Source organism: Candidatus Symbiopectobacterium sp. NZEC127 (genome assembly GCF_025962675.1).
Taxonomy (GTDB): Bacteria; Pseudomonadota; Gammaproteobacteria; order Enterobacterales; family Enterobacteriaceae; genus Symbiopectobacterium.
Genome location: NZ_JAGFPG010000006.1, coordinates 1 through 57,671, shown reverse-complemented (window position 1 = coordinate 57,671; position 57,671 = coordinate 1). Strand labels below are relative to the sequence as shown.

The 57,671-nt window shown below is 54.1% G+C and carries 52 protein-coding genes and 1 tRNA gene (1 of these 53 running past the window's edge); 27 read left to right on the top strand and 26 right to left on the bottom strand.

What is annotated here, in order from left to right; translation table 11 throughout:
- Positions 1 to 157, top strand: the 3' portion of a protein-coding gene (locus J5069_RS19115) for a TonB-dependent copper receptor (protein ID WP_264645361.1). 1,847 nt of this gene lie to the left of the window's left edge; the window shows 157 of its 2,004 coding nt (coding positions 1,848–2,004); the start codon falls outside the window, past its left edge; its stop codon occupies positions 155 to 157.
- Here the strand turns inward: J5069_RS19115 and J5069_RS19110 are convergent.
- The 3 genes from J5069_RS19110 to J5069_RS19100 are packed head-to-tail and all read right to left on the bottom strand — an operon-like array spanning position 154 to position 3,254.
- Positions 154 to 1,101 (bottom strand): LysR family transcriptional regulator, encoded by a 948-nt coding sequence (locus J5069_RS19110; RefSeq protein WP_264645360.1) that lies wholly within the window; start codon positions 1,099 to 1,101, stop codon positions 154 to 156. The genes J5069_RS19115 and J5069_RS19110 overlap by 4 nt on opposite strands.
- 3 nt (positions 1,102 to 1,104) lie before the next feature.
- Positions 1,105 to 2,376 (bottom strand): serine hydroxymethyltransferase, encoded by a 1,272-nt coding sequence (glyA, locus tag J5069_RS19105; protein WP_264645359.1) that lies wholly within the window; start codon positions 2,374 to 2,376, stop codon positions 1,105 to 1,107.
- Positions 2,377 to 2,432: 56 nt separating this feature from the next.
- Positions 2,433 to 3,254: a YggS family pyridoxal phosphate-dependent enzyme gene (locus J5069_RS19100; RefSeq protein ID WP_264645358.1), complete on the bottom strand. Its 822-nt coding sequence runs from the start codon at positions 3,252 to 3,254 to the stop codon at positions 2,433 to 2,435.
- 124 nt (positions 3,255 to 3,378) lie between these two features.
- Here J5069_RS19100 and J5069_RS19095 point away from each other — a divergent pair, with 124 nt between their 5' ends.
- From J5069_RS19095 to J5069_RS19055, 9 genes are all read left to right on the top strand, one after another.
- On the top strand, positions 3,379 to 4,890 hold the full coding sequence (locus J5069_RS19095) for a PLP-dependent aminotransferase family protein (RefSeq protein WP_264645357.1): 1,512 nt from the start codon (positions 3,379 to 3,381) through the stop codon (positions 4,888 to 4,890).
- 95 nt (positions 4,891 to 4,985) lie between these two features.
- Positions 4,986 to 5,384, top strand: a complete 399-nt coding sequence (locus J5069_RS19090) for a rhodanese-like domain-containing protein (RefSeq protein ID WP_264645356.1) — start codon at positions 4,986 to 4,988, stop codon at positions 5,382 to 5,384.
- A 111-nt stretch (positions 5,385 to 5,495) separates the two neighbouring features.
- Positions 5,496 to 6,125, top strand: a complete 630-nt coding sequence (locus tag J5069_RS19085) for a response regulator transcription factor (protein ID WP_264625972.1) — start codon at positions 5,496 to 5,498, stop codon at positions 6,123 to 6,125.
- Positions 6,126 to 6,132: 7 nt separating this feature from the next.
- On the top strand, positions 6,133 to 7,659 hold the full coding sequence (locus J5069_RS19080; RefSeq protein ID WP_264645355.1) for an MASE1 domain-containing protein: 1,527 nt from the start codon (positions 6,133 to 6,135) through the stop codon (positions 7,657 to 7,659).
- Positions 7,660 to 7,759: 100 nt separating this feature from the next.
- On the top strand, positions 7,760 to 9,082 hold the full coding sequence (gene uhpC / locus J5069_RS19075; RefSeq protein WP_264645354.1) for an MFS transporter family glucose-6-phosphate receptor UhpC: 1,323 nt from the start codon (positions 7,760 to 7,762) through the stop codon (positions 9,080 to 9,082).
- Positions 9,083 to 9,112: 30 nt separating this feature from the next.
- A complete protein-coding gene (locus J5069_RS19070; protein ID WP_264645353.1) occupies positions 9,113 to 10,144 on the top strand; it encodes an ABC transporter substrate-binding protein in 1,032 nt (343 codons plus the stop codon).
- Between the two features lie 237 nt (positions 10,145 to 10,381).
- Positions 10,382 to 12,463, top strand: coding sequence for an ABC transporter permease (locus J5069_RS19065; protein WP_264645352.1), 2,082 nt, complete (start codon positions 10,382 to 10,384; stop codon positions 12,461 to 12,463).
- A gap of 16 nt (positions 12,464 to 12,479) precedes the next feature.
- On the top strand, positions 12,480 to 13,571 hold the full coding sequence (gene fbpC / locus J5069_RS19060) for a ferric ABC transporter ATP-binding protein (protein WP_264645351.1): 1,092 nt from the start codon (positions 12,480 to 12,482) through the stop codon (positions 13,569 to 13,571).
- A 199-nt stretch (positions 13,572 to 13,770) separates the two neighbouring features.
- Positions 13,771 to 15,411 carry an EAL domain-containing protein gene (locus J5069_RS19055; RefSeq protein WP_264645350.1) on the top strand — a complete coding sequence of 547 codons (1,641 nt, stop codon included), beginning with the start codon at positions 13,771 to 13,773 and terminating at the stop codon, positions 15,409 to 15,411.
- A gap of 15 nt (positions 15,412 to 15,426) precedes the next feature.
- Here the strand turns inward: J5069_RS19055 and J5069_RS19050 are convergent, their stop codons facing one another.
- The 4 genes from J5069_RS19050 to J5069_RS19035 form a co-directional block, all read right to left on the bottom strand.
- Positions 15,427 to 15,981, bottom strand: a complete 555-nt coding sequence (locus J5069_RS19050) for an Ail/Lom family outer membrane beta-barrel protein (protein WP_264645349.1) — start codon at positions 15,979 to 15,981, stop codon at positions 15,427 to 15,429.
- A 284-nt stretch (positions 15,982 to 16,265) separates the two neighbouring features.
- A tRNA-Pro gene (locus tag J5069_RS19045) sits at positions 16,266 to 16,342 on the bottom strand.
- A 108-nt stretch (positions 16,343 to 16,450) separates the two neighbouring features.
- The gene (gene eptB, locus J5069_RS19040) at positions 16,451 to 18,130 is read right to left on the bottom strand and encodes a kdo(2)-lipid A phosphoethanolamine 7''-transferase (protein ID WP_264645348.1); all 1,680 of its coding nucleotides are present in this window, start codon (positions 18,128 to 18,130) and stop codon (positions 16,451 to 16,453) included.
- 214 nt (positions 18,131 to 18,344) lie between these two features.
- Positions 18,345 to 18,788 (bottom strand): hypothetical protein, encoded by a 444-nt coding sequence (locus tag J5069_RS19035; RefSeq protein WP_264645347.1) that lies wholly within the window; start codon positions 18,786 to 18,788, stop codon positions 18,345 to 18,347.
- A 131-nt stretch (positions 18,789 to 18,919) separates the two neighbouring features.
- Here J5069_RS19035 and gmk point away from each other — a divergent pair, with 131 nt between their 5' ends.
- The 5 genes from gmk (at position 18,920) to recG (ending at position 24,856) form a co-directional block, all read left to right on the top strand.
- Positions 18,920 to 19,543: a guanylate kinase gene (gene gmk, locus J5069_RS19030; RefSeq protein ID WP_222158681.1), complete on the top strand. Its 624-nt coding sequence runs from the start codon at positions 18,920 to 18,922 to the stop codon at positions 19,541 to 19,543.
- A 53-nt stretch (positions 19,544 to 19,596) separates the two neighbouring features.
- Complete coding sequence (gene rpoZ / locus J5069_RS19025; protein ID WP_195316190.1) at positions 19,597 to 19,872, top strand: DNA-directed RNA polymerase subunit omega; 276 nt, start codon at positions 19,597 to 19,599, stop codon at positions 19,870 to 19,872.
- Between the two features lie 18 nt (positions 19,873 to 19,890).
- Positions 19,891 to 21,993 (top strand): bifunctional GTP diphosphokinase/guanosine-3',5'-bis pyrophosphate 3'-pyrophosphohydrolase, encoded by a 2,103-nt coding sequence (gene spoT, locus J5069_RS19020; protein ID WP_264645346.1) that lies wholly within the window; start codon positions 19,891 to 19,893, stop codon positions 21,991 to 21,993.
- A 74-nt stretch (positions 21,994 to 22,067) separates the two neighbouring features.
- Positions 22,068 to 22,760, top strand: a complete 693-nt coding sequence (trmH, locus tag J5069_RS19015) for a tRNA (guanosine(18)-2'-O)-methyltransferase TrmH (RefSeq protein WP_264645345.1) — start codon at positions 22,068 to 22,070, stop codon at positions 22,758 to 22,760.
- 11 nt (positions 22,761 to 22,771) lie between these two features.
- Positions 22,772 to 24,856 (top strand): ATP-dependent DNA helicase RecG, encoded by a 2,085-nt coding sequence (gene recG, locus J5069_RS19010; protein WP_264645344.1) that lies wholly within the window; start codon positions 22,772 to 22,774, stop codon positions 24,854 to 24,856.
- Positions 24,857 to 24,896: 40 nt separating this feature from the next.
- Here recG and J5069_RS19005 read toward each other — a convergent pair whose 3' ends face one another.
- Together J5069_RS19005 and J5069_RS19000 are read right to left on the bottom strand one after the other, a co-directional pair.
- A complete protein-coding gene (locus J5069_RS19005; protein ID WP_264645343.1) occupies positions 24,897 to 25,208 on the bottom strand; it encodes a helix-turn-helix domain-containing protein in 312 nt (103 codons plus the stop codon).
- Positions 25,205 to 25,546: a toxin gene (locus J5069_RS19000; protein ID WP_264645342.1), complete on the bottom strand. Its 342-nt coding sequence runs from the start codon at positions 25,544 to 25,546 to the stop codon at positions 25,205 to 25,207. Before J5069_RS19000 ends, J5069_RS19005 begins: the two co-directional genes overlap by 4 nt.
- 289 nt (positions 25,547 to 25,835) lie before the next feature.
- Here J5069_RS19000 and J5069_RS18995 point away from each other — a divergent pair, with 289 nt between their 5' ends.
- Complete coding sequence (locus J5069_RS18995) at positions 25,836 to 27,230, top strand: nucleobase:cation symporter-2 family protein (RefSeq protein ID WP_264645341.1); 1,395 nt, start codon at positions 25,836 to 25,838, stop codon at positions 27,228 to 27,230.
- Positions 27,231 to 27,391: 161 nt separating this feature from the next.
- Positions 27,392 to 29,086: an AsmA family protein gene (locus tag J5069_RS18990; protein ID WP_264645340.1), complete on the top strand. Its 1,695-nt coding sequence runs from the start codon at positions 27,392 to 27,394 to the stop codon at positions 29,084 to 29,086.
- 12 nt (positions 29,087 to 29,098) lie between these two features.
- On the opposite strand, the gene fabY is transcribed toward J5069_RS18990, so the two are convergent.
- The 4 genes from fabY to J5069_RS18970 form a co-directional block, all read right to left on the bottom strand.
- Complete coding sequence (fabY, locus tag J5069_RS18985; RefSeq protein WP_264645339.1) at positions 29,099 to 30,040, bottom strand: fatty acid biosynthesis protein FabY; 942 nt, start codon at positions 30,038 to 30,040, stop codon at positions 29,099 to 29,101.
- Between the two features lie 71 nt (positions 30,041 to 30,111).
- The gene (gene dtd, locus J5069_RS18980) at positions 30,112 to 30,549 is read right to left on the bottom strand and encodes a D-aminoacyl-tRNA deacylase (RefSeq protein ID WP_264645338.1); all 438 of its coding nucleotides are present in this window, start codon (positions 30,547 to 30,549) and stop codon (positions 30,112 to 30,114) included.
- A gap of 68 nt (positions 30,550 to 30,617) precedes the next feature.
- Entirely contained in the window at positions 30,618 to 31,256 is a 639-nt protein-coding gene (gene yihX, locus J5069_RS18975; RefSeq protein ID WP_264645337.1) for a glucose-1-phosphatase, read from the bottom strand.
- Between the two features lie 198 nt (positions 31,257 to 31,454).
- The gene (locus J5069_RS18970; RefSeq protein ID WP_264645336.1) at positions 31,455 to 32,378 is read right to left on the bottom strand and encodes a LysR family transcriptional regulator; all 924 of its coding nucleotides are present in this window, start codon (positions 32,376 to 32,378) and stop codon (positions 31,455 to 31,457) included.
- A 129-nt stretch (positions 32,379 to 32,507) separates the two neighbouring features.
- Between J5069_RS18970 and J5069_RS18965 the strand changes: the two genes are divergently transcribed.
- Positions 32,508 to 34,040, top strand: a complete 1,533-nt coding sequence (locus J5069_RS18965; protein WP_264645335.1) for an MFS transporter — start codon at positions 32,508 to 32,510, stop codon at positions 34,038 to 34,040.
- 117 nt (positions 34,041 to 34,157) lie between these two features.
- On the opposite strand, the gene typA is transcribed toward J5069_RS18965, so the two are convergent.
- Entirely contained in the window at positions 34,158 to 35,981 is a 1,824-nt protein-coding gene (gene typA, locus J5069_RS18960; protein ID WP_264645334.1) for a ribosome-dependent GTPase TypA, read from the bottom strand.
- Between the two features lie 371 nt (positions 35,982 to 36,352).
- Between typA and glnA the strand changes: the two genes are divergently transcribed.
- From glnA to J5069_RS18935, 5 genes are all read left to right on the top strand, one after another.
- Complete coding sequence (glnA, locus tag J5069_RS18955; RefSeq protein ID WP_264645333.1) at positions 36,353 to 37,762, top strand: glutamate--ammonia ligase; 1,410 nt, start codon at positions 36,353 to 36,355, stop codon at positions 37,760 to 37,762.
- A gap of 17 nt (positions 37,763 to 37,779) precedes the next feature.
- Positions 37,780 to 37,950, top strand: a complete 171-nt coding sequence (locus J5069_RS18950) for a hypothetical protein (RefSeq protein ID WP_264625994.1) — start codon at positions 37,780 to 37,782, stop codon at positions 37,948 to 37,950.
- Positions 37,951 to 38,000: 50 nt separating this feature from the next.
- Positions 38,001 to 39,050, top strand: coding sequence for a nitrogen regulation protein NR(II) (glnL, locus tag J5069_RS18945; protein ID WP_222158693.1), 1,050 nt, complete (start codon positions 38,001 to 38,003; stop codon positions 39,048 to 39,050).
- A gap of 8 nt (positions 39,051 to 39,058) precedes the next feature.
- Positions 39,059 to 40,471: a nitrogen regulation protein NR(I) gene (gene glnG / locus J5069_RS18940; RefSeq protein WP_264625995.1), complete on the top strand. Its 1,413-nt coding sequence runs from the start codon at positions 39,059 to 39,061 to the stop codon at positions 40,469 to 40,471.
- Between the two features lie 291 nt (positions 40,472 to 40,762).
- A complete protein-coding gene (locus J5069_RS18935) occupies positions 40,763 to 40,885 on the top strand; it encodes a YshB family small membrane protein (protein ID WP_264645332.1) in 123 nt (40 codons plus the stop codon).
- A 139-nt stretch (positions 40,886 to 41,024) separates the two neighbouring features.
- On the opposite strand, the gene J5069_RS18930 is transcribed toward J5069_RS18935, so the two are convergent.
- The 5 genes from J5069_RS18930 to J5069_RS18910 all read right to left on the bottom strand — a co-directional run bounded on the left by J5069_RS18930 (position 41,025) and on the right by J5069_RS18910 (position 46,460).
- Positions 41,025 to 42,275, bottom strand: a complete 1,251-nt coding sequence (locus J5069_RS18930) for a phospholipase D-like domain-containing protein (protein WP_264627496.1) — start codon at positions 42,273 to 42,275, stop codon at positions 41,025 to 41,027.
- Positions 42,268 to 42,912, bottom strand: coding sequence for a MotA/TolQ/ExbB proton channel family protein (locus J5069_RS18925; protein WP_264627497.1), 645 nt, complete (start codon positions 42,910 to 42,912; stop codon positions 42,268 to 42,270). The genes J5069_RS18930 and J5069_RS18925 overlap by 8 nt, the downstream gene beginning before the upstream one ends.
- 110 nt (positions 42,913 to 43,022) lie before the next feature.
- The gene (locus tag J5069_RS18920) at positions 43,023 to 45,266 is read right to left on the bottom strand and encodes a TonB-dependent receptor (protein ID WP_264645331.1); all 2,244 of its coding nucleotides are present in this window, start codon (positions 45,264 to 45,266) and stop codon (positions 43,023 to 43,025) included.
- Positions 45,267 to 45,304: 38 nt separating this feature from the next.
- A complete protein-coding gene (locus tag J5069_RS18915) occupies positions 45,305 to 46,051 on the bottom strand; it encodes an energy transducer TonB (RefSeq protein WP_264645330.1) in 747 nt (248 codons plus the stop codon).
- Position 46,052: 1 nt separating this feature from the next.
- Positions 46,053 to 46,460, bottom strand: a complete 408-nt coding sequence (locus tag J5069_RS18910; protein WP_264627500.1) for an ExbD/TolR family protein — start codon at positions 46,458 to 46,460, stop codon at positions 46,053 to 46,055.
- 543 nt (positions 46,461 to 47,003) lie between these two features.
- On the opposite strand from J5069_RS18910, the gene J5069_RS18905 reads away from it, so the two are divergent.
- Positions 47,004 to 47,513: a hypothetical protein gene (locus J5069_RS18905; protein ID WP_264645329.1), complete on the top strand. Its 510-nt coding sequence runs from the start codon at positions 47,004 to 47,006 to the stop codon at positions 47,511 to 47,513.
- A gap of 165 nt (positions 47,514 to 47,678) precedes the next feature.
- Here the strand turns inward: J5069_RS18905 and hemN are convergent, their stop codons facing one another.
- Genes hemN through yihI form a run of 3 tightly spaced genes read right to left on the bottom strand, consistent with a single transcriptional unit; the run spans position 47,679 to position 49,812 of the window.
- Positions 47,679 to 49,052: an oxygen-independent coproporphyrinogen III oxidase gene (gene hemN / locus J5069_RS18900; RefSeq protein ID WP_264645328.1), complete on the bottom strand. Its 1,374-nt coding sequence runs from the start codon at positions 49,050 to 49,052 to the stop codon at positions 47,679 to 47,681.
- A 4-nt stretch (positions 49,053 to 49,056) separates the two neighbouring features.
- The gene (locus tag J5069_RS18895; RefSeq protein ID WP_264645327.1) at positions 49,057 to 49,233 is read right to left on the bottom strand and encodes a high mobility group protein Z; all 177 of its coding nucleotides are present in this window, start codon (positions 49,231 to 49,233) and stop codon (positions 49,057 to 49,059) included.
- A gap of 3 nt (positions 49,234 to 49,236) precedes the next feature.
- A complete protein-coding gene (gene yihI / locus J5069_RS18890) occupies positions 49,237 to 49,812 on the bottom strand; it encodes a Der GTPase-activating protein YihI (RefSeq protein WP_264645326.1) in 576 nt (191 codons plus the stop codon).
- 234 nt (positions 49,813 to 50,046) lie between these two features.
- On the opposite strand from yihI, the gene yihA reads away from it, so the two are divergent.
- Positions 50,047 to 50,655: a ribosome biogenesis GTP-binding protein YihA/YsxC gene (yihA, locus tag J5069_RS18885; protein WP_264645513.1), complete on the top strand. Its 609-nt coding sequence runs from the start codon at positions 50,047 to 50,049 to the stop codon at positions 50,653 to 50,655.
- A 344-nt stretch (positions 50,656 to 50,999) separates the two neighbouring features.
- Here yihA and polA read toward each other — a convergent pair whose 3' ends face one another.
- The 4 genes from polA to J5069_RS18865 all read right to left on the bottom strand — a co-directional run bounded on the left by polA (position 51,000) and on the right by J5069_RS18865 (position 56,264).
- Positions 51,000 to 53,789 (bottom strand): DNA polymerase I, encoded by a 2,790-nt coding sequence (gene polA / locus J5069_RS18880; RefSeq protein ID WP_264645325.1) that lies wholly within the window; start codon positions 53,787 to 53,789, stop codon positions 51,000 to 51,002.
- A 503-nt stretch (positions 53,790 to 54,292) separates the two neighbouring features.
- Complete coding sequence (dsbA, locus tag J5069_RS18875; protein ID WP_264645324.1) at positions 54,293 to 54,916, bottom strand: thiol:disulfide interchange protein DsbA; 624 nt, start codon at positions 54,914 to 54,916, stop codon at positions 54,293 to 54,295.
- Positions 54,917 to 54,939: 23 nt separating this feature from the next.
- Positions 54,940 to 55,926: a serine/threonine protein kinase gene (locus J5069_RS18870; RefSeq protein ID WP_264645323.1), complete on the bottom strand. Its 987-nt coding sequence runs from the start codon at positions 55,924 to 55,926 to the stop codon at positions 54,940 to 54,942.
- Between the two features lie 68 nt (positions 55,927 to 55,994).
- Positions 55,995 to 56,264, bottom strand: a complete 270-nt coding sequence (locus J5069_RS18865) for a YihD family protein (RefSeq protein WP_195316213.1) — start codon at positions 56,262 to 56,264, stop codon at positions 55,995 to 55,997.
- Positions 56,265 to 56,389: 125 nt separating this feature from the next.
- On the opposite strand from J5069_RS18865, the gene mobA reads away from it, so the two are divergent.
- Together mobA and mobB are read left to right on the top strand one after the other, a co-directional pair.
- Complete coding sequence (gene mobA, locus J5069_RS18860; RefSeq protein WP_264645322.1) at positions 56,390 to 56,965, top strand: molybdenum cofactor guanylyltransferase MobA; 576 nt, start codon at positions 56,390 to 56,392, stop codon at positions 56,963 to 56,965.
- Entirely contained in the window at positions 56,958 to 57,479 is a 522-nt protein-coding gene (gene mobB, locus J5069_RS18855) for a molybdopterin-guanine dinucleotide biosynthesis protein MobB (protein ID WP_264645321.1), read from the top strand. The genes mobA and mobB overlap by 8 nt, the downstream gene beginning before the upstream one ends.
- Positions 57,480 to 57,671: the final 192 nt, after the last annotated feature.

The window sequence follows — 57,671 nt, the reverse complement described above, 5'->3', positions numbered from 1 at the left end:
GCAGGTGAAGGTCAGCGCAGGCGTCGATAACCTGTTTAACACCGCCTACAGCGAGCACCTGAATCTGGCCGGTAACAGCAGCTTTGGCTACTCCGCCAATACCACGATGAATGAGCCGGGAAGAACCTTCTGGGGCAAAATTAACGTGACGTTCTAAACCCATGCCGATGCCGGCGGCACGTTTGCCGTCGGCAATGAGAGCAACACATTGAGCGCCGCGATATCTTGCTCAGAGAGTAAGGGATTTTTCATTACCAGATACACATCCAGCGCATCCCTGAAATCCGGTACTACCGTCAGTTGGTGCGCATCAGCGATCGCTTGCGACACCATGCCCACACCGCCCCGGCTTTTCATTAATGACATACTGACTTGCTCACTGCCAGAGTCGTAAACCGCTTTCCCCTGCACCCACGGCTGATGCAGGGCAACAAAGCGATCGAAGACACGGGCATAAGCGCACTCCGCCACCGGTTTGATCAACGGTGCCTGTGCAAGCAGGGTGCCCGGCGCCATCGCGGCCACGATCGACACCTTCAGTGCATCAATCAAGCACATAGGGTCATCACAGTGCGCCGGACAACCAATTACCACTGCCATATCGGCATCGCCGTTGGCCAGTTTGGTCAGGTTTTCCGGTGATTCAGAACTGCTGAATACGATGCGGTAACCGCGCAGCGTATCCATCATAAAGTTCATGATGCAGTGGTTAATATCCAGCGAAAACGTGCTGTTCAGCGCGATGTGTAACGTCGTTGGCGCATGCTGGCGCAACTGATCGACCTTGCGTTGCAGTTGCTCCGCCGTTCTGACCATCGCGGTGATTTCTGGCAGCATCTGCTGACCCTCCAGGGTCAGCGACACGCCCTTGTTGGTGCGGTTAAGCAACCGCAGCCCCAAGTGTTGTTCCAGTTTTTTGATTTGCGCCGCCAGCGCCTGAACCGTCAGACAGGCGTCATCGGCCGCCGCCGTCAGCGAACCTAACTGGACGATTTTTAAAAAGTGCTTCAGTACCTTGCTGTCCATACGCCACCCGACCGCCTTGATTCTCCCGTTATAGCAGTCGTCGTTATCCTTTTCAACGCAGCGTAGGGTGTGCATCGACTACCGGTACACCGGATGGCAACAGCACAGATCTACCACCTGCTTACGAACCCGATCGCGCACCGTCCTCTGCGCGCTTTCATCGTGTTGCAACGCATCCAGTACATCACACAGCCAACCGGCCAGTTGCTCGCATTCGGTGACGCCAAAACCGCGCGTGGTGACTGCCGGTGTGCCAATGCGCAGCCCGGAGGTGACAAACGGCGAACGGGGATCGTTAGGCACGGTATTTTTATTCACGGTGATATAGGCATCACCCAGCGCCGCATCGGCGTCTTTGCCCGTGTAAGCGCGATCGGAAAGGTCAATCAGCATCAGATGGTTATCCGTACCGCCCGAGACAATCTTGTAACCACGCTGTTGCAGCACCACCGCCATAGCGCGGGCATTGGTCACCACCTGACGCTGGTAGGTAGTAAACTCAGGACGCAGCGCCTCCTTGAAAGCCACGGCCTTGGCAGCAATCACGTGCATCAACGGCCCGCCCTGAATACCGGGGAATACGGCAGCATTGAGCTTTTTGTAGAAATCCTCACTTTGCCCTTTGGCGAGGATGATGCCGCCACGCGGGCCGCGCAGAGTTTTATGGGTGGTACTGGTTACCACGTGAGCATAGGGCAACGGATTGGGGTATTCCCCTGCCGCGACCAGACCGGCAACATGGGCCATATCCACCCAAAACACCGCCCCGACTTTATCGGCGATGGCACGCATCCGCGCCCAGTCTTTGTAGCGCGAATAGGCAGAAAAGCCCCCGATCAGCATTTTCGGACGGGTTTCCAGCGCAATACGCTCCATCTCGTCATAGTCGATAAGCCCGGTCTCAGGATCGAGCCCGTAAGGCACAATCTTGTAGTGACGGCCCGAGAAGTTGGACGGATTGCCGTGCGTCAGGTGTCCCCCCTGCGCCAGGTTCATGCCCATTACGGTATCACCGGGATTGGTGAGCGCCAGAAACACTGCCGCATTGGCCTGAGCCCCCGCGTGAGGCTGCACATTGGCATAATCGCAGTCGAACAGCGCTTTCGCGCGCTCAATGGCTAAACGCTCCGCCACATCAACAAACTCGCAGCCGCTGTAATAGCGCTTTCCAGGGTAACCTTCGGCGTATTTGTTGGTGAACACGGAATTCTGGATAGCCATCACCAACGGGCTGGCATAGTTCTCAGAAGCAATCAGCTCGACGTGCTCCTCTTGGCGGCGTTCTTCATTCAGGATGGCATCCGCCAGTTCAGGATCGACATCGGTCAGGGTAAGGGAAGCGTCATACATGGCAAGGTCCTCTCAATTAAAATAGTGGTATTCAATGCATCGATGGCAAAGAGGTATTATTGCGATGGCTCGCCAGGCCAGTAATGGCTGTCAGGCAGCGCACGCGCGCCGAAGATGGCCTGCCCGACGCGCACCACGGTGGCCCCCTCTTCGATAGCTATCTCAAAATCACCCGACATCCCCATCGATAGCCCATCCAGCGCAATCGTTGCGGGAGCACTCTGCCGCAATTGATCGCGCAGGGAGCGCAATAGCACAAAGCACTCGCGTACGCGTTCCGCCTCACTGGAAAAGCGCGCCAGCGTCATCAACCCACGCACCCGCAATGCCGTGAAAGCAGGCAATGCCTGAATAAATTCCGCTACGCTCTCGGGCGCGAGGCCATATTTGCTGACTTCACCGGAGGTGTTGACCTGCACAAACACATCCAGCGAACGTCCTTCATGTTGCAGACGGCGATCCAGCGCTTCGGCGAGTTTCAGGCTGTCCAGCGCCTGAAACTCGCTGGCGAAACGCGCCACCAGCCGAGCCTTATTGGTTTGCAAATGGCCGATAACCGACCATTGCAAATCGCTCAGATCCTGCATGGCCTCCCATTTCCCCATCGCTTCCTGTACCTTGTTTTCGCCCAGCATGCGGCAACCCGCCGCATACGCCAGTCGCAGGTTGCTTTCGGGTTTGGTCTTGCTGACCGGCAGCAGGCGCACCGTGGCCGGATCGCGCCCCACGCGCTGACAGGCCGCCGCGATACGCGCCTGCACCGCCGCCAGATTGTGTCGGAAATCCTCAACGGTCGTGGCCTCAGGATAAAGGCCGTGGCGATCGTGATGGGTCTGTGTGCTCTCAGGAAGCGATGCGCGTGAAGTAGAAGATGACATGGCCTGACGTTAACTCCTGAAAAAGGAAACAAACGGGTTGTAGCACGTAGCGGTTGTACCCATTATTTATAGCGCTAAAATGGCCTGATTAACCCTGCCAATTACCCGAACAGAGACAGACCAATTGTTTAAACATGCTCAGCTTGAGTCGGTTAAAGCCTGGATCGGCGATCCGGCACAGCGCGCCCTGCCGCTGCACGTGCGCATACAGCGGGCGGTGCGCCAGTTGATCCTTGATGGCGTTTTGGATGTGGGCAAGCCATTGCCCGCATCGCGCGCGTTAGCGACGTCGCTGGGCGTTTCCCGCGACACCATCGAATCGGCTTATGGGCAGTTGCACGCGGAGGGTTTCATTGAGCGGCGAGTGGGCAGTGGCAGCTTTGTCTCTGAACGCACACGGCGTTTACCGGGGCGCGGCAAACCTCGTCGTGCGCAGGCGGATAGCGAGACCCCGCGCCTCAGCCAGCGTGGTAGCGCCATGTTTCAGGGCGGTGGCGTGCGCGACTTTCTTATCTCTCGCCCTTTTGCACCGGGCGTGCCGGAAACGCGCAGTTTCCCACTCGCCGTCTGGGAACGTCTGGAACGGCAGGTACTGAAAGAATATGGCACGCGGGCGTTGCTGTACAGCCCACCGCAGGGTATGGAGCCTCTGCGCCGGGCCATTGCCAACCACGTTAATCTGGAGCGCGGCGCACGCGCAACGCCCGAGCGGGTGCTGGTGCTCACCAGCTCCCAACAGGCATTGACGCTGTGTGCCCAGGTCTTGCTTGATGTGGGCGACAAAATCCTGCTCGAAGACCCGGCCTATCACGGCGCGCGCAAAGCGTTCGATGCGGCAGGCCTCATCAGCGTGCCGGTACCGCTGGATGCCGATGGGGTAAGAGTGGACCAGTTGTTTACCGCCGCGGCCGCATCGGAAGTTCCGCCCAGAGCGGTGTTTCTGACACCGTCGCACCAGTTTCCTTCCGGCGCCACGCTGTCTCTGGATAGACGACTGGCCGTCATTGAGTGGGCCAGACAACACCACAGCTGGATCATCGAGGACGACTATGACAGCGAGTTCCACTATGCGGGCAAACCCACTGCCTGCGTACAGGGACTGGACCTGCACGAACGCACGATCTACATCGGCACCTTCACCAAATCACTGTTTCCCGGCCTGCGTATCGGCTATATGGTGCTGCCGCCGTCGCTGGTGGCCCCCATGACCGTGGCCCGCACCCTGCTGGACGGCCACAGCGCCCCCATCCCCCAGCTCACACTGGCGCGCTTTATCGAAGATGGTCACTTTGGTGCCCACGTGCGCACCATGCGCCTGCTGTATGCCGAACGTCGCGATGTGTTGGCCCGGCTGGTGCGACAACATCTGGCCGATGTCGTGGAGCCGTTGGTGCCCAGCGGCGGCATGCAAATGCCCTGCGTGTTTATCCGCGATATCCCCGAACGTGAAGCGGTTGAGTGCGCCCGTCAGGCGGGTGTTGACCTGCTCGGACTCTCGACACTCTCCGCCTTGCATCAACACCGCACCGGCTTTCTGATGGGGTTCGCCGCCCACACGCCCTATGAACTGGAGATCGCGGTGAAGACGTTGGCAAACGTCCTCAAAAAAAACTTCATATGCCTGAAAAACAATTGAATTTACCGCATTAACAGACCTGCTATTTTCTCGTTTACGGCAAGGGCGTCTCTGCGCGCCCGTTGGGCTACGTCAGGTTAAACCAAGGGAAAATCATGTCCATCACTGAGCAAATCAACTACTACCAGCAAAAATTAACGTTTGAAATGGACGCCGCCGATCTGCACACGGCGCGCCAGCAAGGCAAGAACCTGGTGGTGGTCGATGGTCGGCAGCACAGCTATTATCAGATCGAACATATTCCCGGAGCCGTCAATCTGCCCCATCGGGCGCTCTCGTTCGATACCACCACAGCATTGGACAAATCGGCGCTCTACATTTGCTACTGCGACGGTATGGGTTGCAATGGTTCGACGCAAACCGCGCTCAAGCTGCTAATGCTGGGGTTCGAAGTCAAAGAACTGGTTGGCGGACTGGACTGGTGGAAACGGGATGGCTACCCCACTGAAGGCAGTCAGGGGCAGGCAAAGCGCCCTTTGCAGGGTGGCTGCTGACTCATCGCCCGGAAAATAGTGTTAACCCCCCGACAATTTATCGATTGCTGGTTGCTGTAACCGTTTTTTCCTGCGCATGATGCAGAAAGTTTTCATGAGTGTTACAGCAACATGATTAATGTAGCCTTGATTGACGACCACGTAGTGGTGCGTTCCGGTTTTGCCCAATTGCTTTCACTCGAGCCTGATATGCAGGTGGTCGGGCAATATGCCTCGGCCGCCAGCGCCTGGTCGTCACTGTTACGCATGAATATCGATGTGGCGGTGATGGATATTGATATGCCCGACGAGAGCGGGCTGAACCTGCTGGCACGTTTGCGGCAAAAACGCCCGGATTTTCGCGCCATTATCCTCAGCATTTATGACACCTCGGCGTTTGTGCAAAGCGCGTTGGATGCGGGCGCACGCGGTTATCTCACCAAACGCTGTGGTCCGGAAGAGCTGGTGCAGGCGCTACGCGCGGTGCACGCGGGCGGCACCTACCTGTGCGCCGATGCAATGCGCGCCCTGCGCCATCCGCCGCAAAAGTCAGATGCCTTGCATGAATTAACCCCGCGCGAGCGCGAGGTGTTCGATCTGCTGGTGGCGGGTGTCAGCGTTAAAGCCATTGCCGAGCGGCTGGCGCTGAGCCATAAAACCGTGCACGTGCACCGTGCCAACGTGCTTGGCAAGCTGCAATGCGAATCCACCATTGAGCTGGTGCACTTCGCCTTGCAACACCATCTGATCAATAAAGCGTAATACCGCCATGTCTGCACTACGGCGCTGCGGATTGATGCTGTTTCTGGCGCTGTTTTATGGCTTGAGCTGGCTGGCGCTGTGGACCATCAGCTTCTACCTCAATGATAACGGTCAGCAGGCGGCATTGTTATTGCCCCAGGGGCTACGTCTGGCGTTGCTGATTCTGCTGACGCGCCGTTACTGGCCCGTGATCATTGGGGTGGAAACCGCCCTGCTGTTCTGGCTGCACACCCAGCAGTTGCAAACCCAGTGGGTTATTCTGGTATCGGTGTGGGTCAGCCTGCTGCCCGCCTGGCTGACCCACAGCCAATGGCATCGCTACACGTTGTATTGGCAACGGCTCTTGCTGTTGCTGATCGCGGTCTCTCTCAACAGCCTGTTGCAAATGGCGCTGCCCGGTGCCGGTTTGCCTTCGCCGCTCACCCATACGCTGCTGGCAAGCCTGACCGGCGGCGTGCTGCTGATCCCGTTTATCTACCTGATCTACGAGTATCTCAAGCAACAGCACTTGCAAAACCTGCTGGCACAAAACCTCTCCAATCCGCCGTTACGTACCTCGCTGCTGGTGTGGTGTTCGCTGTTTTTCTCACTGGCGGTAGGCGTGCAAATCTCATTGTCGCCGGATGTCGAGCGCTTACTGCTGATTGTGGTGTTTCTGCCTAACGTGGTGATGGCCTATGCCTTTGGCTGGCAAGGCGGGGTGCTGGCGGCGATACTGGGCAGCTTACTGATTACCATCACCCGTCAGATGAGCGGCGCGTTTCATGACATTATCGAACTGGAGCTGTTTCTCTCCACGCAGGCGCTGCTCGGCATTGGTCTGGGCATCGCCATCAGCCGTCAACAACAGCTCGCCCAGCGCCTGAACCGCTATCGCCAGCGCCTGGAGCAAGAGCTGAATCGGCGGCGCCAGTTGATGCAGCGCTTGGTCTCCACCGAAGAAGAGATTCGCAAGGACATCGCGCGCGAGTTGCATGATGACATCGGGCAAAACATCACGGCAATTCAGATACAAGCGGCAATGATTACCCGCCGACCAGAGCCGTTGCTGACCACGCAGGCGGCTGCGCAAATTACCCAACTGGCGCAACGCGTGCACCACACTACACGCCAGCTGCTACGTCAGTTGCGCCCACCGGTGCTAAATGAGATGTCATTGGAAAAGGCACTACATCATCTGGCAGATGAGTTCGCTTTCGCGCAACGCGGTATCGATTTCCGGCTCGATTATCGCCTACCGCAGCCGCCAACCGACGATACCGTGGTGTTTACCCTTTATCGATTGGTGCAGGAGCTGCTCAATAACATCAGCAAACATGCCAATGCTCGCCGGGTGCGCGTTCGCCTGACACCGCTGCCCGGCATGCTGATGTTGGAAGTCAAAGACAACGGCATTGGCATACCGGAACAGGTACAGGAAGGCTTCGGCTTACGCGGCATTGAAGAACGTGTGCATGCGCTGGGCGGCGAATGGATGTTACAACGACGTAAAGGAACACGCATAATTGTTAAGTTGCCCACAAATTTGCCTTAAAGGGGGCTTGAACTAAGAATAATTCCTATCGGGTTACTACCTTATCTCATCCACTGACGGCACGGCTTTCCTACACTCCCTTCAACCGCTGGAGAACCTCATGAGCGCAGACCCTATCAGTATCAGCGCGCACTACCGCTACTGGCGCGGACGTTTGCTGATTTCCATGGTGGTGGGTTACGCCGCGTTTTATCTCACCCGGCGCAGTGTCACCTTCGCCATGCCCGTCATGCAGGTGGAGTTGGGGCTGGATAAAGCGGATATCGGTTTGCTTGGTACGCTGTTTTATCTGGCGTATGGCGGTTCAAAATTTGTGTCCGGCATGGTGCATGACCGCATAGGCGCACGCTGGTTTATGGGCGTCGGCCTGCTGATGACCGGAGTGCTGAATATCGCATTCGCGTTCAGCGCCTCCCTGCCCGCGCTGCTGTTGGTCTGGACGTTGAACGGGTTCTTTCAGGGGTGGGGATGGCCCCCCTGTGCCAGGCTACTGACCCACTGGTATTCGCGTAATGAGCGCGGGCTGTGGTGGGGATGTTGGAACACCTCGATCAATATCGGCGGTGCTGCGGTTCCTCTGCTTTCCGGCGCACTGGCCGCCAGTCAGGGATGGCAAGCCGCACTGCTGATACCGGGTGCGATAGCGATTGTGCTGGGCGCCATACTTTGCCGCCAACTGTGCGGCACGCCGCAAGAAGAAGGGCTGCCCACCGTGGGCCAGTGGCGGCGCGATCCGCTGGAGCTGCGACAGGAGCAACAGAGTCCGCCCATGCGTCTGGGGCAAATGCTGAACCGCACCATTTTGCGTAACGGCATTATCTGGATCCTCGCGCTCTCTTACGTGCTGGTGTACCTGATTCGCATCGCACTGAATGACTGGGGCAATTTGTGGCTGACGGAGAGTCACGGCGTTCAGCTTCTCAGCGCCAATGTCACGGTGATGCTGTTCGAGTTAGGGGGATTGTTCGGGGCGCTGTTTGCCGGATGGGGCTCAGACCTGCTGTTTCGCGGCCAGCGTGCGCCGATGATATTGCTGTTTTCGCTGGGCTTATTTCTCAGCGTAACCGCCATCTGGCTGGTGCCGATTCACCATTATGCTCTGCTGGCGGTGAATTTTTTCAGTATCGGTTTTTTTGTTTTTGGCCCTCAGATGCTTATCGGTCTGGCGGCCACGGAGTACGCCCATAAGGAAGCCGCAGGAACCGTTACCGGATTTCTTGGCCTGTTCGCTTATCTTGGGGCCGCATTGGCAGGGTGGCCGCTGGCACAGTGGATGCAATTCTACGGCTGGTCCGGTTTCTTTGCCTTACTGACACTGGCGGCAGCCTGTGTCGGGCTGTTGCTGATGCCGTTGATGATGGCAGGCACCAGTCGATCGCACATGCATCCGTCTCGGGGGCCAAACGCTTCAGGCCCGTCCTGACGCTTTTACCACTGATAATAAGGAAGCATTATGAAACTTTCTCTTCTCTCTGCCCTTATCGTTACCGGGATCGCAGCGGCCACGCTGTCCAGTGCGGCACAAGCCAAAGGCCGCCTCGTGGTGTATTGCAGTGCCACCAACGCTTTCTGTGAAGCAGAAACCAAAGCGTTTGGTGAAAAGTATGACGTGCAAACCTCCTTTATCCGCAACGGTTCTGGCAGTACGCTGGCGAAGGTAGAAGCGGAAAAACGTAACCCGCAGGCCGATGTCTGGTATGGCGGCACGCTCGATCCGCAATCGCAGGCCGGTGAGATGGATCTGCTGCAACCTTATGTCTCCCCTGAATTGGCCAATATCATGCCGCAGTTCCGCGATCCGGCGAAACGCAAAGGCAATTACTCCTCCGCGGTCTACATCGGGATTCTCGGCTTTGGCGTCAACACTGAGCGTTTGAAAGAGAAAAACCTGCCGGTACCGCAATGCTGGAAAGACCTCATCGACCCCAGGTACAAAGGGGAAATCCAGATTGCCGATCCGCAAAGTTCCGGCACCGCCTACACCGCACTGGCGACTTTCTCGCAGCTGTGGGGCGAAGATCAGGCCTTTGATTACCTGAAAAAACTCAATGCCAACGTGTCGCAGTACACCAAGTCGGGTATTGCACCGGCACGTAACGCCGCCCGTGGCGAAAGCGCTATCGGCATCGGCTTCCTGCACGATTATTCACAGGAAAAAGAGAATGGCGCACCGCTGCAACTGGTATCACCGTGCGAAGGCACCGGCTATGAAGTGGGCGGCGTCAGCATCCTGAAAAATGCGCGTAACCTGGAAAACGCCAAGCTGTTTGTCGATTGGGCGCTGTCCAAAGAAGCACAAGAACTCTCCTGGCAAAAGGGCCAGTCCTACCAGATCCTGACCAACACCAAGGCCGAAGCATCACCGCTGTCGCTCAAGCTCGAAGAGCTGAAATTAATCAATTACGACATGGATAAATACGGCGCGGAAGATGTGCGTAAAGCGCTTATCACCAAATGGGTGAATGAAGTCAAGATGGGCAAATAAGCCCACCGCCCCGGCATAAGCCGGGGCACAGATTGCTGACAGACTGACGCGAATACGGTTATTCCCGTATACCTTCCGTCATTCTCGCGCAGGCGGGAATCTCGTACAGACGAAACGCTTTCTTTCTGTGGGAGATCCTCCGTCTACACGGAGCATGACCCGTCGGCGGAGTGACACTGTCTTCAGTCTCGGTCATTCGTCACCATTGTGACTTTTAGTCAACTCAGAGGGAAACCCATGTCTCACTCACTCGCCTCGGCTCAACGCCCGCAGGCACTGGACGCCATTTTTCTCTGGCTCGCCGTTATCCCGCTCTCGTTCGCGCTGATGCCGGCCTGGAGTTTGGACTACGGCCTGTTCGGTGCCACCCGGGAAGAAGTGCTGCACGCTTACGGCTGGTCTGGCATCAATATCAGCCTGCTGTGGCTGCTGTTACCCTGCGCGCTGTTACTGCGACCACGCACGCCAGCCTCGCGTAAACAGCGGGGTCGCCACCTGTTTGATGCCGGCTATGCCCTGTTTTGCATGCTGTTTATGCTGCTTAGCGCCACCGTGGTACAGCAGGGTATGGGCTATGCCACCATCGGTATCTTTATCGCGTTAGGCGCGATCATGACGCTGGCGATGGCGCGCCTTGAATGGCTGGGCGGCGATCGCTTCGTCATCGGCTCACTGATAGCCATCATTGTGCTGATCGGTATCTTTATTCTCTACCCCAGCATTGCGATTTTCATTCCGATGTTCACCAACAGCGCGGGCGAATTCGTGCCGTTGGGTTTTATGACGGTATTAGGCCAATCGCACATTCTTCGGGTGATCTGGAACTCCTTCCTGCTCGCCATGGCCGTTGGCTTTGGTTGTACCTTCTTTGGGCTGGTGCTGGCGATTTACACCTCGCGCATCGCCAAGCGTACCGCCATTGTCGGGCGCGTGTTCTCCATTCTGCCGATTGTCACGCCGCCGTTTATCGTCGGGCTGGGCGTAACGCTGATGATGGGCCGTTCCGGCTATGTGACCGAGCTGATGGTTTCCTGGTTCGGGCTGACCAACACCAACTGGCTGTACGGTTTCACCGGCATCTGGATTGCACAGGTGCTGGCCTTTACCCCGATGGCCTTTATGATCCTCGACGGTGCGATAAAGAGTATTCACCCGTCGCTGGAAGAGGCGTCCTATACGCTGCGCGCCAACCGCTATCAGACCTTTAACCGCATCTTCCTGCCACTGTTGAAACCGGCGCTGGCGAACGCCTTCCTGATCGTTATTGTGCAGTCACTGGCGGATTTCAGTAACCCGTTGGTGCTGGGGGGCAACTTCGACGTGCTGGCGACGCAGATTTACTTCTATATCACCGGTGCGCAGTTGGATTATCAAGCCGCCAGTACGCTGGGCGTGATTCTGCTGGTGTTCTCGCTGGTGGTATTTTGTATCCAATATCTGTGGATAGGGAAACGCTCCTACGTCACCATTTCCGGCAAATTCAGTCGGGGCGACGTACAGCCGCTGCCGCGCCTGATGGTGTGGGGTGTCACTTTTATCCTCATTGCCTGGGTGGCGTTTAACGGCCTGCTGTACGGCAGCATTTTCTACGGCAGCTTCACCGTTAACTGGGGCGTGGATTACACGCTGACGCTGCAAAACTTCATTACCCTGTTCGGACAAGGTTTTAGCGACGGCGCATGGCCTTCACTGCTCGATACGCTGCTCTACGCAGGGATCGCGGCACCCATCACTGCGCTGTTTGGTCTGTTGATCGCCTATATCGTGGTGCGCCAGCAGTTCCGCGGCAAAAAAACCATCGAGTTCACCACCATGCTCTGCTTTGCCGTACCGGGCACCGTGGCGGGTATCTCTTATATTCTGGCGTTCAACAGCGCGCCCATCTACCTGACAGGCACTGCCGCCATCGTCATCATCTCGATGGTAATGCGCAACGTGCCGGTGGGGATTCGTGCAGGTATTGCCGGGTTGGGCCAACTGGATAAATCGCTGGACGAAGCGTCACTCAGCCTGCGCGCCGGGGCAATGCGTACTATCGTCTACATTTTACTGCCGCTGCTGCGTCCGGCCATTCTCTCCGCGTTGATCTACAGCTTTGTACGCGCCATCACCACCGTCAGTGCCATCGTGTTCCTGGTGACACCAGACACGCGCGTCGCCACCGCCTATATCCTGAATCGCGTCGAGGACGGTGAATACGGGGTGGCTATCGCCTACGGCTCTATCCTGATCGTGGTGATGCTGGCGATCATTTTCCTGTTTGACTATTTGGTTGGCGAATCTCGCACCGCCCGCTCCAAAGCCAAAAACGCACAATAATCAGAAGGTGACTATCGTGAATACTGTATTAAGCCAACACGCCACCGCTGAAGCGGGGCAGGCACCGCGTAAAAACTTCGTTGAACTCAAAGGCGTGACAAAACGCTTTGGCACCAACACCGTGCTGGAAAATCTCGATCTGGCGATTCCACAGGGTCACATGGTGACACTGCTCGGCCCGTCCGGCTGCGGCAAGACCACCGTACTGCGACTGGTGGCCGGGCTGGAAAAACCCAGTGAAGGCCGCATCTATATCGACGGCGAAGACGTGACCGATCGCTCCATCCAGCAGCGTGACATCTGCATGGTGTTTCAGTCCTATGCATTGTTCCCCCACATGTCGCTGGGGGAAAATATTGGTTACGGCCTGAAGATGCTCGGCAGACCCAAAAGCGAAATTCGCGATCGGGTCAACGAAGCGCTGGCGCTGGTGGATTTGGAAGGCTTCGCCGATCGCTATGTCGATCAGATTTCCGGTGGCCAGCAGCAGCGCGTGGCGTTGGCGCGCGCATTGATTCTTAAACCTAAAGTGCTGCTGTTCGATGAGCCGCTGAGTAACCTGGATGCTAACCTGCGGCGCAGCATGCGGGAAAAAATCCGCGAATTGCAGCAGCAGTTCAACATCACGTCACTCTATGTCACCCACGACCAAAGCGAAGCCTTTGCCGTGTCTGACAGCGTACTGGTGATGAATAAAGGTCACATCATGCAGATGGGATCGCCACAAGCACTGTACCGTCAGCCCGCATCACGTTTTATGGCAAGTTTTATGGGCGAGGCGAATATTTTCCCGGCACAACGGCAGGCCGACAGCGTAGAGATTTTCGGCTATCGCATTCCCAAACCGGTACATTTTGGCGCGGAAAACGGAGAATGCACCGTGGGCATACGCCCCGAAGCCATTACGCTTGATACGCAGGGCGATGAGAGCCAACGCTGCTCGGTGCACCATGTGGCTTACATGGGTTCACAGTATGAAGTAAGTGTACTCTGGCACGGGCAATCGCTGCTGTTACAAGTGAATGCCACCCAGCTACAACCCAATGTGGGTGACGATCTCTACTTGCAGATTCACCCTTACGGCATGTTTATTCTCAACCAAGGCTAACCCTTGCCTCCCCCTTCAGGGAGCCCATTCGGGGCTCCCTTTTTTTCATCCTTTGCTTTCAAAACAATTTCCGATCGATTTACAGGGGATTGATATACTTAAAAAGCGCGTAGACGTATTTATAACACGACGCGTTTCAGGGTGCGCTGGCTGCCACGACAGGCAGAAACATATCTACGTGGTACCAAGGAGTAGTGACGTGAGTCCACAGCATCAACGCGCGCAACAACGGGGCCGCTGGCTGATTCTCTGCGCCGGGGTATTCCCATTGCTATTGGTACTGCTTTTTACCTTTGTAGAATCACGACAAATCGTGAAACGCGATCTGCAATCCACGGCAAATTTGGCGCTCGATCAGGCGGAAAGCATCACCACCCGCGCCTGGTCACTGCTGGAGGCCCTGCAACCGCTGCAAGGAAAACTGTGTGAAGATATCAGAGACGATCTCCAACGGCTCAGCGCGCAGTTCGCTTACTTTCGCGCCATCGGCCTGACCTATGACAAGAGCATTTACTGCTCCTCGCTGTTTGCCCACAACGCCCTGGAAATCAGCGATGTGATCATGATGCCGCTGCCGGAGAAACTGCCTCCTGCCTGGAGCCTCTCCGTTGATCAGATCAAAGATGCCGACATCAGCCCGACGCTCATTTTTATTCGTACGCCAGACGACGGATGGGGCGCTTTTGGTCTGGTTGATGCGCAATATCTGGTGACGTTAATGAATGCCGTCAACAAGCTGCGCGGCTTTCAACTGAACATCCGGGTAGGGGATGGTGATTTGATTCATCCCAGTATCACCGCAGCACCGAATCAGCCTGAATGGCTTTCTGGTGCCGAATATCACATCACCTCTGAACGTTTCCCGATTGCAGTCTCCATTACTGCCCCCGCCGCAGAAATGGGCAAAGCCTGGCAGTTTGCCTTTCTCACGCTGCTGCCGCTTGCACTGGTACTTTCCGCGCTGTTTATTCTGGCCGCGCTGTATTGGCAAAAACGCAAGCTCTCCTTTCAGGACGAATTACGCCGCGGCATCACCAACAATGAGTTTTCTGTCTATTATCAGCCGGTTTACGGCACTGAGGCGCAACGCTGCACCGGTGCAGAAGCGTTATTGCGCTGGCGGCGCGCCGATGGGCAGTGGATTCGCCCGGATGTGTTTATCGCCGCCGCTGAAGCGGAAAATATGATTATCCCGCTGACGCGACATTTGTTGAAACTGGTGGAGGAAGACGTTACCCGTTGGCACATCGAGCCGAATTTTCATCTGGGTTTGAATGTGGCAGCAGAGCATCTGCAAGACAGCGAATTTATCGCCGATATACGCCAGTTTGCGGCTAATGTGGCGGCCCACCGCTTCTTGATAACGCTAGAACTGACCGAGCGCAGCCTCATCAGTGAAGGGCCGGAAGTGGTGCAGCGGTTGCAGCAATTACGTCAGGAGGGCATACATGTCGCGATTGATGATTTTGGCACCGGCCATTGTTCCCTTTCATACCTGCAAAGCTTCCCGCTCGACTATTTGAAAATCGATCAAGGGTTTGTCCGCACCATTTCATCACAGGAAGAAGAGACGCCGATTTTGGATACCATTATCAGTCTCGCTCACCGCCTCAATTTGAAGATCGTAGCAGAAGGGGTGGAAACCGCGCGCCAGTTGCACTACCTGACACAGCACGGGGTTGGCTACATTCAGGGATTCTTGTATGCCAAACCCATGGATAATGAAAATTTTACCGTGTGGCAGCATTACCACGCCAAGCGTAAGTTAACGTCTGGCGAAGAGCATGCCCTGACAGATTCTCTGGAGGGAAAAGAAACGCCGAAGTCCACTTCGGCGTAGTCACGCTATTCAGGATCAGAAGCGATAGCCAAGGCCGATATTGAATCCGTTGAGCTTCGTATCTTTAAACGTTGCGCCTTCATAACCAACATCGACCGTCCAGTTTGCCGCTGGCGCTATCTGGACACCAGCACCATATGCAAAGGCCGAGGCGCGCTGAGTGTCAGACACCTCAATAGCCTTGCTTTTATTACTGGCAACCCATTGGTTTTTACCCATACCAATGCCGACTAAACCATAAAAACTAATATATTCGTTAACACGATAGGATGGACCAGCCAGTAGGGAATAATAGTTCACCTTCGATTTCCCTTCATAGACATGACCATCATAATAGAAGCTATTATCTTTATTCCCGCTCCCCATATAGGTTAGCGATCCAATAAAACCAAGCGAGTCATTGGACTGATAGTGATATTTTGCTGTGGCACCACGAATATTGTTAACGCCCTTTGCTTTAGCATTAGCATAACCCAGACTGATTGTCTGTGTATCCGCCTGAGCTATAGCACAGCCCCCCATTGCAGCCAACACCACAGATAATGCCAATAGCTTTTTAGTGATATTCACTTTCACACGCTCCTTTTATGATATCTAACATCCCAAAGACAGAGCGTAAAATGTCAGTTGATGTCAGGCGTGTAAATCAGTGAAATACCTTACTAAAGATCCAACTCAATTATTATCAGCGAGTTATAAAATATATTTTTTATTATCTCTTGGGATACACTGTTGTTTTCTTTAAATAAATCAACAATAGGATAAGATATTATGCAAAAAAAAACGGCAGATGATGTCATCTACCGTTTTCTTATCGCTTCGTCTGAAAAGCATCAGACAAAACTGAGGGAATTTGGTCGGCGAGAGAGGATTTGAACCTCCGACCCACACGTCCCGAACGTGTTGCGCTACCAGGCTGCGCTACTCGCCGAATGCGGGGCGCATCTTACTGCGCCCTCCAAAAAGCGTCAATCCCTTTTTGATAAAAGAGCATACTCGGCGCGCGGTTGACGCGAAAACGCACAGCCATTCTCTCCCATCAACGCGACGGTAACGCGCACCAGTTGTTGCTGGCGTTGATGCCGCCGTCAGTCGAACGATAGCCCAGACAGCCCAATATGGAATCAAACAACTCCTCATGGCGGTGCGTCGTTCCTACTCGCTGCTGCGCTTTCAACTGTTCAAACAGTTGCGTATTTTGCGGTTGTGCCAGGAACTTGTCTGACGCCCACACCAGCATCGGCGAACGGAACTGTTCCGGCGGAGCAACATCACGCGGCGTGCCGTGCAGATGGTAGTTTTCATCAATCGACTCACCGTGATCTGAGGCATAAAACACCAGTGCCTTCTTGTCACGCACCTGATCCAGTACGTTTTTAATGAAGGTGTCGGTATACAACACACTGTTATCAAATGCGTTGATCAGTTGTTCGCGTGAGCAAGAAGCATCAACCCCCATACATTCAGGCTGATAGCGCGCATAACTGCGCGGGTAGCGCATGGAATAGAGATAATGAGAGCCTTTGGTATGCAGTACGATCACATGCTTCCCCTTGGGATAGCGCGCTAACGACCCCTTAACCTCGTCGACCAATAACATGTCGTCGACAGATTTGCCTTCATTACGCTCTTCGGAAGCAATCATTTCGCGGAAAGAGTAATTGTTAGCGTTAATGCTGTTATAGAACCAGACCTCACTTTGCATCGCGAACAGTTCTGAGGTGAACCCCAGTGAACGCAGCACATTGAAAATATTTTGTTCTTTCAAGCTGCGTTGCGGATTGTTCTCCGCCCCGCCTTCACGCACGAACATGCAGCGCATGGAGAGTTTGGTTGAGGTATCACATGACTGACCACGAAACGCCACCAGATTGCGCTCTTTTGACAGTTGCGGTGTGGTATCGCGCTGATAACCGAGCAGCCCCATATGATCCCAGCGGGTGGTCTCCCCCAGGATAAAAACCACATAGGTATCCTCAATGCCAGCAGGGGCTACGTAGGTAAAATTTTGGGCGGGGTCGAACAACTCTGCCGCATCCTGGCTTTCATCATATTGGGTGTAAGCGAACAGCCCCAACGCCGAGATCCAGTTGGATGGCAAATACGAGTGAGCAATGACACCACCATAGCTGGGCAAATCGATGTTGGTTCGTTTTTCCATCCGCTTTTGCTCGGTCCCCATATATTCCATGGTGCCCCATACCAGCGCGACAACGGCAAACAGGATCGCCACGGGTTTTATGCGTTTACCCGGCGTTTTTAATTGTTCAATCAGGGTATTGCGCAAATCAGCTTTCCAGATGATCGCCAAAGGCATCGCGCTGACGCACAGCGTCCAGACCATAAATTGCCAGCCGATCACCTCCTTTGACAAATCAATATCCGTGGTCATCACGGCAGCAATTATCCCGTAGCCAATAACCACATTAAAAAACGTCATGTAGTAACTGGCAGCAACAGAAAACAACACCAATAGTGAGGCTATCAACCGATAGAAATAACGCCCACCCAGTGAGAGCAAGCGCATCAGGAAAAAGGTGAACAACACGCTGAGCGATAATTCAATCAGCGCAGGCAGGAATTTGGCAATAGCAGATCCAGAAGGGGAAACGATATCATCGAAGCGGCGGTAATAGACGGAGACATTGAGAAACAATCCAATATAAACGGCGAGAAACAACGACAAAGCAGACTGCGAAAAAGAGGTAATCACCGACATCTTATTGTGGCTCCAGCATAAACCAAGACTTCTTTAAAAGAATTAGGACACAGAAATAATTGATGAGTTCATGAATAATATACTTTTTTAACGCTCATCTTGGTTTTTACAAGCGCCCCGTTATTAAACGTAAACACCGCTAATGTTTTTATTAGACGCGTAGAGTAGCGCACAACACCCTGCGCCAGTGATAAATTCAGACCGGAATAGTCCTTTACCGTTGCAATGAAATTTTATGGATACAGCGGATAGTTTTCGTTCCCTGCTTAATCCAGCGCGTTATTATTTTCACCACTTGCAAAGAAGGCCGGTGAGGTAAGGGTTTTTTTGTCGTATCAGGCACGGAATCAAGCCTTTTTTCCAGCCGTTGCCACCAGGAATAACGATCCCAGCACACTGAAAAACGCTTTTCCTGAGCCACATGCGTCACGGCCCGCACGTGGGGGTCGGATATTGATGTTCGCACCAGCATCGTCAATGATTGCAACAGCACCAGGAAAAACAACACGGTGCCGTATTGGAGAACGAATTGTCTCATAAGCGCATCCTTTACGTTTCTGCCGTTATGCTGGCACACACCAAAACGCCTCAGAAACCAAAAAACGCGCGAAAAATGCATAGCACATGAAAATTTAAGCAAACTATCGAATGCGATCACGAATCAGGTCATCACGCGATGTGATATCAGGCAACGCGACGGTAAAGATTAGTGCGTGTATAATGCAAAATTCGCACAACCGCGACAGTCAACCGGTTCCATCACATTCACGATATATTACGTTCATCACTATGGCTCAAGGCACGTTATACATTGTTTCCGCCCCCAGCGGCGCGGGAAAATCCAGTTTAATAAATGCGTTACTGAAAACGCAGCCGTTGTATGACACCCAGGTGTCGATTTCTCATACCACCCGCGCCAAACGCCCGGGCGAAAACCACGCAGAACACTATTTCTTCGTTTCTGTGGATGAATTTAAGCGTATGATTCAGGAAGATGCTTTCCTTGAGTACGCGGAAGTCTTTGGCAACTACTACGGTACGTCCAAAGCCGCCATCGAACAGGTGCTGGCAACCGGCGTAGACATTTTTCTGGATATCGATTGGCAGGGCGCGGAGCAAATCCGCCGCAGGATGCCGCAGGCGCGCAGCATCTTTATTCTGCCGCCGTCCAAAGAAGAGTTGGGCCGTCGTCTGCGCGGACGCGGTCAGGACAGCGATGAGGTGATTGCGCGGCGTATGGCGCAAGCCGTGGCAGAAATGACACACTACGCGGAATACGATTATCTGATCGTTAACGATGATTTCGATCTGGCGCTGTCCGATCTGAAAACCATCATCCGTGCTGAACGCCTGTTGCTGAGCCGCCAGGCATTGCGGCATGATGCATTAATCACCAAACTATTGGCAGACTGACATCACTTTCAGTATGATGCGCAGTCATTTTATTTCCTGTGGAGTAGCACATTATGGCACGCGTAACTGTTCAAGACGCTGTTGAGAAAATTGGTAACCGTTTTGACCTGGTGTTGGTCGCTGCTCGCCGCGCCCGCCAGATGCAAGCAGGCGGAAAAGATCCGCTGGTCCCTGAAGAGAACGACAAATACACCGTGATTGCGCTGCGCGAAATCGAAGAAGGCCTGATCAACAACCAGATTCTGGATGTGCGTGAGCGTCAGGAACAGCAAGAGCAAGAAGCCGCAGAGATCCAAGCGGTCACCGCGATTGCTGAAGGTCGTCGTTAATCTCGCTACGGGCCGCCCTTGTATATCTTCGAAAGCCTCAATCTGCTGATTCAGCGCTATCTGCCGGAAGACCAGATCAAGCGCCTTCAGCAGGCTTATATTGTTGCACGTGATGCTCACGAGGGGCAGACTCGCTCCAGCGGTGAACCCTACATCACCCATCCCGTCGCCGTTGCCGGTATTCTGGCGGAGATGCGTCTTGATTATGAGACGCTGATGGCTGCGCTGTTGCATGACACTATCGAAGATACACCCACCACCTACCAGGATATTGAACAACAATTCGGCAAGAGCGTCGCCGAACTGGTAGATGGCGTCTCGAAGCTGGACAAGCTGAAATTCCGCGATAAGAAAGAAGCGCAGGCCGAGAACTTCCGCAAGATGATTATGGCGATGGTGCAGGATATCCGCGTCATTCTCATCAAACTGGCTGACCGCACGCATAACATGCGCACGCTGGGCTCGCTGCGTCCTGATAAGCGTCGCCGCATTGCGCGTGAAACGCTGGAAATCTACAGCCCGCTGGCGCACCGTTTGGGTATTCATCATCTGAAAACCGAGTTGGAAGAGCTGGGTTTTGAGGCGCTGTATCCAAACCGTTATCGGGTGATCAAAGAAGTGGTGAAAGCCGCGCGCGGCAACCGTAAGGAAATGATCCAAAAAATCCTTTCCGAAATCGATGGGCGGTTGAACGAAGCAGGCATTCCCTGTCGCGTCAGCGGACGCGAAAAACACCTCTATTCCATCTACTGCAAAATGCACCTGAAAGAACAGCGTTTCCACTCCATCATGGATATCTACGCGTTTCGGGTGATCGTTAAAGAGCTGGATACCTGCTATCGCGTGCTCGGACAGGTGCACAGCCTGTACAAACCGCGCCCCGGTCGCGTCAAAGATTACATCGCCATTCCAAAGGCTAACGGCTACCAATCGCTGCATACCTCGTTGATTGGCCCGCACGGCGTGCCGGTAGAAGTGCAGATTCGCACCGAAGACATGGACCAGATGGCCGAAATGGGTGTGGCCGCTCACTGGGCTTACAAAGAAGGTGAAAGCAGCACCACGGCACAGGTACGCGCTCAGCGCTGGATGCAGAGCCTGCTGGAGCTGCAACAAAGTGCGGGCAGTTCGTTCGAATTTATCGAGAGCGTCAAATCCGATCTCTTCCCTGACGAAATGTACGTGTTCACCCCGGAAGGGCGCATCATCGAGCTACCGGCTGGCGCGACGCCGGTCGATTTTGCCTACGCGGTACATACGGATATCGGTCACGCCTGCGTCGGCGCGCGCGTCGACAGACAGCCCTACCCGCTCTCCCAATCGCTCAGCAGTGGGCAGACGGTAGAGATCATTACCGCGCCCGGCGCTCGCCCCAACGCAGCCTGGTTGAACTTTGTCGTCAGCTCGCGCGCTCGCGCCAAGATTCGCCAAATGCTGAAGAACCTGAAGCGTGACGATTCGGTGAGCCTGGGACGTCGTTTATTGAACCACGCCTTGGGTAATGGCAGAAAACTCAGCGATATTCCGCAAACCAACATCCAGCTTGAGCTGGATCGCATGAAACTCACTTCGCTGGACGATCTGCTGGCAGAGATTGGCCTCGGTAACGCCATGAGCATCGTGGTGGCGAAAAACCTGTTGGATGAGCAGCCGTTACAGCAAGAGCATACCGGTTTGCGTAAGCTGCCGATCAAAGGTGCAGATGGCGTATTGATTACGTTCGCCAAATGCTGCCGCCCGATCCCCGGTGACCCGATTGTGGCGCACGTCAGCCCCGGCAAGGGTTTGGTTATCCACCATGAATCTTGTCGAAATATTCGCGGCTACCAGAAAGAGCCGGAAAAATTCATGGCGGTTGAGTGGGACAAGGTTACGGAACAAGAGTTTATCGCTGAGATTAAAGTCGATATGTTCAACCATCAGGGGGCATTAGCCAACCTGACCGCAGCGATCAATGCCGCCAACTCCAATATCCAGAGCATCAATACGGAAGAGCGGGATGGTCGCGTCTACAGCGCGTTTATCCGTTTGACCACGCGCGATCGGGTACATCTGGCTAATGTCATGCGTAAAATCCGCGTGATGCCTGATGTCATCAAAGTGACACGTAATCGCAACTGATCGCCACCGTATCAGTGATAGCCCTGACGATCCCGGTCGCACACACGGCACCGGGATAACGCAAGAGACATCGTATGACACCAGAACGCTACGCCCGCATCAAAGAGATGCTGACCAGCCGCCAACCCGATTTGACGGTGTGTATGGAGCAGGTGCACAAACCCCACAACATTTCCGCCGTGATTCGCACCGCCGATGCGGTCGGCGTACACCAAGTCCATGCCGTTTGGCCCACCAGCCGTATGCGTACACTGGTGTCATCGGCGGCAGGCAGCAACAGTTGGGTACAGGTCAAAACGCACCGCACCATTGCCGATGCCGTCTCGCATTTAAAAGCCCAAGGCATGCAGATTCTGGCAACCAACCTTTCCGCCAGGGCAGTGGATTTTCGCGAGGTCGATTACACCCGACCGACCTGCATCCTGCTCGGTCAGGAAAAAACCGGCATCACGCAGGAAGCGCTCGCGCTGGCGGATCAGGACATCATCATTCCGATGACCGGTATGGTGCAATCGCTGAACGTGTCGGTCGCCTCCGCGCTGATCCTTTACGAAGCCCAACGCCAACGTCAAAATGCGGGTATGTACCAACGTGACGTGGCCATGCTTGATGACGATGAGCAACAGCGCTTGCTGTTCGAAGGGGGCTACCCGGTGCTGGCGCGCGTAGCGACGCGCAAAAAACTCCCCCGCCCGCAGATCGACAATCAGGGCCAGGTCATTGCCGACACGGCGTGGTGGGCTGCCATGCAATCCGCCGCCGAATAGCGAGACAATCCATGAAAAGCCACCTGCTGAATAACCAACCGTTGAACACCCTCGCGGGGGTCGGTGCCAGTCAGGCGGCTAAACTCGCGCGCCTCGGGTTGGAAACCGTGCAGGATGTGCTGCTGCACCTGCCGCTGCGTTATGAAGATCGCACCCACCTTTATGCGATTGGCGACCTGCTGCCCGGTATCTATGCCACGGTGGAAGGTGAGGTGTTGCGCAACGATATCGTCTTTGGCCGCAAACGCATGCTGACCTGCCAGATCAGTGACGGTAGCGGCGTGCTGACGATGCGCTTCTTCAACTTCAATGCCGCCATGAAGAACAGCCTGGCGCCAGGCCAGCACGTTATCGCCTACGGTGAAATCAAGCGAGGCAAGAACGGCGCGGAAATCATCCACCCTGAATACCGCGTGCAGGGCGACGCACAGCAACCGGTGGACTTACAGGCCTCTCTGACGCCGGTTTACCCAACCACAGAAGGGGTGCGTCAGGCCACACTGCGCAAATTGACCGATCAGGCGCTGGAGCGTCTGGATGCACAGCCGATAGAAGAGCTGCTGCCGCAGGCGCTAAGCCGCGGCATGATCGGGCTGCCTGAAGCGTTACATACTCTGCATCGTCCCCCGGCGGGCACGCAACTGAGTGAGCTTGAACACGGCAAACACCCGGCACAAGTGCGTTTAATCATGGAAGAGCTGCTGGCGCATCACTTAAGCATGCTGGCGGTACGCGCCGGTGCGCAGCGCCATCGCGCCCTTGCACTGCAAGCACAGGACGAATTAAAAACGCGAATGTTGGCCGCCCTCCCGTTCGCGCTGACTCAGGCGCAAACGCGCGTCATCAACGACATTGAAGCCGACATGGAGAAACCGTTCCCCATGATGCGTCTGGTACAAGGGGATGTCGGCTCGGGAAAAACCCTGGTGGCGGCCATGGCGGCACTGCGCGCCATCGCTAACGGCAAACAGGTGGCGTTAATGGCACCCACCGAGCTGCTGGCGGAACAACACGCCATCAACTTTCGCCAGTGGTTTGAACCCCTTGGCATTGAGGTCGGCTGGTTGGCCGGCAAGCAAAAGGGCAAAGCCCGCGTGGCGCAGCAAGAGGCCATCGCCAATGGTCAGGTCAGTATGATCGTGGGCACGCACGCCATTTTTCAGCAGCAGGTGCAATTTAGTGGGTTAGCGCTGGTGATTATTGATGAACAGCACCGTTTCGGCGTGCATCAACGGTTAGCGCTGTGGGAAAAAGGGGTGGAACAGGGCTTTCATCCTCACCAGTTGATCATGACGGCGACACCTATCCCGCGCACGCTGGCAATGACCGCCTATGCCGATCTCGATACATCGGTCATCGATGAGCTGCCGCCCGGCAGAACGCCGGTGACAACCGTCGCCATTCCCGATTCTCGCCGTGAGGATATTATCACCCGCGTCGATCGCGCCTGCCGGGAAGAAGGGCGACAAGCCTATTGGGTCTGTACGCTGATTGAAGAGTCCGACCTGCTGGAAGCACAAGCCGCTGAAGCCACCTGCGAAGGGCTGAAGGCTGCGCTGCCAGACCTGCGGATTGGGATAGTGCACGGCCGGATGAAAGCGCAAGAGAAGCAGGCGGTGATGCAGGCGTTTAAACAGGGCGAACTGCAACTGCTGGTGGCGACTACGGTGATTGAAGTGGGGGTAGATGTACCTAGCGCCAGCCTGATGATCGTCGAGAACCCAGAGCGGCTGGGCCTGGCACAATTGCACCAGTTGCGCGGTCGCGTCGGACGCGGTGCCATCGCCTCTCACTGCGTGTTGCTCTATAAAACGCCGCTGAGTAAAACCGCACAGCAGCGCTTGCAGGTGATGCGTGACAGCAACGACGGTTTCGTTATTGCGCAACGGGACTTAGAGATCCGCGGTCCCGGCGAATTGCTGGGTACGCGACAAACCGGCAGCGCCGAATTTAAAGTGGCGGATTTACTGCGCGATCAGGCACTGATCCCCGAAGTGCAGCGCGTGGCACGCCATCTTCATGCCCATTATCCCGAACATGCCAAAGCGCTGATTGAACGCTGGTTACCGGAGCGGGTGCGCTATACCAATGCCTAGCGCCCTAGGTGAGATGCGCAAAAAGGGAAGTAAACTTCCCTTAAAGGGCCGCAAGCGTCTGTAACGTATCAGGGTTTTTCTCAACCATACGGATCAACAGCACAGCCTGCGCATTGGGTCTGGCTCTGCCCTGCTCCCAGTTCTGGTAGGTTGACTCACCCGTGTGCAGATATTGAGCAAAAACGGCCTGAGAGAGGTTCAGTTTTTCCCGCACACGCTTTAGCTCAGCCGGTGCAATCGTCAATGGTTGACGAATAATCTTGTGTGTTCTCAGCGTGATTTTTCCTTGACGATGTAACGCCATCGCCTCCAAACCACCCATTAATTCGTCATACAGATTGCGCTGTGTCATTTGTCAGTCCTCTTTTTAATCTGCTCAAGTACCCTGGACAGCATCTCAAGCTGAGGCTTGGTGAGATCACTCATCTCGTCTTTATCAAACAAGGTAAACAGGTAGAACACGCCTTCGTCACTCCACCAGTAATAAACCACCCTAAGCCCACCGCGTTTTCCCTTGTTTCTGCGTTCATCTTTAAATCTGATTTTCCGCAGACCACCAGTGTGTTTGAGCACATCACCGCATAGTGGGTCTTCCAACAACATCATCTGAAGTTGGTGAAACTGCTCATCGGTCAGATATTCTGCACGATACTTTTCAAAAACAGGCAGTTCGACAAAAATGGCTTCCATAGCGAATTATCGTCCTTAAGTTAAGGATACTTTATCCTCACATCAAGCGTAGTTCAATATGGTAATTTGTATAATTTCTCACCAACCTGACAGAGAGAGAAATGCAGCGTTGCGCGTTACCTCGATAAAAAAATCGATGTTTTTTCACACATTGATAACGCGGTATTCAAAAAATCCCCGCCGTCAGCAGGCATGACAAAAGATTGTTTTATAATCGTTCCGCAAACGATTGCTTTTGCAAAGCAGATCATTAAAATGCCCTCTTTGCCGTTTCAGGACGCCCTTGATTATGACTACCACCACCACGGAACTGCCCCAAACGGAGACGCCAACTGCTGCGCCCCGTAACAGTGAATTGATTTATCGTCTGGAAGACAGACCGCCGTTAGCGCAAACGTTGTTTGCCGCCAGTCAGCATCTTCTGGCCATGTTTGTGGCGGTGATTACGCCAGCGTTGTTGATCTGCCAGGCACTCGGTTTGCCCGCGCAGGATACCCAGCACATCATCAGCATGTCGCTGTTCGCTTCTGGCCTGGCGTCCGTTCTGCAAATCAAAACCTGGGGTCCGGTGGGATCGGGTTTGCTTTCTATTCAAGGCACCAGCTTTAACTTTGTTACCCCGTTAATCATGGGCGGTCTGGCACTGAAAAATGGCGGTGCCGATGTGCCCACCATGATGGCCGCACTGTTCGGTACACTGATGGTGGCGTCTTTCACTGAAATCATCCTTTCCCGCTTCCTGCATCTCGCGCGCCGCATCATTACGCCGCTGGTCTCCGGCGTGGTGGTGATGATTATCGGCCTGTCGCTGATTCAGGTGGGATTAACATCGATCGGTGGCGGCTTTGCTGCCATGAACGATCACACCTTCGGCGCGCCCAAGAATCTGGCGCTGGCCGCTATCGTCCTGCTGGTCATCATCCTGCTGAACCGCCAGCGCAACCCCTACCTGCGCGTGGCCTCACTGGTGATTGCCATGGCGGTCGGGTATTTTGCCGCCTGGGCAATGGGTATGTTGCCGCAAGACACCTCCAGTACGCACACCGCGGCGATCATGATCCCGACACCGCTCTATTACGGCCTCGGCTTTGACTGGAACCTGCTGATCCCGTTGATGCTGGTGTTTATGGTGACCTCACTGGAAACTATCGGTGATATCACCGCCACCTCCGACGTTTCCGAGCAGCCGGTTAGCGGCCCGCTTTACATGAAACGCCTGAAAGGCGGCGTGTTGGCGAACGGCATGAACTCCTGCCTGTCCGCCATCTTTAACACCTTCCCGAACTCCTGCTTCGGCCAAAACAACGGCGTGATCCAGCTTACCGGCGTTGCCAGCCGCTACGTGGGTTTTGTCGTCTCACTGATGCTGATTGTGCTGGGACTGTTCCCTGCTGTCAGCGGCTTTGTGCAGCACATCCCTGAACCGGTACTGGGCGGCGCAACTATTGTGATGTTCGGCACCATTGCGGCCTCTGGCGTGCGCATTGTTTCGCGCGAGCCGCTAAACCGCCGCGCCATCATGATCATTGCACTGTCGCTGGCTGTCGGCCTGGGCGTATCGCAGCAGCCGCTGATTCTGCAATTCGCACCGGATTGGCTGAAAACCCTGCTTTCCTCCGGCATTGCCGCAGGGGGTATCACCGCGATTGTTCTGAATCTTGTCTTCCCGCACGAAGAAAAATAAAACCAGGCAGAGGCAATAGCGTCCAACTTGGGTATGATAAAACGGCCAGTGTGGAAACACTGGCCGTTTTTTATTGTCTGTAACCACGGTTAAGTATTGAGACGCAGGAAGAATTGCGGCATAACACAAGTACTCACGATGACAAGGCATGGACTGATACGATGAAATTTCTCGGGAAACTACTGCTCACCTTGCTGTTGCTAGTCCTGTTGGCACTGGTCATCGTTTACGTTGTGTTGCAAACCCACTGGGCCGCAAACCGCATCACCTCATGGGTAAATGACAATACCGACTACCAGCTCACTCTGGGTAAAATCGAGCATAGCTGGTCAGAAGCCGACCATATCGTGTTCAGCGATGTCACCTTTGGCGTCAAAGGGCAGCCGTTGACCCTGGCGGCACGTAAAATGTCCTTTGGTTTAAGCGCACGTCAGCTGACAGAACCGAGCCACTTTGCCAGCCTGGAACTGGAAGGCGGTACCTTGAATCTGCTGCCTGGCAGCAGCATTGCCGTTCCGTTTATGGCCGATGTGCTGCAATTGCGCACCATGGCGCTGCAATCGCAAGACGGCGATTGGTCGCTGAACGGGCAGCAAATCAACGGTGGCATCACTCCCTGGCAGCCAGAACAGGGGCATCTGCTCGGCACACAAGGCAATTTTCAACTCAGCGCGCGCTCGCTGCGCCTCAATGATGTCCCCGCCAGCCAGGTGCTGATTCAGGGTGAAATCAGCAACAACCAGCTCAGGCTAACCAATTTTGGCGCAGACGTTGCGGGCGGCCAGTTAACCGGTAACGCCCGACGCGCAGAAGATGGCAGTTGGCAGGTGGATAGCCTGCGCCTGAGCAATGTGCGTTTACAAACCACCAAATCGCTGGAAGATTTCTGGCAGCCGGTGGCTGAACTGCCTTCGGTGGCGGTTTCCCGCTTCGATATGGTAGATGCCCGCATTGAAGGGCCCGGCTGGGCGTTTAGCGATCTCGACGTCACGCTGCAAAATATCACCTTCCGCCAGCATAGCTGGGAAAGCGACAACGGTACGCTGTCGTTTAATGCCAGCGATATCGTCAACGGTGGCATGCACCTGATTGATCCTATTGTTAACCTTGCCGTTTCGCCGCAAGGGGTAGCCATCAAACAGTTTACCACCCGCTGGGAAGGCGGCTTGATGCGCACCGACGGCATGTGGACGCGCAATAACCACCGTTTGACGTTGAATGAGGTCGTGGTCGCGGGGATGGAATACACCCTGCCCACGGACTGGCGTGAACGCTGGCAGAAGACATTGCCGGAGTGGCTGAGCGACGTTGAGGTGAAGAAGTTCCGCGCCAACCGTAACCTGCTCATCGATATCAACCCGGATTTCCCGTTCCAGCTCACCGCGCTGGATGGCTATGGCAATAACCTGTTGCTGGCGCGTCAGCACCAGTGGGGCGTCTGGCAGGGCACGCTGAACCTGAATGCCAGCGATGCTACCTTTAACAAGCTCGATGTGCGCCGTCCTTCACTCGCGCTAAACGCGGGCGATGCGCAAATTGCCATTACCGAGCTGAGTGCGTTTACGCAACGTGGCCTGCTCGAGGCACAAGCTACTATTGAGCAGCAGCCTGGTCGTGCGTTCACGCTGTCATTAAACGGGCGTTCGGTGCCGATGGATACCCTGACACACTGGGGCTGGCACCCCTCTGAGACACTGCCCAGTGCCGACAGCAATTTGCAACTGCGCTTAACGGGAAATCTGGCCGCCAACACGCCGCTGAAACCGACGCTGAACGGCCTGTTACAAGGGACCACCAGCGATGGCACTGGCGTAAGGCAGCAGATTCAACACGGTGAAGTGAGCACCGCGCACTAATGACCGTGGCGGCTACCCCGCTTCCGAGCCGCCTTTTTCCAAGGGATCGGCAGGCTGCGCGGGTAGCACGATATACACCCCTTCAAACACCGCGCCGGATTTATCATCGCCAAACAGCTCGACGTTCAGTTGCACGCGCGCTTTGAGCCCGCGCGCCAGACGCGTGAGGTTGCCGCTCAGCGAGCCAAGATCGGCCACCGCGCTGGGGCGGCCGGTAATCGGCGAACTGTAACGAATATGCGCATCGGCCAGAATAATGGTGCCCCCCAGATGCCGTTCACGCAGCAATAGCCAAATCAGCCCCCATCCGGTCAGGGTCGCCAATGAAAACAGGCTACCGGCAAACAGCGTATGGTGCGGATTCTGGTTACCCGTTTCCGGCATGGTGGTGATAAATTTCTGCCCGGTATATTGGTTGATTCGCACGCCCATTTTCTCACTGAGGGGGATATGGTCGTACCAGGCTTGCTGCAACTGCGCGCACCAGTCAGGGCGATGCAGGATATCATCCAGAGAAGCAATGGGTTTGGTCATCAGATAATGACGCACCGGGGTCGTTTGCGGTGCGCTGATCTCCCCTTGCAGGGAAAAACCCAGCGTGGTGAAGAACTCAACCGCATCCTCACGCGCGCTGCATACCACGCGCTTGACGCCTTCCTGACGCGCGACGGATTCCAACGTCATCGCCACCAGCGTGCCCAGCCCTTTGCATCGCACACTGGGATGCACCGCCATAAAGCGAATAGCGGCTTCATTATCGGCATTAATGGAGAGACGACCGATCGCCACCAACCGCCCATGCTCGTCCACCACGGTCTGATGGTGCGCCAGCGCGTCATAGGCATCGCGCTCTGAACCTAACGGCTGATGCAATGGCTTACGCAGCATCTCCCAACGGAATTGGTAGTAGGCATCCATCTCTTCAGCGGTTTCAGGCACTCTCAGGTGATACATTCCCTCCCCCTCCTTCCGATTGGCTGTACTGCGCATCGGTGACAATGGGTGCGCGGACGCGCACGACATTGTCACACCTGAAGCCAGAAAGTGACTGGCCCGTCGTTAACCAAGGCAACCTGCATATCGGCCGCAAAGCGGCCGGTCTCCGTGTGGGTGCCACGTTCACGGCACTGGGCGGCAAAAAACTGATACAGCCGGTCCGCCTCGGCAGGTTCAGCACCTCGGGAAAAACTGGGGCGCATACCTTTTTGCGTATCCGCCGCCAGCGTGAACTGCGATACCACCAACACGCTGCCCCCGGTTTGCTGCACGTTGAGGTTCATCTTGCCCTGCTCATCGCTGAAAATGCGATAGCCAAGCACGCGCTCACACAGCCGTGCCGCCTTACGTTCATCATCCCCTTGCTCGACGCCTAGCAGCACCAGCAATCCGCCTGCAATTTCCCCAACAATGGCATTGTCCACCGTCACACTGGCGCGGGTAACACGCTGAATTAACGCAATCATAAACGACAACTACTCCTGGACCGCTGTTCTTTTAATCGATTTATTATCAAAAATGCCAACCGTTTTTATCACAGCTTATCCGCGTTAGCGACGGTATTGTGTGCAGGGGGAACGGGGTGTTCGGCAAAAAACTGCGGCACCGTGTCGCGATCGGTCACCAAAATACTGTGGATCCCCAACGCCTGCGCGGCAGCAATATTCTGCTCGTTATCATCGAAGAAGACCGTTTGCGCTGGAGTTGCCTGCTCCTGGGTCAGCACATACTGATAAATTCTCGCCTCAGGCTTACGCATCCCGATATCCTGCGACAGATACAGGCTATCGGCGGCCTCGGCCACTTCAGGGAACAGGGCGGGCCAATGTGCACAGTGCAGGCGATTGGTGTTGGACAAAATAACGGCACGATGCCCTTGCTGGCGCAGTTGCTTCATTACATCCAGCACTTCAGGGCGCAGCGCGACAAAAATGGCCTGCCAGCCCGCAGTAAACTGCTCGTAGCTCAGCAGCATGCCCATTTCTTGACTCAGTCGGGCACCAAAGTCTTCATCACTGATCTCACCCCGTTCGTGCAATTCAAAGGCTTCATCCATGGTAAAGCGCTCTTTCAGCGTGGCGAGTGGCACACCGCTCAGCTTACTCCACACGCCCAACACGCGGTTGAAATCGATATCAATGACAACGTTACCCAAATCAAAGATATAAAGCATTTCGCCCTCCAGACGTCATGGTTGTTTTTTCACTGTAGCGGGAAACATGACGGCTGAATAGGGAGGAACATAACTAAAACGTATACGAAATACTCACGGCTAGCAGTAAGAGGATAGCGATGACCAAACAAAAACGGCAACCCCGTCGAACAAAAAGGCCGCCTGCATGGCGCTATTGAACAGGCCTGAGGAGGCCCGTTAGTCAGTAACGTCCTGATGCAGCCATGGCCTTGTAGCCAGCGCCTGGGTAATCCAACTGCCGAACGCCCGCGTTTTGGCTGGAACCAGTCGCGCAGAGGGATGCACCAGATAGATAGCCTCGTCGTTTTCCACTGGACAGTCGGGTAGTACAGGCACCAGCCGACCGCTGCACAGTTCCGGTCCCGCCAACCAGTCGGACACCATCGCGATGCCTAAACCAGAGACGGCAGCCTGCACAAGACTACTTGCGTCATCCGTGACCAGCGGCCCGGCTATCCGCACCGTCGTCATTTTATCGCCATCACGCAGCGTCCAAAGGGGATGTGAGGCCAGACGAGAGAACCCCAGGCAGGCGTGTTGAGCAAGATCAACCGGCCGAGCAGGCACACCGTGCAGGTGCAAATAGGCCGGTGATGCACAGAGCATACGCCGCGAAGGTGCCAACCTGCGAGCCACCAATCGGCTATCAGCCAAGGTTCCGATGCGAATAGCCGCATCAAAGGACTCCGCCACCAGGTCGACATAGCGGTCTTCCAACGCGGTTTCTACGAAAAGATCGGGATAGGTGGCGAGGAACGCCGGAAGAATGGGCGCAATCCACATCCGACCAAAGGAGGCGGGCAAGGCGATGCGCAGCGTGCCGCGCACACCCACCGCCGCCGCTGCCGTGTCCTGCTCGATATCCAGCATAACGTGCAGAGCGCCGCGCATGCGTTGGTAAAAACGCTCACCGGCTTCCGTTAATGCCAGTCGCCGCGTAGTGCGTTCCATAAGACGCACACCCAGGCGCTTTTCCAATGCAGTCACGCGCCGCGAGAGGATGGAGCCATCTCGCCCCAATGCCTGACTCGCCGCAGTGAAACCGCCATGCTCGACGGCAGCAAGAAAGGCCGTAATCTGCTCAAACTCCGTGCCGTTCATATATGCATTTTTTGCAGAGGTAATGTTCAATCACATCATATTATCAGATAAAAACGAATCAATTAAGCTGTGAGGAAATCATTACGTCCTCAGCCAGATACACCGACGGGAGGACACATTGGAGCAGGAATGAGCAAAACACCAATACCGGCAGCAACCGGCGACCGCTACAAGGTACTGGCGGCGATCTGCGTCTGTGCCACTATCATCCCGCTGGTATTCACGGGTCCGGCAATTTCAATTCCCGCGGTTGGCCGCGACTTGGGCGGGGATCAATCTAGCTTGAGTTGGATCGTGAATGCCTACGCCATCGCATTTGGCAGTTGCGTGATGGCGGCGGGTGCCATCGGCGACCAAATCGGCCGCAAACGTTGCTTCATGGCAGGGATTTGGATATTCATCACAATGTCGCTGCTGATCGGCTTGACCCCAAATCTGCTACTGCTCAATCTGATGCGCGCCGCCGAAGGCGTTGGCGGGGCCTTGGTACTCACCTCAGCCACCTCGCTACTGGCGCAGGAGTTTGAGGGAGCAGAGCGCACACGGGCTTTCAGCTTCCTCGGGACAGCATTCGGTGTTGGTCTTGCATTCGGACCAATGGCCTCAGGGTTTATGATAGAACGGTTGGGCTGGCGCTCGCTCTATTTTGCCATCGCACTGATCGCAGCCTTGGTTCTGATGCTGGGGACGCGGCGGATCAGGGAGTCTCGTGACCCAGAGGCAAAAGGCATTGATTGGCCTGGCACGGTGCTGTTCACTGCGGCATTGGTGTCGCTGACGTTCAGCATCGCCCGCGGGCCGCAAGACGGCTGGGCGAGCCTGCGCGTACTGTCGCTATTGGGCAGCACCCTTTTCCTGCTAGGCGCGTTTGTTGTCGTGGAGCGTCGGCGTCAACATCCCATGCTGGACCTCTTCTTGTTTCGCTACCCGCGCTTCATCGGCGTCCAGTTGTTGCCCGTGGCGACCGGTTTCAGTTTTATCGCGCTGATCGTCTACGTGCCTATTTGGTTCATTACCGTCCAAGGGCGCGATGCATTTACGGCAGGCCTGGCTATCGTGCCGCTGACAGCGCCGATGCTGGTAGTACCGCTGCTGGCAGGGCGGGCGGCCCAGTACGTATCACCCGGTTTGCTGTCGGGCATTGGTTTTCTCATCTCCGCGCTCGGTACCTGGCTGTTGACACGCTTGTCTCCGGACGGGGGATTATGGTCAATGGCGCTCCCCATGCTGCTGGTTGGCATCGGCAACGGACTGCCCTGGGGCTTGATGGATGCCTTGTCGGTCAGTGTCGTTCCCAAAGCACGTGCAGGGATGGCTGCCGGTATCTTTACCACCATGCGCGTCGCCGGAGAAGCCATCGCCATTACCGCCATCGGAGCCATGTTGGTGAGTTTGACGGCAGCGAATCTGCACGCAGTGGCCGAGGTTGAGTCACTGATATTACCGAAAAACGCCACCGCGATGGCAAATCAAATGGGGGCTAGCGCCGGACACGATAGTTTTTCCACTACGGATAGCATTAGGGACGGAATCATTATCGAGCTGGCAAATAATGCCTACACATCGGCTTTCCACAGCATCTTTGTGGTACTAGCGGTGCTCTCGGCACTCACGGCTGTGGTATGCCTCGCGACGTTACGTGAGCCAGACGTGACGTATTGAGCTTCAATAAGCACATCATCAGGGTCAACACAGGCGAAGGCAGGAAGGAAAAACGCGACAGGAAAAAAGGCAGGGCGCCTGTAAGCGCCCTGGAACGGTTTGGTAAAGAGCGGCGAATTAGCCCTCTTTCGGCCCGCGGTTGGCGCGACGGCGATCGTTTTCGGTCAGGTGACGTTTACGCAGACGGATAGACTGCGGAGTCACTTCAACCAATTCATCGTCATCGATAAATTCCAACGCTTGCTCCAGCGACATTTTCACCGCTGGCACCAGCACGGTGGCTTCATCAGTACCGGAAGCACGCATGTTGGTCAGTTTCTTACCGGTCAGGCAGTTGACCGTCAGGTCATTGGAGCGAGTGTGAATACCGATAACCTGGCCTTCATACACTTCTGCACCGTGACCCAGGAACAACTTACCGCGTTCCTGCAAGCTGAACAGCGCATAGGCTACCGCTTTACCCTGACCGTTAGAGATCAGCACGCCGTTCTGACGCTGGCCGATATCGCCCGGACGCACATCATCGTAGTGGCTAAAGGTGGAGTACAGCAGACCGGTACCGGACGTCATGGTCAAGAAATCCGTACGGAAGCCAATCAAGCCACGGCTCGGGATAATATAATCCAGACGCACACGGCCTTTACCGTCCGGGTTCATATCGCGAAGTTCACCTTTACGCAGACCCAGCGCTTCCATCACGGAACCCTGATGCTGATCTTCGATATCCAGCGTCACCGTTTCGAACGGTTCCTGACGACGACCGTCGATGTCACGGAAGATAACTTTCGGACGAGACACAGCCAGTTCAAAACCTTCACGACGCATGTTTTCGATCAGCACAGACAGGTGCAGTTCGCCACGGCCAGACACACGGAAGGTATCCGGGTCTTCGGTTTCTTCTACACGCAGCGCAACGTTGTGTACCAGCTCTTTCTTCAGACGATCCAGAATCTGACGAGAGGTCACGAACTTGCCTTCTTTTCCGCAGAACGGAGAGGTGTTAACACCGAAAGACATGGTTACGGTCGGCTCATCCACGGACAACGGCGGCAGAGCTTCGACGCTAGCGGTATCACAGATGGTGTCAGAGATGTTCAGTTCACCCAGACCAGTGATAGCGATGATATCGCCCGCTTCCGCCACTTCAGATTCGATACGTTGCAAACCCAAATGGCCCAACACCTGACCCACTTTACCGTTACGGCGTTTACCTTCCGCATCGATAATCGTCACTTGCTGGTTCGGTTTGATACGACCGCGTTTGATACGGCCGATACCGATAACACCCACATAGCTGTTGTAGTCCAGCTGGGAGATTTGCATTTGCAGCGGACCGTCCAGATCGACGCTCGGCGCTTCAACGTGTTTGACGATCGCTTCGAACAGCGGCGTCATGTCTTCCGCCATGTCTTCGTGATCCAAACCGGAGGTACCCATCAACGCAGACGCGTAAACGATAGGGAAGTCCAGTTGTTCATCAGTTGCACCCAAGTTGACGAACAGATCGAACACCTGATCGACGACCCAGTCAGGGCGCGCGCCCGGACGGTCAACTTTGTTGATGACCACAATCGGTTTCAGGCCATAGGCAAAAGCTTTTTGGGTAACGAAACGGGTCTGGGGCATCGGGCCGTCCATTGCGTCTACCAGCAGCAGCACTGAATCGACCATGGACATTACACGCTCCACTTCACCACCGAAATCGGCGTGTCCTGGGGTGTCAACGATATTGATACGGTAATCTCTCCAGTTAATGGCAGTGTTCTTCGCCAGAATGGTGATACCGCGTTCTTTTTCCAGATCGTTGGAATCCATAACGCGCTCGGTGGCGTCATTTCGTTCACCCAATGTTCCAGATTGTTGTAGCAGCTTGTCAACCAGGGTTGTTTTCCCATGGTCAACGTGCGCAATAATAGCAATGTTACGCAAATTCTCGATCACAGCTTTGCCTCAGGCATTTAGAAATAGCGCGCTATTGTACACGGATTAAGCGAGGGACCAAACAAGATCACACTCCTAAGCGATAAACAACCCAGGGGTGCTTGCTTTGTGATCCCTTTCACGGTGCAACGGCGCAGAGAAAGTAAACAAACGCACACAAACAGTGCACTATTTTGGTGATTATGAACCATAATAGTGCAACGAACGCTAATGGTGCAGGCACTGCCTTCAACGAAAGCCTGAAAACAACGCCTCCCAACCACATGTGTAGAGTTGGCATGATTTTAGCTTAAACCCTATTACGGTAACAAACATCATTCCATAACGATATTCGTTCCACGACGATAAATGACAAATCGGGAGATCCAAGTATGTCCGCAGAACATGTTTTGACGATGCTGAACGAACACGACGTTAAATTCGTCGACTTACGCTTTACCGACACCAAGGGTAAAGAGCAGCACGTCACCATTCCAGCTCACCAGGTTAGCGCTGACTTCTTCGAAGAAGGCAAAATGTTCGACGGCTCCTCTATTGGTGGCTGGAAAGGTATCAACGAATCCGACATGGTACTGATGCCTGACGCGAGCACCGCAGTACTGGACCCGTTCTATGAAGACACGACGCTGATCATTCGTTGTGACATTCTGGAACCGAACACCATGCAAGGTTACGATCGCGACCCGCGCTCCATCGCAAAACGCGCTGAAGAGTACCTGCGTTCCACCGGTATCGCGGATACCGTTCTGTTTGGGCCAGAACCTGAATTCTTCCTGTTTGACGACATCCGTTTCGGCAGCAGCATCTCCGGCTCTCACGTTGCTATCGATGATATCGAAGGCGCATGGAACTCCGGCACCAAATACGAAGGCGGCAACAAAGGCCACCGTCCGGCAGTGAAAGGCGGCTACTTCCCGGTTCCGCCGGTTGACTCCGCTCAGGATATCCGCTCCCAGATGTGTCAGGTAATGGAGCAAATGGGCCTGGTCGTTGAAGCTCACCACCACGAAGTGGCGACTGCTGGTCAGAACGAAGTGGCAACCCGCTTCAACACCATGACCAAAAAAGCGGACGAAATTCAGATCTACAAATACGTTGTTCACAACGTAGCGCACGCTTACGGCAAAACCGCCACCTTTATGCCGAAACCGATGTTCGGTGACAACGGCTCTGGCATGCACTGCCACATGTCCCTGTCCAAAGGCGGCACCAACAAATTCTCCGGCGACAAATACGCTGGCCTGTCTGAAGAAGCACTGTTCTACATCGGCGGTGTCATCAAACATGCTAAAGCGATCAACGCCCTGTCTAACCCGACCACCAACTCTTATAAGCGTCTGGTCCCGGGTTATGAAGCTCCGGTAATGCTGGCGTACTCCGCACGTAACCGTTCTGCTTCTATCCGTATCCCGTTCGTTTCCAGCCCGAAAGCAGCACGTATCGAAGTGCGCTTCCCGGACCCGGCGGCTAACCCGTACCTGTGCTTTGCCGCACTGCTGATGGCCGGTCTGGATGGTATCAAGAACAAGATCCACCCTGGCGATGCCATGGACAAAAACCTGTACGATCTGCCGCCGGAAGAAGCGAATGAAATCCCACAGGTTGCAGGCTCTCTGGAAGAAGCACTGAACGCGCTGGACGCTGACCGTGCATTCCTGACGGCAGGCGGCGTGTTCACTGACGACGCTATCGATGCTTACATCGGTCTGCGCCGTGAAGAGAACGATCGCGTTCGCATGACGCCGCACCCGGTTGAGTTCGAACTGTACTACAGCGTTTAATCAACGACTGCGTACCTATGATTTACCTCGGCGTGGTGGGCGTGCTGAACCCTGCCATGACCGAGCATCAACAGAATTATAAGAAGTTTGTTTTTGTTGCCGTGGAAACTTTTCAGCCCATCTTCGGATGGGCTTTTTTCACCATCGGCCTTATTTCTTTATCATCAATATTGGCCGTTGCGACGTAACATCCATCATCTACACTACAATGCACCGCGAGGGTGCAGGAGTCTGCGTTATGGCAACAGGCACGCTGCCCGATGCTGGGCAGATCCTCAATTCTTTGATCAATAGTATTTTATTGCTGGATAACGATCTGGCAATCCACTATTCCAATCCGGCTGCCCAGCAGTTGCTGGCGCAAAGTTCACGTAAATTGGCGGGAACACCGTTGCCGGATCTGCTCAGCTATTTTTCGCTAAATATTGAGCTGATGCGCGAAAGCCTCAACGCGGGTCAAGGATTTACGGATAACGAAGTGACTATCGTTGTCGATGGCAGAGCACACATCATGTCGCTCACCGCACAACGCATTCAACACAGTTTTATCCTGTTGGAGATGGCGCCGATGGACAACCAGCGCCGCCTCAGCCAGGAACAATTACAACACTCTCAGCAGCAGGCAGCACGTGATTTGGTGCGCGGCCTGGCGCATGAAATCAAGAATCCGCTCGGCGGATTGCGCGGCGCAGCACAACTGTTGGCCAAAGCGCTGCCCGACCCGGCGCTGACAGAATACACCAAAGTGATCATTGAGCAGGCCGATCGCCTGCGCAATCTGGTGGACCGGTTATTAGGGCCGCAGCAGCCGGGTTTACACGTCACACAAAGCATTCATCAGGTGGTTGAGCGCGTCTGCAAGTTGGTCTCGTTGGAAAAACCCGACAACGTGACGCTGGTGAAAGATTACGATCCCAGCCTGCCAGAGCTGACCCATGACCCAGACCAGATTGAGCAAGTGCTGTTGAACATTACCCGCAATGCGCTACAGGCGCTGGGTAAAGAAGGCGGCACCATCACGCTGCGCACGCGCACCGCTTTTCAACTCACGCTGCACGGCGTGCGTTATCGCCTGGCGGCGCGTATTGATATCGAAGACGATGGCCCAGGCGTACCCGCTCAGCTGCAAGACACGCTGTTTTACCCGATGGTAAGCGGTCGCGAAGGGGGCACCGGGCTGGGATTATCTATCGCGCGCAGCCTGATCGATCAGCATTCGGGAAAAATTGAATTTAACAGTTGGCCAGGCCATACCGAATTCTCGGTTTACCTGCCCATTCGCCAGTGAGGTTCACGATGCAACGAGGGATAGTCTGGATTGTCGATGACGATAGCTCCATCCGTTGGGTGCTGGAGCGCGCGCTCACTGGGGCGGGGTTAACCTGTGCCACCTTTGATAACGGAAATCAGGCGCTGCACGCGCTGGCAACCCAAACGCCGGATGTGCTGCTGTCCGATATCCGCATGCCGGGTATGGACGGTCTGGCGCTGCTGCAACAGATCAAACAGCGTCATCCGATGCTGCCGGTGATTATTATGACCGCGCACTCCGATCTGGATGCGGCAGTAAGCGCTTACCAACAGGGCGCATTTGATTATCTGCCCAAGCCGTTCGATATCGACGAGGCCGTCGCCTTGGTTGAACGTGCGATCAGCCACTATCTTGAACAGCAGCAGCCGGTCCGCGCGCAACCGCTCAATGGCCCCACCACCGATATCATTGGTGAAGCGCCTGCCATGCAGGATGTGTTCCGCATTATTGGCAGACTCTCCCGCTCATCCATTAGCGTGCTGATCAACGGGGAATCAGGAACCGGTAAAGAACTGGTGGCACATGCGCTGCATCGCCACAGTCCGCGCGCCAAAGCACCGTTTATCGCTTTGAATATGGCGGCCATCCCCAAGGATCTGATCGAATCAGAGCTGTTTGGTCACGAAAAAGGGGCATTTACCGGCGCGAACCAGATTCGCCAGGGACGCTTTGAGCAGGCCGATGGCGGCACCCTGTTTCTGGATGAAATCGGCGATATGCCGCTGGATGTGCAAACGCGGCTGTTGCGCGTATTGGCTGACGGGCAGTTCTACCGCGTCGGTGGCTATGCGGCGGTGAAAGTAGATGTGCGTATCATCGCTGCTACCCACCAGAACCTGGAACTGCGCGTTCAGGAAGGTAAATTTCGCGAAGACCTGTTTCACCGCCTCAATGTAATTCGCGTCCATCTACCTCCACTGCGTGAACGTCGCGAAGATATCCCGCGGCTGGCACGCTACTTCTTGCAGGCAACGGCCAAAGAGCTGGGCGTGGAGCCGAAAAATCTGCATCCTGAAACGGAAACCGCACTGACGCGCCTGCCCTGGCCGGGTAACGTGCGTCAGTTGGAGAACACCTGCCGCTGGCTGACCGTCATGGCCGCCGGGCAAGAGGTGCTGATTCAGGATCTGCCGCCAGAGCTGTTTGAAACCACGGCCCCCGATGCCACGGTGCACATGCTGCCGGACAGTTGGGCAACCCTGCTGGCGCAATGGGCCGATCGGGCACTGCGTTCCGGTCATCAAAACCTGCTCTCCGAAGCGCAGCCAGAGATGGAAAGAACGCTGCTCACCACCGCGTTACGCCATACGCAAGGTCATAAGCAAGAGGCCGCTCGCCTGTTGGGATGGGGACGTAACACCCTGACGCGCAAGCTCAAAGAGCTGGGAATGGAATAACCGCAACACGTATTACCGACGGCCATCAGCAGCATGATGGCCGTGAACCTTCCCCACGCTAGCCCATCCCGCCAAGGTGGGAATCGCCGACAGATGACGCGCATTTCACCAGAATGGTTTCCCCCAGCTAACACCGATAACAATGACAAGCGTGACGCTCACGCTCCGTTTACCGTGCCCTCACCAGTATCGCCAGGAATTACAAGCCAGCGCACAAAATTGTCGATATTTTGCTCTTTACATAAAACAAGCCGGCAGTATGATCGTGTCGCTGATTCAGGAGAAAGTACCATGCTAGATTCACTTATTTCTGCGACGACGCACGGCGCAGAGCTTGGCGCAGCGGCGAGTCACTCACCGCAAACTGCCATTGCTGCGATTCTGTGCGCTGCATTGATCAATTTCTTTATTTAGGCCTGACCGACACGCCATCGGGCTGATGTCCTATATCACAATAACATCCCCCATCATCTCGATGATGACGTTGTTTGAATATAAAAAGTGTTAACCTGAAAACGCCCCGCTAACCTCGGGGCGTTTTTTTTGCCTTGACTCAATGTGCCCCACCGGGACGTGGGGCTGGATAATCCTTATCCAGTTGAACCGGTTGCGCGTACTCACTGTTCCACAACTGGGCGTACAACCCATCAATACGCGCGGCCATCGCCGGACTTTGCATCACAATCTCCAGATTGCGCGAGTTATCAAGATAACCACCGCTCCAGTTGCTGGTGCCGACCCAGGCTTTTTGCTGATCAATGGTCATGACCTTGCTGTGAATCACGCGGGCAAAGGGGATGAAGCCGCTGTTTGCCTCAGGCAACGTCACGATTTTCACCTCAACGTTTGGCAGCACAGCCAAACTTTTAAGATAAGCAATGTTCGGCTTTTTGGTGCTCCAGTTCGCCACCATTAACTCCACCTTCACCCCACGTGCCGCCGCGCTGCGTAACGCATTATCCATCACCGCATAGTAAGGACGAGTACGGTTCGGGCCGTATGACAGTGGCGCGTAGTCCATCACCTGGATGCGCACGCGGGTTTTCGCTTGCGCCAGTAAGCGTGGTAATTCCGCTTCAGAATCCAGCACGCCCGGTGGGTTGAACGCTTTGGGGCTGGCAACCAGATAGTTATCCGGGCGCGAATCATCCTGCTCGGCCGCTTGCATCACGGGTTTGACGGCGATGCCTTGCGCCAGTGCTTCCTGCGCCTGCCAATCCTGCTCAAATACCGCATTGAGCTGTTTAACCACATTGGGATCGTCGATAAGCAGCCCGGTTTCGTGAATATGCTCAAGCGAACGCCAGTCAAAATTTTGGCTGCCAACGTAGGCGCGTTTGCCATCCACCAGCAGGTATTTCGCATGCAGGATCCCGCCGGTCAGCTTACCGTAAGGAATAACCCGCAGTTCCAGATTGGGAATGGCTTTCAACTGCGCCAGGGTTTCTGGCGTTGAAAGAGCGATGCCCTTCTCTTCCAGCAGAAAGCGAATACGCACACCGCGCTCCCCTGCACTGCGCAGATGCTGCAACACCGAATCCAGCCGCGAGCCGCGCTGATTGGCAACGTAGAACTCCCCCAACGACAGGCTATGCTGCGCGTCATCAAACAGCGCACGCCAAACGGCATCCGGTGCACGCAGATCCGGGGCCTGTAGCGCGGTCTCTACCGGCGCGGTATACACCAACTCATAACCGGGAATGCTAAAATCCGCCAGCGCCGAGGGGGTAAAAAAACACAGCCCGAGCCCAACACACGCAGCCCAACGCCGCCCTGCGCGTTTGATAGCCCACGCGCTACGCATAGCGCTTTACCCCATTTTCCTGCACCGCCGCAGGCTTGACGGTCTGGCGGGTATGTGGCAATCCGGCCCGCAGCAACAGCACTTTCAGCGCATCATTAATGTGCTCCATGCGGCTTTGCAGGAAGTTGTTTCCCAACAAGCACACCAGCGCGATAGCAATCCCCAACCCCGTGGCATACAGCGCCGTCCCCATCCCGGCGGAGACCTGGCTTGGATCAGAAATCCCGGCAGCCGAGAGCGCCTTAAAGGTTTCAATAATCCCCATAATGGTGCCCAGCAGACCCAGCAGCGGCGCTGCCGTCACAATGGTTTCCAGCAACCACAGCCCGCGCGTCATGTGTGGTTTGCTTTGCAGATATTGGGTATCGATCAGATCGTTGAGCTCATCACGGTCGCGATTTGCCGCCTGCGGCAGCAGCGGTGCAATCAGCGTGGCTGGCAGACTGCTGCGCTGGCTGAGCTCAGCGGGAAGATCGTGAAGATGGCGAATATCGGCGGTCAGCGCGCGGAGCAAACGCGTGGTCTGACGGCGCGTATAGGCAAAGAACAGCCCACGCTCAATGATGATGATCAGTGCCGCCACCAGCGAGGCATACATCGCGTAGAAAATAATATCGTGCAGATCGTTTGCGTTCATAACGGGTGTTGTTTTCCTTCGGTGCGTGTCACGCCCTGGCAAGCGCGTGACGGTGATAAGCCATTCCCCTGCGGATAAATTCCGTCAGGGGATATCAGGTTTGCGAGCAATTAGAAGGTGGCGTCCAGCGACACGCTAAAGGTGCGCTCTTCACCCACGTTGTAATAAGGCGTGCTGGCACGAACGCCGTTGTGCCCCGCGGCGTTGAAGACCACGGTGCGTGCGGAATCCAGATATTCCTTATCAAACACGTTGTTAACGTTGAAACGCAGCGTTGCGCTTTTGATGATCTTTTTGTCTACCGGCAAGTGAATGCCGGCATTGAGATCGACCACGGTACGCCCGCCAATTTTCTCATCGTTGGTCATATCACCGTAAAATGCACCGGTATAACGGCCATTGATGCCTGCGTAGTAGCGACTGTCGTCATAACCCACGCCCAGATTGAGCATGTTCTTCGGCGTATTGGCGGAACGTTTGCCGGTGGTTGGCAGCATGGAACCGTTGGTCGAGATATCGTCCCGCTGCTTGGAATCGGTATAGGTGTAAGAGGCAAAATAATTGAAGTTATGCGGCAGTTTTCCACTCAGTTCCGTCTCGATACCTTTGTTCTCTACTTTACCGGCGTTGATCATCTCGTATTCGCCATCAACGTTGCGGCTGGAGATCTGACGATCGGTAAACGCAATGTAGAACAAAGAGGTGCTCAACATCACGTCTTGCCCCTGGAAGCGCCAACCCAGTTCGTGGTTCCAGCTCAATTCAGGTTTGGTGTTGATGGAATCACCCAGGTTGTAGAGCACGTAGTTAGGCGGCGTGCGCATATTGCGCGTCAGGCTGTAAAACACCTGATTCTCGGGGTTAATTTTGTACGCAGCACTGAAGCTCGGCAGGAACTCTTTATAGGTGCGCGCCTTTTTCTCTTCCACCGAACTCAAGCTACCCAGATCGTGCCCGTCGCGTTTCACGTGCTGCCAGGCCAGGCCGCCAGCGAGCGTCCAGTCAGGGGAGACAAACCAGGTATCCTGCAACCAGAACTTGTGCACCGGTGTCACGGTGAACTGGTTACGCCCCTGGATCACTTTGCCATTGGCATCTTTCACCAAATGCGAGCCGTTAGGTTTGCCGGAAAGATCGGCCGGGTTACCGTCAGCGTTAATGCCGATATAAGGCTGCGTCTGACGTTGGCGTGCGCGTTCAAACCAGTAACCAATATCCAGACTGTGTTGGTCATTGAGATCCCATTTCAGGGTGTTGGTGATGCCCGGACGCCAGGTTTCCGTCCAGGAAGGTCGATAGTAGGTATTGCTGCTCAGGTTACTCAGATCGTAACTGCCCGATTTATCGCTGGTGGTGGAAGAAAGCGTAGAGGCCGACTGACCGCTGAAACTGCCGCCGTTGCCCCAGTAGTAATAGGGTTGCAGCGTCAGCGACAGGTTATCGCGCAGTTGCAGTTTCTGCGTGAAGGTAAGATTCAGGCTTTCGAACGGGTTACGGTTAATCTTGTAGTAACGTGAGAGCTGGCCGCGGCTGTTATATTCCGGCGTCGTCGGGTAATCGACGTAACGCCCTTGGTTCAGGAAAGTGCTTTTGCTCAGCGTGTTGTAGTTATTCATATCCTGCTTGTTGTACTTAACCAGCAGGTTGCTGCTGTTACCGTTGTCATCTTCATACAGGCCGTTCCATTCCAGCTTGTTAGAACGGGTGGCCCCTTTGCCACGCCACTTATCGGCATCGGTATACGAGTAGGATAACCAACTGCTGAAGCCGTCGTGCAGCCCGGTTTCCAAACGAATCAGTGATTTGCTCAGGTTGTTGCTGCCAAAGGTCTGTTCGATAAATCCGCCAAACTCTTTCGCGGGACGTTTCGTGACCAGACCGATATTGCCGCCGCTGGAGCCGATGTGCGGACCGTTCATTTCTGAAGAACCCTGGGTCACAAAAATCTGCTCAAGGTTTGCCGCATCGCCCAGCTGGTTGGCATACACGCTATAGCTGCCCGAATCGTTCATCGGGATGCCATCAATCGAAAGGCCGATCTGGTCGTTGCTCATGCCGCGCATGGTGTAATCGATACCGCTCAGGCCGGTAGAGTCATTACTGCTGACATTCAGGCCAGCGGTGTATTTCAGCTTATCGATGGCGTTACCGGTGGCGGGCATCTTATCCATCGCTTCTTTGGTTACTGTCGAGCGCGATTTCGCACTCTCTTCCTGAATCATCATCCCCTCGCCCAACGGCGCGCCTTTAACCTGAATGGCGCCGATGTCTGTTGCATCGTTTGCCAGCACGGTTCCCGACCATAACGCGGCCGCGACAGAGAGAGATATCCTTGAAACTGTGAATAATTTCATTGTGTTAATCACCCTGATTCAATGTTGTATATAGGCGCTCACTGCGCTTGATAGTGGAATGTGGCTAAAAAACGTTTGGTGTTTTGCCCGGCAAACGCGTCTGCCGGAAATGGCCTGACCTGCGTGATGCTCTGTAACGTGCTGGTTGCCGCTCGGTTGAGCAGCATGCTGGCGGCTTTCTGGTTGATGCCGCTGTTGAGCACGCGGCCGTTGCGATCGACCTCCAGCCAGATTTCGACGTTTCCTTCCGGACGCTCCAATGACGCCTGACGCCCCGTTGGGTAACGTTTTAGCTGCTCAATCTGGCCACGCAGCGCCTGGATGTAGCTGTTTTCCAACGCCTGCGCGTTCACTTTCGGCGGCGCAGGCGCGGGCACAGCAGGGGCTGGCGCGGTGGCTTTTACCACGGCAGCTTTCACGGGCGAGGCAACGGGCATCGGGCGCGGCGCTGGAGCAGGCTTTGGCTTGGGCACCGGTTTAGGCTCGGGTTTGGGCTTCGGTTCGGGTTTCGGCGGCGGTGCCTCAACGATCGGTTCCGGCGTCTCGACCGGCTCTGGCTCCGGTTCTGGCAACGTTTCCTCGGGGGGCGTTTCCGGCTCTGGGGGAACGACCTCTTCTGGCGGCGCAGGCGGTGTGAGATCGGCGAGCGACAGCTCCATGACACTGTCGTCATACTGGGGCTGTACCTTGAGCGAGCTTTGCTGTGTCATCACCATCAGACCGGCAGCCACCACGGGCAGCGGCAACCAGCTGATGGCATGACGTGAACGATAAAACCAATACATGTCACTGCTTCCGCGTTGCGATTGAAACCGAGGTAAACCCACCTTGACGCAGGGTATCCATCACCGCGACCAGGCGCTCAACCGCCACCTGCTTATCGCTGTTAACGATAATGGTGGTGGTCTCTCCGGCCTGTTGCTGCTGTTTTAAGGTGCTGACCAAATCGGTAATCTGGATAGGTGAACCATCCAGTTGCAGTTGGTCTTGTTCACCCAAGGTGACGATGGCTTTTTTCTGAGGTTTTAGCTGTTGGGCGCTGCTGGCAGAGGGAAGCTGGGTTTTCAACCCCGTAGCAGGAAGGACGTTGATACTGATCAGGACGAAAAACACCAGTAAAAACATCATAACGTCGATCATTGGGATCAACTCGATATGGGCTTTGTTTCTTTTTGGTTCGTTCCAGTTTCGCATGTTCTCTCTTCCCATCGTTGGCGTACAGCGATGACGCGCAAGGATGATTGGGTCCCCAAAGATGGCAGCCACCACGGAATGGTTAGCAGCCAAAGCAAAGCGGCCACTATAGAGAGCGCATATTTAAATTTGTTTACACTTATGTGATTATTTTTTCATTACGGGTGGTTTTTTGGTGTGATTCTTTCAATATGACATGATTTTGATATTTTTCTTACAGGTGAGGGGAATATCCGAAAGGGTGCGCGGTTGAATCAGCTAAACGAGGCGCTGCAAACGGCACAACCTGACCATGCATGAATGGCTGAGAGGGATGTATAGATATATACAGATAACAATACGTTGATCTATTTATATTTCACGATTCAGAATTTGGCATAACCGATAATTTCTCATTACACGGGAAATTACCGATGAGAATATCATAATCAGGGCTTACGCTACTGTCTCAAATGAGATTATCAGAGCAGTTATTATTGCATCGGCATTGACACATATAATGTTGTAAAATCCTTTCCATATAATTAACGACGAGATATCAAAATGCCACGTCATTCACATGACATCTTGCATGATGAACTTCAAGGTTTTGATATATATAGATACATAGATATTAATTTCATTTTCTCTGATAAGATAAATCGACAAATAACCTTCAGGTTGATCTTCTGCAAATACGAATCAGGTAATGTTATACTTGATAAGTTTTTCAGCAAAGCATTGTCTACAATAACAATAAGCGTTATTAGTTTCTATAATATTGATGCAGAGAACAATGAAAAATGCGATGCCCTATTTGATAAGCCCTCTGCGGCACCGAAACTTACTATTTCAGAAACACGTTATCTTTACAGTACATTGGTTGACATCATTTTGAGAATAGCTGAGACTGAAGCTATTCATTTTTTGACCTTTCAGGCATACAGTGAAGCGCTACGTCGGGTATATGACAGGCTGGTAAAGCAGTATGCTGCTATCAAGAACCTTGAAGTGCACATAGAGGGGGCTTGTTATGTTATACGAACAGACAACACCAATGAAAACGAAAATTAACTACGATGCAATCAGGGCCGAAAAGAATGAGATGCTTAAGCGTTTTCTGCTGGCCAAGAAAAAGGCAGAACAGTCAGGTCAAATCGTAACTAAGCCTATTTGATTGATTTTTAGATAAAAAGGCTCCTTTAGGAGCCTTTTTTGTTTCCAAAATACCTTATTGCATCAAATTACACGCGAGAACTGTTGCGTCCGTGCTTTAGCACGCAGATAGCTGTCAAAGCACATGCAGATATTGCGGATCAGCAAACGGCCTTTCGGCGTTACTACAATTCCCGTAGGGTGCAATTCAGCCAGGCCATCCTGCACCAGCGGTGCCAGCAGGCGTAAATCTTCCGCAAAATAGAGACGGCAATCGATGCCGTAATCCGCTTCAATCGCCGCGTAGTCCAGACGGAAATTGCAGATAAGACTCTTGATCACATCGCGGCGAATGCAGTCATCGTGCGTCAAGCGCAAGCCGCGCCATAGCGCATTACCTTGTTCACCCACCTTTTCGTAGTAGGTTTTCAGCACTTTTTCATTTTGCGCGTAACTGTCACCAATCATGCTGATCGCCGACACCCCCATGCCCAGCAGGTCGGTGTCACCCTGCGTAGTGTAACCCTGAAAATTACGGTGCAATTTACCGGCCCGTTGTGCCAGCGCCAGCTCATCGTCCGGGCGAGCAAAGTGATCCATACCGATAAACTGATAGCCCGATTGGGTAAGCGTGGTGATGGTTTGGCGCAGAATCTCCAGCTTTTGCGCTGGGCTCGGCAAATCCGCATCTTTGATTTTACGCTGGGCAGCAAACAGTGTCGGCAAATGGGCGTAGTTGAACACGCTGAGGCGGTGCGGGCTTAACTCAGCCACGCGTTGCAGGGTGAAAGCGAAACTTTCCGGCGTCTGTTTCGGCAAGCCGTAAATAAGGTCGATATTGGTGGAGGTAAAGCCAAGCGCCTTGGCGCGTTCAATCAGCGCAAAGATAAAGGCCTCATCTTGCTCTCGATTCACCAGGCGTTGCACTTCCTTGTTGAAATCCTGCACGCCCATGCTTAGGCGATTAAACCCTTCCGCACGCAGGTGATCGAGAATATCCAGCTCGATTTCACGCGGATCGACCTCCAGCGAGGTTTCCACCTCATCCGCAAACTGGAAATTTTCGCGCAACAGCGCCATTAAGCGGCTGATTTGATCTTTATTGAGATAGGTAGGCGTGCCGCCGCCCCAATGCAGTTGCGTGACGATGCGCCCGGCGAACAGCGGCGCACGCTGGCGAATCTCCACGGCCAGCACATCAAGATACTCTTCGGCTTTGTGCTGCTGGCGCGTCACCAGCTTGTTGCAACCGCAGAAATAGCACAGGCGATGACAAAACGGGATATGAACATACAGCGACAGCGGCCGCTCCGGATAACGCGCTATCGCCTGACGGAATGCCGCATCATCATACTGTTCGTTAAACTCAAGCGCCGTGGGATACGAGGTGTAACGCGGCCCGGAATAGTTGTATTTTTGAATCAGGGCTAAATCCCAATCGACGTGTTGATCTTGCATGCTGTTACTCCTTCCGCTTGTATTTCCCGACAGCGCTTTTCAGCGGCAGCTTGCGCTGCCCTGTCCCGAACACGGCGCGCTGTATTCGCGTTTTACGCCGGGAAAGCAGCCACAGTTTAACCAACAGACACAGCAGATAACAGACAACCAACACCAAGATGAGAGACAGTAGCCCTTTCATCTATCAGAATACGTCTTTCGGGTTATTACGTTTGAGGATCTGCATCATGTCTTCCTGCTGCGCTTCCTCTTCCTCGTCATCCATTTCAATGCCCAGCTCATCCATCAAGGCATTGATACGATCGAGCGTGCTATCAACCCATTTCTGCTCGTCTTTGCTCAGCGTCTCACCGTTATCCAGACGCTCCAGCAGCGCATCGAGGCGATCGTCATTCTCCAGCAGAGCCAGTTCCTGCTCTGGGGTCAAGCGCGTTTCGACTACGGTTTCTGCTTTAGGCTGAGTACGTTGTGTATGAGCATTTTGCGGTTTAGTGGCTTGTGACTGTTCATCACTGACCGTCAGCGCGACAGGTTTTTTGCTGCCGATGCGCGGATCGCTTTTTTTCCCCTGACCGGATTGCTTTGCGGCATCCACCGCTGGGTTTGCACGGCTGCCCGCGGTACGACCACTGTGTTTTTTCTGACGTTTCCGTTCCCGGCCTTCGCTATTAAGCTCGTCGCGGGTTTTTCTCTTCACTTTAGACGTTGACGCCTTCGCGCCTGGGGCTTTGGAGCCCGGATTTTTCACCGGCTGTTTCATAACAACACTCTCAGGTAAACAGAAGATAATTGCGGCGGAATCTAGCAGAAAGGCCAGCAATAAAAAAGGGCCGGTGCGGCCATTAGGCGAATTCGCCTTGTGCAACAAAAGCTGGCACCGATAACCCCGCGTTTCGGGTCAGTTATAGGTATAATAGACCCAAAGCCCCCTATCCAGACAGAGATAACCATTGTGACCGAACAACAGAACACGAACGTGACGCATAACTACAATATGACGCATTTTGTCATCAGCGCGCCCGATATTCGTCACCTGCCTGCCGATAGCGGTATCGAAGTGGCGTTCGCCGGACGTTCCAACGCAGGAAAATCCAGCGCCCTGAACACGCTGACCAACCAAAAAAGCCTGGCGCGCACCAGTAAAACACCGGGACGAACCCAGCTTATCAACCTGTTTGAAGTCACAGACGGCGTGCGCCTGGTTGACCTCCCCGGCTATGGCTATGCCGAAGTTCCGGAAGAGATGAAGCGCAAATGGCAGAAAGCGCTGGGGGAATATCTGCAAAAACGCGCCTGTCTGCAAGGACTGGTGGTGTTGATGGATATCCGTCATCCGCTGAAAGATCTCGATCAGCAAATGATTGAATGGGCCGTGGCTGTGGAACTGCCGGTGCTCATTCTCCTCACCAAATCCGATAAACTGGCTTCCGGTGCGCGTAAAGCTCAACTGAATGCCGTGCGTGAAGCCGTGCTCGCGTTTGGCGGGGATATTCAGGTTGAAGCCTTCTCCTCCTTGAAAAAAGAAGGGGTGGATAAACTGCGTCAAAAACTCGATCTGTGGTTCAACACCCGTCCCTCAATGCAAGACGATGCGGATAATTAAGATTAACCGCCGCGATCGTTAGCGATCTTGCGGCGTTTTTTGACTCGCGCCCAATAAAAAACGCCCCAGTCACCGAAGTGACCGGGGCGGCTAATATTCAGCCAAATCCGATTACGTGAAGTAAAAGGTCTGAAAGATAGAACATCTTACCTCTGTACCCTACGTCGTTAACTCTACCCTATTTTTTCGTCAGAACAAAGGTTTTTTTGTTGTTTAGTTTCATAAAAAATGGCTATGGCTCACACAAAGTCAAAGCAAGTCACACAATCCTGTAGTTTAATTACAGAAATGAATAACGTAATGCGCATTTAATGTTCAGTTGCAACATCCTGTTTTTCTGTACATTAATGCGCCTCATCCCAGTTTTTACCTTCACCCACATCCACGCGCAGCGGAACGTTTAGTGACATACAACCTTCCATCAGGGTAACGATCTTTTGTTTTGCCGCATCCAGCACCGACTCATGTACTTCAAACACCAATTCATCGTGTACCTGCATGATCATATTCACCTGCGGCTGCTCTTGCTGTAGCCAACTATCGATCGCAATCATCGCCTTCTTGATGATATCGGCAGCAGTACCCTGCATTGGGGCGTTAATCGCGGCACGTTCCGCCGCCTTGCGACTCATCGCATTGCGTGCGTGAATATCCGGCAAATAGAGACGGCGTCCATCCAGCGTCTGCACGAACCCTTTCTCGGCGGCTTCCTGACGGGTTCTTTCCATGTACTCCTGCACGCCAGGATAGCGCTCAAAATAGAGGTTCATATAGCGCTGCGACTCGGCGCGAGGAATACCCAACTGGCGTGACAGGCCGAAGGCGCTCATGCCATAAATCAAACCAAAGTTGATGGCCTTGGCGCTGCGGCGCTGCTCTCCCGTGACGTTCTCCAGCGGCAAACCAAAAACTTCTGCGGCGGTAGCGCGGTGAATGTCCAGCCCCTCGGCAAACGCGTTGAGCAGCCCAGCATCACCGGAAAGGTGCGCCATAATGCGCAACTCAATCTGTGAGTAGTCCGCCGCCACGATGCGATACCCTTCAGGGGCAATAAACGCCTGACGGATGCGTCGTCCTTCGTCGTTGCGCACCGGGATGTTTTGCAGGTTGGGATCGCTGGAGGAAAGACGCCCGGTCGCCGTGACCGCTTGATGGTATGAGGTGTGCACCCGCTGGGTCAGCGGATTGATCATCAGCGGCAGCTTGTCGGTGTAAGTCGATTTCAGTTTCGCCAGCCCACGATATTCCAGAATACGTTTGGGCAGCGGATAGTCATGCGCCAACTCTTCTAACACTTCTTCATTGGTGGAAGGCGCACCTTTCGGCGTTTTCTTTAACACCGGCAGCTTCAGCTTATCGTATAAGATCCCCTGCAACTGCTTGGTGGAAGCAAGATTAAACGCTTCACCGGCCATTTCATGCACTTCAGTTTCAAGCTCGGCCAGGCGCGCCGTCAATTCCTGAGAATGTTGTGCCAAAATGCCGGCATCAATCAACACCCCCTGGCGTTCAATGCGAGACAGCACCGGCACCAACGGCATATCGATATCACGGAACACCGTCACCAGTTCCCCATGCTGTTGCAGCTTTTCCCACAGGGTTTGATGCAAATGCAAAGTGACATCCGCATCTTCTGCGGCATAGGTGCTGGCTTGCTCAACGGGAATCTGATTAAAGGTAAGCTGGTTCTTGCCCTTGCCCGCAATCTCTTCAAACGAAATGGTTTTATGTTGCAGGTAACGTTCGGCAAGGCTGTCCATATCATGACGGCCCGCCACGCTGTTTAGCACGTAAGACTCCACCATGGTGTCATACGCGATGCCACGCAGCTCAATGTCATAGCGTTTCATCACGCCCTGATCGAACTTCAGGTTCTGCCCAATTTTGCGCAGCGCGCTGTCTTCCAGCAGGGGTTTAAGCAATTCCAACGCGCGTGCTCTGTCGATTTGATCCGGTGCATCCAGATAATCGTGCGCCAGCGGCAGATACGCCGCTTCTCCCGCCGTCACCGCAAATGACATACCAATCAGATTGGCGCTCAGCGTATCCAGACCATCCGTTTCCGTATCAAACGCAAACTCTCCTGCCTTTTGGATACGAGCAATCCACGACTGTAAGGTCTCTTCATCCTGAATAGTGACATAACCTTCGCGGCTCAAGGCAACCGTTGCTTCCGCTTGCGGTTGCGCTTGTACCGTGGGTGTTGTTGGCTGCGAAACCTGAGATTGCCCTTTGCGCCCCTGCATCCAGGTGCCGCCTTCAACATCAGCCATCCAGCGTTTGAAATCATAGCGCTTAAACAGCCCGTGCAGTGCATCCACATCCGGTTCATTCACCGTCAGCTCAGTGCAGGTCAGCTCCAGCTCGACGTCAGTTTTGATGGTCGCCAGTTGATAAGAGAGGTATGCCGCTTCTTTATGCTGTTCCAGCTTTTGCGCCATGGTCTTTGCGCCGCGAAAGGAGAGCGTGGCGATCTTATCCAGATTACCGTACAGGGTATCCAGCCCGCCAAGCCCCTGAAGCAACGCTTGCGCCGTCTTTTCACCCACGCCCGGCACTCCGGGAATATTGTCCGATGCATCCCCCATCAGGGCCAGAAAATCGATAATCAGCTCCGGCGGAATACCGTATTTGTCGCAGACTTCTTGCGGCCCAAGCACCGTATTGTTCATGGTGTTAATAAGCGTGATCGTCGGTGACACCAGTTGCGCCATGTCTTTATCACCGGTGCTGATCAGTACCGGCGTGCCTGCGCTTTCCGCCTGGCGCGCCAGCGTACCGATCACGTCATCCGCTTCCACACCGCTGACGGCCAACAACGGCAGCCCAATAGCACGCACCATTGCATGCAGCGGCTCAATCTGCGCACGCAGATCGTCCGGCATCGGAGGGCGGTGCGCCTTGTAGTTTTCGAACAGTTCGTCGCGGAACGTTTTTCCTTTGGCATCAAACACCACGGCGACGTGGCTGGGGGAGAACTGAAGCAATAGGCTGCGCAGCATATTCAGCACGCCATACATGGCACCTGTCGGCTCGCCTGCGTTGTTCGTCAAAGGAGGAAATGCGTGGTAGGCACGGTATAAATACGACGAGCCATCGACCAAAATTAACGGGTTTTGCGGAATCTGAACCATGTTCTGTCATGACCTATGTCGTCCATCATGGCGCTAAGCATGCCATAGCTCAAAGCAAGAGACGAACGTTAACGCATAGAAAACCGCAAATCTGCCACACGCAAAGCAAAGGCCTTGTGGATAACTTTGTGCATAGAAAGAGAAAATCAGAATGATGCTGATGTTACATCAAAAAGCGATTCCCATATTATGGATTTTTTTCAGCAAGATAAAAAAATGGTCCCGGTAAATATCCGTAATACAAAAAACATTTTTTTTGTGGATAGATATTACTTAAACGCTTATTAAACGCCACCGACGTGAAACCCGCGTAAAGGAAAAGGGATATATTATGGCGATATACCCTAAATAATTTGAGTTGCCGCGAGGCGGAAAGTGAGTAATCCCACGGCGCGTACCAAGGCGTAACTGTTGGTGGTGAATCAGCACAGCCAGCGCACCGACAACGTCACGAATGATGGGTATAACTGCGCCTGTCACCAGGCGCAGTCACGCAAAAAGTATTATTTTTTCTCGATGAGGAATTTCACAACATCAGCATATTGCTTCACATATGCATCCATTGAGCTGGTATCCAAACCGTCGCTTTTCACCATATATTTGCCATTAACAAACATGGCCGGCACACCGCGCAGTTGCAAATCAGCGGCGGCTTTTTCTTGCTGGGCAACCAGAGATTTAACCACGAAGCTATTCAATGCACCGTCATAATCTTCAGCTTTAACACCCGCCGCCACAAACACCTTGCGAATATCATCCGTGGTTTTCAGCGTTTGGCTTTTTTGCACCGCATCAAACATTAACGGGGTGATTTTATCTTCTACACCCAAGGCGATGGCAACTGCCCAGGCCTGGGTCAGTTCTTTGCCAAACTGCCCGAGAAAATCAACGTGGTAACGGGTAATTTTGGTATCCGCAGGCAGCACCTTACTGACAGCTTCAGGAATATGGTAAACCTCGGCGAACTGATAGCAATGTGGGCAGTAGAACGAGAAAAACTCAAGCACCTGAGGTAATTGAGGTACCGGTTTATTAACTTCAACGTACTGTTTTCCGTCAGAAAAATCTGCCGCTGATGCACCGAAGGCCAACATGATGCCCATTAATGCCGCAAATACACTCTTCATATAACACGTCTCTCCGTTAAACATCAGTACATGGACAATAGCTGTAAAGGAGGCTCCTGTAACAGCTTAACCTGTTCAGTAAATATTGCTGTTTGCCTGAACCAGAAATCATCATCTTTTATCCAGGGAAAGCTCGGGGGAAATGCCGGATCTTCCCAACGGCGAATAATCCACGCTAAATAATGCACCATTCGCATCGCTCGAAGCGGCTCAATTAACGCCAGCTCTTTTTCCTGAAACGCCATAAACTCACTATAAGCTTCAAGCAGAATATCGAGTTGAATTCTCTGTTCCTGACGCTCACCATGAAGCAACATCCATAAATCCTGCACCGCAGGTCCGTTACGGGCATCATCTAAATCGACAAATAGCGGGCCGTCACGCCAGAGAATATTTCCAGGATGGCAATCGCCATGCAATCTGAGAAAAGCAGCATCCTGTGTCCAATAGCGTTTTACCATTTCGATAAGTTGCTGGGTGGACTGCAAAAAGGAATCTCGGCGCGCAGCAGGAATAAGTTGCGTTTGCGTCAATAGCTGATAAGGCTTGTCGAGATATTCCTCAACCCCAATGGTGGGGCGAGCAACAAAAAGCCCTTTTTGCCCCGTTTGATGCCAACGCCCGAGAAAACGGCCAACGCCTTCCAACTGATCGTCATTGTCCATTTCATATTGCCGCCCTCCTACGCTCGGGAAAACGGCAAAATAAAATCCATCATAACAATGCAGCGTTTGACCATTGAGCTTCACGGGTGCCACAACGGGCACCTCATCTTCAACCAATGCCAGGGCGAAATCGTGTTCTTCCTGAATCTGCGCCTGCGTCCACCGTTCAGGACGATAGAATTTAACGACAAAACGGCGCCGGTCTTCATCCATAAATTGATAAACCCGGTTTTCATAGCTGTTGAGCGCCGTCAAACCGGAATCAACCCGAATACCTACCGCAAAAAGCGCATCGATAATCAGCGAGGGAAACAGCGTCTGAAAATTAAACACTGAACTTTGCATAGCCGTCATCATTACTCGCAATAGGAATTAAAATAAGCGTGAAAAAGCGGCGCCTATCGATAAAAGCCTCAGTCCTTGATAACACCCCGGGCACGCAGCAGTGCTGTTTTGAAATCTTCTTCATAATCCTTTTTCAAGCCAGGGATGACCTGCTCTTTATCCGCGTCACGCATTTTCAAATGGTAAATCAGGATATCATCTGTCAGCTCACTTAGCTGCCCCTGGAACCCCGCCTCCTGTGCAAGTTTTTGTAAAAATTGGACCAGATTCAGGTCCGGATCTTTTTGCCAGGCAGGATGCAGTAATTCGACCAACTCGTTAACGCGATGACATTTCATGGTTTAATCCTCTTATACAGATACTGATATCACCTTAGCAGCCTTAATCACGGGTGGAAAGCGCTTGGCGTCAGGAATTATTTTGCCCAGAATAGAGCCTCTGCGGCGCGACAAAGAGGGATCACATGATCACAGGCATCATTCTGGCAGGTGGCCAGGCCAGCCGGATGGGTGGGCAGGATAAAGGACTATTAACGTTGCGCGGCATACCGCTCTATCAACACGTGTTAACCCGCCTGAAACCCCAGGTGGATCGCGTGTATATCAATGCCAATCGTAACCAGTCTGTTTATCAGGACAGTGGCTGCACCGTGTTTAGCGACTTACCGAACGGCTTCTCAGGCCCTTTGGCAGGCATCTTGTCCAGCCTGAAGACCATCGAGACTGAATGGGCCGTTTTCGCGCCTTGTGATGTCCCGAATTTACCCACCGATATGGTGGCGAGACTGTGGCACGGCAAACAGCAAGCCTATGCCGCCTACGTAAACGATGGTCAGAGAGAGCATCCAACCTTGTTGCTTATCCATCGCTCCATGATCTCGAAACTTGAAACCTACCTGGAACGTGGCGATCGTAAGCTAATGCTATTTCTGGCAGAGATCGAGGCGATTCCCGTACTGTTCACTGATTGCCCTTTGGCATTTCAAAACCTGAACACCCCAGACGATCTCTCCAATTGGCAAGAGGCCAAACATGACTGAGTTGCATCACCCCCACCTGCTTGCTGTTAGCGCTTATAGCGGTACCGGGAAAACCACCTTGCTCACCCACGTGATTCCGCTCCTCAAGGAGAAAGGACTACGCATTGGTGTGATCAAGCATACTCATCATGATATGGATATCGATAAACCCGGCAAAGACAGCTATGAGCTGCGTAAAGCAGGGGCTGCGCAGACGCTTGTCGCCAGTAACCAGCGCTGGGCGCTGATGATGGAAACACCGAAGGCCGAAGAGGTGGATCTCTATGAAATGGTGAGCAAAATGGATGTTGATACGCTGGATTTGGTGCTGGTTGAAGGATTTCGACACGAAAAGGTGCCTAAGATCGTTCTTTCACGCAGAGGGTTGAGCAAGAACGCGCATGATTTGTTAGATAGCTATGCCGTTGCGATTGCCAGCGATGATGATGCAGATCGACAACTTTCCTTGCCCTGGCTGGATATAAACGATCCTAAACAGGTGGCTGACTTTATTGAAGGTTGGATCCGCGGGTAAATTCACCCATGTCTGATGGTAAATGACTGACGCTAAAAACCACGCACAGCAAAAAGGGCTGTCCTTTCGGACAGCCCCTTCGCTACTTTTCATTACCAGACACCGTCTGATAACTGATATAAAAGCCTGGCAGTTCCCTACTCTCACATGGGGAAGCCCCACACTACCATCGGCGCTACGGCGTTTCACTTC

Excerpts from the sequence above, each read along its gene's own strand:
- J5069_RS18870 (WP_264645323.1), bottom strand. The coding sequence starts at position 55,926 with ATGCAAAGTTCAGTGTTTAATTTTCAGACGCTGTTTCCCTCGCTGATT.
- J5069_RS18920 (WP_264645331.1), bottom strand. The coding sequence starts at position 45,266 with ATGAAATTATTCACAGTTTCAAGGATATCTCTCTCTGTCGCGGCCGCG.
- J5069_RS18910 (WP_264627500.1), bottom strand. The coding sequence starts at position 46,460 with ATGCGAAACTGGAACGAACCAAAAAGAAACAAAGCCCATATCGAGTTG.
- yihI (WP_264645326.1), bottom strand. The coding sequence starts at position 49,812 with ATGAAACAGCCGGTGAAAAATCCGGGCTCCAAAGCCCCAGGCGCGAAG.
- J5069_RS18970 (WP_264645336.1), bottom strand. The coding sequence starts at position 32,378 with ATGAACGGCACGGAGTTTGAGCAGATTACGGCCTTTCTTGCTGCCGTC.
- glnG (WP_264625995.1), top strand. The coding sequence starts at position 39,059 with ATGCAACGAGGGATAGTCTGGATTGTCGATGACGATAGCTCCATCCGT.
- glnL (WP_222158693.1), top strand. The coding sequence starts at position 38,001 with ATGGCAACAGGCACGCTGCCCGATGCTGGGCAGATCCTCAATTCTTTG.
- J5069_RS19090 (WP_264645356.1), top strand. The coding sequence starts at position 4,986 with ATGTCCATCACTGAGCAAATCAACTACTACCAGCAAAAATTAACGTTT.
- J5069_RS18925 (WP_264627497.1), bottom strand. The coding sequence starts at position 42,912 with ATGAACGCAAACGATCTGCACGATATTATTTTCTACGCGATGTATGCC.
- J5069_RS19110 (WP_264645360.1), bottom strand. The coding sequence starts at position 1,101 with ATGCACACCCTACGCTGCGTTGAAAAGGATAACGACGACTGCTATAAC.
- J5069_RS18990 (WP_264645340.1), top strand. The coding sequence starts at position 27,392 with ATGAAATTTCTCGGGAAACTACTGCTCACCTTGCTGTTGCTAGTCCTG.
- dtd (WP_264645338.1), bottom strand. The coding sequence starts at position 30,549 with ATGATTGCGTTAATTCAGCGTGTTACCCGCGCCAGTGTGACGGTGGAC.
- yihA (WP_264645513.1), top strand. The coding sequence starts at position 50,047 with ATGACGCATTTTGTCATCAGCGCGCCCGATATTCGTCACCTGCCTGCC.
- yihX (WP_264645337.1), bottom strand. The coding sequence starts at position 31,256 with ATGCTTTATATCTTTGATTTGGGTAACGTTGTCATTGATATCGATTTC.
- J5069_RS19085 (WP_264625972.1), top strand. The coding sequence starts at position 5,496 with ATGATTAATGTAGCCTTGATTGACGACCACGTAGTGGTGCGTTCCGGT.
- J5069_RS18895 (WP_264645327.1), bottom strand. The coding sequence starts at position 49,233 with ATGAAAGGGCTACTGTCTCTCATCTTGGTGTTGGTTGTCTGTTATCTG.
- J5069_RS19070 (WP_264645353.1), top strand. The coding sequence starts at position 9,113 with ATGAAACTTTCTCTTCTCTCTGCCCTTATCGTTACCGGGATCGCAGCG.
- polA (WP_264645325.1), bottom strand. The coding sequence starts at position 53,789 with ATGGTTCAGATTCCGCAAAACCCGTTAATTTTGGTCGATGGCTCGTCG.
- mobA (WP_264645322.1), top strand. The coding sequence starts at position 56,390 with ATGATCACAGGCATCATTCTGGCAGGTGGCCAGGCCAGCCGGATGGGT.
- trmH (WP_264645345.1), top strand. The coding sequence starts at position 22,068 with ATGACACCAGAACGCTACGCCCGCATCAAAGAGATGCTGACCAGCCGC.
- glnA (WP_264645333.1), top strand. The coding sequence starts at position 36,353 with ATGTCCGCAGAACATGTTTTGACGATGCTGAACGAACACGACGTTAAA.
- J5069_RS18865 (WP_195316213.1), bottom strand. The coding sequence starts at position 56,264 with ATGAAATGTCATCGCGTTAACGAGTTGGTCGAATTACTGCATCCTGCC.
- recG (WP_264645344.1), top strand. The coding sequence starts at position 22,772 with ATGAAAAGCCACCTGCTGAATAACCAACCGTTGAACACCCTCGCGGGG.
- J5069_RS19080 (WP_264645355.1), top strand. The coding sequence starts at position 6,133 with ATGTCTGCACTACGGCGCTGCGGATTGATGCTGTTTCTGGCGCTGTTT.
- J5069_RS18915 (WP_264645330.1), bottom strand. The coding sequence starts at position 46,051 with ATGTATTGGTTTTATCGTTCACGTCATGCCATCAGCTGGTTGCCGCTG.
- J5069_RS18950 (WP_264625994.1), top strand. The coding sequence starts at position 37,780 with ATGATTTACCTCGGCGTGGTGGGCGTGCTGAACCCTGCCATGACCGAG.
- J5069_RS19065 (WP_264645352.1), top strand. The coding sequence starts at position 10,382 with ATGTCTCACTCACTCGCCTCGGCTCAACGCCCGCAGGCACTGGACGCC.
- J5069_RS18995 (WP_264645341.1), top strand. The coding sequence starts at position 25,836 with ATGACTACCACCACCACGGAACTGCCCCAAACGGAGACGCCAACTGCT.
- dsbA (WP_264645324.1), bottom strand. The coding sequence starts at position 54,916 with ATGAAGAGTGTATTTGCGGCATTAATGGGCATCATGTTGGCCTTCGGT.
- J5069_RS18905 (WP_264645329.1), top strand. The coding sequence starts at position 47,004 with ATGCCACGTCATTCACATGACATCTTGCATGATGAACTTCAAGGTTTT.
- gmk (WP_222158681.1), top strand. The coding sequence starts at position 18,920 with ATGGCTCAAGGCACGTTATACATTGTTTCCGCCCCCAGCGGCGCGGGA.
- J5069_RS19100 (WP_264645358.1), bottom strand. The coding sequence starts at position 3,254 with ATGTCATCTTCTACTTCACGCGCATCGCTTCCTGAGAGCACACAGACC.
- mobB (WP_264645321.1), top strand. The coding sequence starts at position 56,958 with ATGACTGAGTTGCATCACCCCCACCTGCTTGCTGTTAGCGCTTATAGC.
- rpoZ (WP_195316190.1), top strand. The coding sequence starts at position 19,597 with ATGGCACGCGTAACTGTTCAAGACGCTGTTGAGAAAATTGGTAACCGT.
- J5069_RS19000 (WP_264645342.1), bottom strand. The coding sequence starts at position 25,546 with ATGGAAGCCATTTTTGTCGAACTGCCTGTTTTTGAAAAGTATCGTGCA.
- J5069_RS18935 (WP_264645332.1), top strand. The coding sequence starts at position 40,763 with ATGCTAGATTCACTTATTTCTGCGACGACGCACGGCGCAGAGCTTGGC.
- hemN (WP_264645328.1), bottom strand. The coding sequence starts at position 49,052 with ATGCAAGATCAACACGTCGATTGGGATTTAGCCCTGATTCAAAAATAC.
- J5069_RS19005 (WP_264645343.1), bottom strand. The coding sequence starts at position 25,208 with ATGACACAGCGCAATCTGTATGACGAATTAATGGGTGGTTTGGAGGCG.
- glyA (WP_264645359.1), bottom strand. The coding sequence starts at position 2,376 with ATGTATGACGCTTCCCTTACCCTGACCGATGTCGATCCTGAACTGGCG.
- eptB (WP_264645348.1), bottom strand. The coding sequence starts at position 18,130 with ATGTCGGTGATTACCTCTTTTTCGCAGTCTGCTTTGTCGTTGTTTCTC.
- fabY (WP_264645339.1), bottom strand. The coding sequence starts at position 30,040 with ATGTATCACCTGAGAGTGCCTGAAACCGCTGAAGAGATGGATGCCTAC.
- uhpC (WP_264645354.1), top strand. The coding sequence starts at position 7,760 with ATGAGCGCAGACCCTATCAGTATCAGCGCGCACTACCGCTACTGGCGC.
- J5069_RS18965 (WP_264645335.1), top strand. The coding sequence starts at position 32,508 with ATGAGCAAAACACCAATACCGGCAGCAACCGGCGACCGCTACAAGGTA.
- J5069_RS18930 (WP_264627496.1), bottom strand. The coding sequence starts at position 42,275 with ATGCGTAGCGCGTGGGCTATCAAACGCGCAGGGCGGCGTTGGGCTGCG.